This window comes from Streptomyces sp. NBC_00210 (assembly GCF_045160975.1).
Lineage (GTDB): Bacteria > Actinomycetota > Actinomycetes > Streptomycetales > Streptomycetaceae > Streptomyces.
This window is the reverse complement of record NZ_CP108120.1, coordinates 1540893-1598563: the sequence shown is the minus strand read 5'-3', so window position 1 is coordinate 1598563 and position 57671 is coordinate 1540893. Positions and strand designations below refer to the sequence as shown.

The 57671-nt window shown below is 70.9% G+C and carries 50 protein-coding genes and 2 pseudogenes (2 of these 52 cut by a window edge); 27 read left to right on the top strand and 25 right to left on the bottom strand.

Annotated elements, in window-relative coordinates:
• Positions 1–291, top strand: partial view of a GNAT family N-acetyltransferase gene (locus OG729_RS07205; RefSeq protein WP_405805005.1) — the 3' end only. The gene continues 1386 nt to the left of window position 1, outside the view; the window shows 291 of its 1677 coding nt (coding positions 1387–1677); its start codon lies beyond the left edge, outside the window; the stop codon is at positions 289–291.
• On the opposite strand, the gene OG729_RS07200 is transcribed toward OG729_RS07205, so the two are convergent.
• From OG729_RS07200 to OG729_RS07155, 10 genes are all read right to left on the bottom strand, one after another.
• Positions 292–2130 (bottom strand): AMP-binding protein, encoded by a 1839-nt coding sequence (locus OG729_RS07200; RefSeq protein WP_405805004.1) that lies wholly within the window; start codon positions 2128–2130, stop codon positions 292–294.
• Between the two features lie 86 nt (positions 2131–2216).
• The gene (gene pssA, locus OG729_RS07195) at positions 2217–3074 is read right to left on the bottom strand and encodes a CDP-diacylglycerol--serine O-phosphatidyltransferase (RefSeq protein ID WP_360880920.1); all 858 of its coding nucleotides are present in this window, start codon (positions 3072–3074) and stop codon (positions 2217–2219) included.
• Positions 3067–3714, bottom strand: coding sequence for a phosphatidylserine decarboxylase (locus tag OG729_RS07190; protein WP_360880855.1), 648 nt, complete (start codon positions 3712–3714; stop codon positions 3067–3069). Before OG729_RS07190 ends, pssA begins: the two co-directional genes overlap by 8 nt.
• 170 nt (positions 3715–3884) lie before the next feature.
• Positions 3885–5090, bottom strand: coding sequence for an acyl-CoA dehydrogenase family protein (locus OG729_RS07185; RefSeq protein ID WP_404722517.1), 1206 nt, complete (start codon positions 5088–5090; stop codon positions 3885–3887).
• Positions 5091–5092: 2 nt separating this feature from the next.
• The gene (locus tag OG729_RS07180) at positions 5093–5605 is read right to left on the bottom strand and encodes a MaoC family dehydratase (protein ID WP_360880859.1); all 513 of its coding nucleotides are present in this window, start codon (positions 5603–5605) and stop codon (positions 5093–5095) included.
• A gap of 2 nt (positions 5606–5607) precedes the next feature.
• Positions 5608–6567, bottom strand: a complete 960-nt coding sequence (locus OG729_RS07175) for a CoA ester lyase (RefSeq protein ID WP_142212903.1) — start codon at positions 6565–6567, stop codon at positions 5608–5610.
• Entirely contained in the window at positions 6564–8576 is a 2013-nt protein-coding gene (locus tag OG729_RS07170; RefSeq protein ID WP_360880862.1) for a protein meaA, read from the bottom strand. Before OG729_RS07170 ends, OG729_RS07175 begins: the two co-directional genes overlap by 4 nt.
• Positions 8577–8587: 11 nt before the next feature.
• A complete protein-coding gene (ccrA, locus tag OG729_RS07165) occupies positions 8588–9925 on the bottom strand; it encodes a crotonyl-CoA carboxylase/reductase (protein WP_360880864.1) in 1338 nt (445 codons plus the stop codon).
• 443 nt (positions 9926–10368) lie between these two features.
• Complete coding sequence (locus tag OG729_RS07160; RefSeq protein ID WP_405805003.1) at positions 10369–11190, bottom strand: TetR family transcriptional regulator; 822 nt, start codon at positions 11188–11190, stop codon at positions 10369–10371.
• 118 nt (positions 11191–11308) lie between these two features.
• Positions 11309–13090 carry a 3-hydroxyacyl-CoA dehydrogenase family protein gene (locus OG729_RS07155; RefSeq protein WP_405805001.1) on the bottom strand — a complete coding sequence of 594 codons (1782 nt, stop codon included), beginning with the start codon at positions 13088–13090 and terminating at the stop codon, positions 11309–11311.
• Positions 13091–13442: 352 nt separating this feature from the next.
• Between OG729_RS07155 and OG729_RS07150 the strand changes: the two genes are divergently transcribed.
• Positions 13443–14009 (top strand): adenylosuccinate lyase, encoded by a 567-nt coding sequence (locus OG729_RS07150; RefSeq protein ID WP_405805000.1) that lies wholly within the window; start codon positions 13443–13445, stop codon positions 14007–14009.
• 149 nt (positions 14010–14158) lie between these two features.
• Here the strand turns inward: OG729_RS07150 and OG729_RS07145 are convergent, their stop codons facing one another.
• The 3 genes from OG729_RS07145 to OG729_RS07135 all read right to left on the bottom strand — a co-directional run bounded on the left by OG729_RS07145 (position 14159) and on the right by OG729_RS07135 (position 16222).
• Complete coding sequence (locus OG729_RS07145; protein ID WP_405804999.1) at positions 14159–14683, bottom strand: GNAT family N-acetyltransferase; 525 nt, start codon at positions 14681–14683, stop codon at positions 14159–14161.
• A 3-nt stretch (positions 14684–14686) separates the two neighbouring features.
• Positions 14687–15094: a RidA family protein gene (locus tag OG729_RS07140; protein ID WP_405804997.1), complete on the bottom strand. Its 408-nt coding sequence runs from the start codon at positions 15092–15094 to the stop codon at positions 14687–14689.
• Between the two features lie 93 nt (positions 15095–15187).
• Positions 15188–16222 carry an Rv2578c family radical SAM protein gene (locus tag OG729_RS07135; protein WP_405804996.1) on the bottom strand — a complete coding sequence of 345 codons (1035 nt, stop codon included), beginning with the start codon at positions 16220–16222 and terminating at the stop codon, positions 15188–15190.
• Between the two features lie 170 nt (positions 16223–16392).
• On the opposite strand from OG729_RS07135, the gene OG729_RS07130 reads away from it, so the two are divergent.
• The 8 genes from OG729_RS07130 to OG729_RS07095 all read left to right on the top strand — a co-directional run bounded on the left by OG729_RS07130 (position 16393) and on the right by OG729_RS07095 (position 28146).
• Complete coding sequence (locus tag OG729_RS07130; protein ID WP_404722506.1) at positions 16393–16836, top strand: SRPBCC family protein; 444 nt, start codon at positions 16393–16395, stop codon at positions 16834–16836.
• Between the two features lie 244 nt (positions 16837–17080).
• Entirely contained in the window at positions 17081–19486 is a 2406-nt protein-coding gene (locus OG729_RS07125) for an MFS transporter (RefSeq protein WP_405804994.1), read from the top strand.
• Positions 19487–19608: 122 nt separating this feature from the next.
• On the top strand, positions 19609–22044 hold the full coding sequence (locus tag OG729_RS07120) for a SpoIIE family protein phosphatase (protein WP_405804993.1): 2436 nt from the start codon (positions 19609–19611) through the stop codon (positions 22042–22044).
• Between the two features lie 159 nt (positions 22045–22203).
• On the top strand, positions 22204–22923 hold the full coding sequence (locus OG729_RS07115) for a class I SAM-dependent methyltransferase (protein ID WP_405804991.1): 720 nt from the start codon (positions 22204–22206) through the stop codon (positions 22921–22923).
• Positions 22924–23031: 108 nt separating this feature from the next.
• Positions 23032–23865 carry a M55 family metallopeptidase gene (locus tag OG729_RS07110; protein WP_405804990.1) on the top strand — a complete coding sequence of 278 codons (834 nt, stop codon included), beginning with the start codon at positions 23032–23034 and terminating at the stop codon, positions 23863–23865.
• Positions 23858–25192: a M20/M25/M40 family metallo-hydrolase gene (locus tag OG729_RS07105; RefSeq protein WP_405804988.1), complete on the top strand. Its 1335-nt coding sequence runs from the start codon at positions 23858–23860 to the stop codon at positions 25190–25192. The genes OG729_RS07110 and OG729_RS07105 overlap by 8 nt, the downstream gene beginning before the upstream one ends.
• Before the next feature lie 12 nt (positions 25193–25204).
• Positions 25205–27208 (top strand): prolyl oligopeptidase family serine peptidase, encoded by a 2004-nt coding sequence (locus OG729_RS07100; RefSeq protein WP_360880890.1) that lies wholly within the window; start codon positions 25205–25207, stop codon positions 27206–27208.
• Entirely contained in the window at positions 27205–28146 is a 942-nt protein-coding gene (locus OG729_RS07095) for an LD-carboxypeptidase (RefSeq protein WP_405804986.1), read from the top strand. The genes OG729_RS07100 and OG729_RS07095 overlap by 4 nt, the downstream gene beginning before the upstream one ends.
• A gap of 85 nt (positions 28147–28231) precedes the next feature.
• Here the strand turns inward: OG729_RS07095 and OG729_RS07090 are convergent, their stop codons facing one another.
• Complete coding sequence (locus tag OG729_RS07090; protein ID WP_405804984.1) at positions 28232–29302, bottom strand: adenosine deaminase; 1071 nt, start codon at positions 29300–29302, stop codon at positions 28232–28234.
• Positions 29303–29377: 75 nt separating this feature from the next.
• Positions 29378–30124, bottom strand: a complete 747-nt coding sequence (locus tag OG729_RS07085) for a GntR family transcriptional regulator (protein ID WP_405804982.1) — start codon at positions 30122–30124, stop codon at positions 29378–29380.
• A 319-nt stretch (positions 30125–30443) separates the two neighbouring features.
• Between OG729_RS07085 and OG729_RS07080 the strand changes: the two genes are divergently transcribed.
• From OG729_RS07080 to OG729_RS07060, 5 genes are all read left to right on the top strand, one after another.
• Positions 30444–31022, top strand: a complete 579-nt coding sequence (locus OG729_RS07080) for a GNAT family N-acetyltransferase (RefSeq protein ID WP_405804980.1) — start codon at positions 30444–30446, stop codon at positions 31020–31022.
• Between the two features lie 131 nt (positions 31023–31153).
• Positions 31154–33127, top strand: coding sequence for a DUF5107 domain-containing protein (locus OG729_RS07075; protein WP_405804979.1), 1974 nt, complete (start codon positions 31154–31156; stop codon positions 33125–33127).
• A gap of 334 nt (positions 33128–33461) precedes the next feature.
• Entirely contained in the window at positions 33462–34199 is a 738-nt protein-coding gene (locus OG729_RS07070; protein ID WP_360880900.1) for a FadR/GntR family transcriptional regulator, read from the top strand.
• Between the two features lie 146 nt (positions 34200–34345).
• The gene (locus OG729_RS07065) at positions 34346–35695 is read left to right on the top strand and encodes an amino acid permease (RefSeq protein WP_360880924.1); all 1350 of its coding nucleotides are present in this window, start codon (positions 34346–34348) and stop codon (positions 35693–35695) included.
• Between the two features lie 75 nt (positions 35696–35770).
• Positions 35771–36814 carry an asparaginase gene (locus OG729_RS07060; RefSeq protein WP_360880902.1) on the top strand — a complete coding sequence of 348 codons (1044 nt, stop codon included), beginning with the start codon at positions 35771–35773 and terminating at the stop codon, positions 36812–36814.
• A 149-nt stretch (positions 36815–36963) separates the two neighbouring features.
• On the opposite strand, the pseudogene OG729_RS07055 reads toward OG729_RS07060, so the two are convergent.
• The 5 genes and pseudogenes from OG729_RS07055 to OG729_RS07035 all read right to left on the bottom strand — a co-directional run.
• Positions 36964–37161, bottom strand: a pseudogene (locus OG729_RS07055) (RNA polymerase sigma factor); the annotation flags it as partial.
• A gap of 136 nt (positions 37162–37297) precedes the next feature.
• The gene (locus OG729_RS07050; protein WP_360880904.1) at positions 37298–37651 is read right to left on the bottom strand and encodes a VOC family protein; all 354 of its coding nucleotides are present in this window, start codon (positions 37649–37651) and stop codon (positions 37298–37300) included.
• A 49-nt stretch (positions 37652–37700) separates the two neighbouring features.
• Positions 37701–38510 carry a class I SAM-dependent methyltransferase gene (locus OG729_RS07045; RefSeq protein WP_405804977.1) on the bottom strand — a complete coding sequence of 270 codons (810 nt, stop codon included), beginning with the start codon at positions 38508–38510 and terminating at the stop codon, positions 37701–37703.
• An 88-nt stretch (positions 38511–38598) separates the two neighbouring features.
• On the bottom strand, positions 38599–39132 hold the full coding sequence (locus OG729_RS07040) for a GNAT family N-acetyltransferase (protein ID WP_405804975.1): 534 nt from the start codon (positions 39130–39132) through the stop codon (positions 38599–38601).
• A 75-nt stretch (positions 39133–39207) separates the two neighbouring features.
• The gene (locus OG729_RS07035; RefSeq protein ID WP_405804973.1) at positions 39208–40662 is read right to left on the bottom strand and encodes a bifunctional phosphatase PAP2/diacylglycerol kinase family protein; all 1455 of its coding nucleotides are present in this window, start codon (positions 40660–40662) and stop codon (positions 39208–39210) included.
• Between the two features lie 235 nt (positions 40663–40897).
• Between OG729_RS07035 and OG729_RS07030 the strand changes: the two genes are divergently transcribed.
• From OG729_RS07030 to OG729_RS07010, 5 genes are all read left to right on the top strand, one after another.
• Entirely contained in the window at positions 40898–42184 is a 1287-nt protein-coding gene (locus OG729_RS07030) for an aspartate ammonia-lyase (protein WP_405804972.1), read from the top strand.
• A gap of 177 nt (positions 42185–42361) precedes the next feature.
• Positions 42362–42871 (top strand): hypothetical protein, encoded by a 510-nt coding sequence (locus OG729_RS07025; protein ID WP_405804971.1) that lies wholly within the window; start codon positions 42362–42364, stop codon positions 42869–42871.
• Between the two features lie 220 nt (positions 42872–43091).
• Positions 43092–44393, top strand: coding sequence for a sulfite oxidase (locus OG729_RS07020; RefSeq protein ID WP_405804969.1), 1302 nt, complete (start codon positions 43092–43094; stop codon positions 44391–44393).
• 124 nt (positions 44394–44517) lie between these two features.
• The gene (locus OG729_RS07015; RefSeq protein WP_405804968.1) at positions 44518–45735 is read left to right on the top strand and encodes an aminotransferase class I/II-fold pyridoxal phosphate-dependent enzyme; all 1218 of its coding nucleotides are present in this window, start codon (positions 44518–44520) and stop codon (positions 45733–45735) included.
• Between the two features lie 12 nt (positions 45736–45747).
• A complete protein-coding gene (locus tag OG729_RS07010; RefSeq protein WP_405804967.1) occupies positions 45748–46908 on the top strand; it encodes an MBL fold metallo-hydrolase in 1161 nt (386 codons plus the stop codon).
• Here the strand turns inward: OG729_RS07010 and OG729_RS07005 are convergent.
• On the bottom strand, positions 46888–47568 hold the full coding sequence (locus tag OG729_RS07005; protein ID WP_405804965.1) for a DedA family protein: 681 nt from the start codon (positions 47566–47568) through the stop codon (positions 46888–46890). The genes OG729_RS07010 and OG729_RS07005 overlap by 21 nt on opposite strands.
• Positions 47565–48347 (bottom strand): MBL fold metallo-hydrolase, encoded by a 783-nt coding sequence (locus OG729_RS07000; RefSeq protein ID WP_405804964.1) that lies wholly within the window; start codon positions 48345–48347, stop codon positions 47565–47567. Before OG729_RS07000 ends, OG729_RS07005 begins: the two co-directional genes overlap by 4 nt.
• Before the next feature lie 115 nt (positions 48348–48462).
• On the opposite strand from OG729_RS07000, the gene OG729_RS06995 reads away from it, so the two are divergent.
• The 7 genes from OG729_RS06995 to OG729_RS06965 all read left to right on the top strand — a co-directional run bounded on the left by OG729_RS06995 (position 48463) and on the right by OG729_RS06965 (position 55175).
• A complete protein-coding gene (locus tag OG729_RS06995) occupies positions 48463–48867 on the top strand; it encodes a hypothetical protein (protein ID WP_405804962.1) in 405 nt (134 codons plus the stop codon).
• A gap of 198 nt (positions 48868–49065) precedes the next feature.
• A complete protein-coding gene (locus OG729_RS06990; RefSeq protein WP_360880643.1) occupies positions 49066–51174 on the top strand; it encodes a phage holin family protein in 2109 nt (702 codons plus the stop codon).
• Positions 51175–51244: 70 nt separating this feature from the next.
• Entirely contained in the window at positions 51245–52315 is a 1071-nt protein-coding gene (locus tag OG729_RS06985) for a zinc-dependent alcohol dehydrogenase family protein (RefSeq protein ID WP_405804961.1), read from the top strand.
• A gap of 101 nt (positions 52316–52416) precedes the next feature.
• Positions 52417–52785, top strand: coding sequence for a hypothetical protein (locus tag OG729_RS06980; protein WP_405804960.1), 369 nt, complete (start codon positions 52417–52419; stop codon positions 52783–52785).
• Positions 52786–52841: 56 nt separating this feature from the next.
• Complete coding sequence (locus tag OG729_RS06975) at positions 52842–53003, top strand: hypothetical protein (RefSeq protein ID WP_360880652.1); 162 nt, start codon at positions 52842–52844, stop codon at positions 53001–53003.
• A gap of 91 nt (positions 53004–53094) precedes the next feature.
• On the top strand, positions 53095–54366 hold the full coding sequence (locus OG729_RS06970; RefSeq protein WP_405804958.1) for a VWA domain-containing protein: 1272 nt from the start codon (positions 53095–53097) through the stop codon (positions 54364–54366).
• A complete protein-coding gene (locus tag OG729_RS06965; protein WP_405804957.1) occupies positions 54366–55175 on the top strand; it encodes a hypothetical protein in 810 nt (269 codons plus the stop codon). The genes OG729_RS06970 and OG729_RS06965 overlap by 1 nt, the downstream gene beginning before the upstream one ends.
• Positions 55176–55224: 49 nt before the next feature.
• On the opposite strand, the gene OG729_RS06960 is transcribed toward OG729_RS06965, so the two are convergent.
• From OG729_RS06960 to OG729_RS06950, 3 genes and pseudogenes are all read right to left on the bottom strand, one after another.
• The gene (locus OG729_RS06960; protein WP_405804956.1) at positions 55225–55644 is read right to left on the bottom strand and encodes a hypothetical protein; all 420 of its coding nucleotides are present in this window, start codon (positions 55642–55644) and stop codon (positions 55225–55227) included.
• 87 nt (positions 55645–55731) lie between these two features.
• The gene (locus OG729_RS06955) at positions 55732–57162 is read right to left on the bottom strand and encodes a tannase/feruloyl esterase family alpha/beta hydrolase (RefSeq protein ID WP_405811077.1); all 1431 of its coding nucleotides are present in this window, start codon (positions 57160–57162) and stop codon (positions 55732–55734) included.
• 216 nt (positions 57163–57378) lie between these two features.
• A pseudogene (locus OG729_RS06950) lies at positions 57379–57671 on the bottom strand (PHB depolymerase family esterase); its annotated part runs 274 nt beyond the window's last position; the annotation flags it as partial.

Here is a 57671-nt window from a genome sequence, read left to right as displayed (position 1 = left end):
GTGAAGCTGCGCCTCGACGAGACGCGCGGCGGTGACCATCTCGTACGGTCACTGGACCGGGTACCGCTCGGCGCGCGCCTTCCCGAGCCCGAACTGATCGAATTTCTGCGGGAGTTGACGGAGCGGTGCGCGGGGATCGACGCGATTCTCGTGCCGTCGATCCCCACGGCCGGCTATGAGCCCGATCCGTACGTGGGCGTGCTCATCGCGGCCCGTACAGCTGACCGGCTGGATGCCGCCGACGCCCTTGTGCGGGCCGTGAGCCACGACCTGGGCCGCATCTTCGACTGATCACTTCCCGCGCCCGGGCCCGGACTTCAGTCCGTCCCACGCCGCCCACGCCGCAACGACACCAGCCGCGATCATCAGCGGGACATTGAAGATGTAGACGAGCGCCGCCTGCCGTGGCCAGTCCCACTTGTCCGCCAGCCGGTACAAATTGTCCTGCGGCCACCAGGAGGCGAGCAGCCAGACGATCGCCAGATGGGCCGCGGCGGTCAGCCCCTTCGGCCTGCGCCGGCTTGCCATCAGCCGTCGCCCGCCGAACAAGAACGCCACACCGAGGGCGAACGCCATGCTTTCGGCGAGATACAGACCACGAAAGAGCCACGCCCAGGGGCCCGGCACCAGCGAGAGATCGGTGGAGCCGGGCCAGAACAGGTTCGTCAGGACGAGCGAGGCGAACAGCACGGGGGCCGCCACTGCGAGCAGGCCGACGACGGGCCGCCCGTCGGACGGCACGGAGCCGCCGCCCTTGCTGCCGATCTTCTTGCCCGCCGCGGACCCGACCGGTGGCCGCACCAGCGCCGTGCGGTCCACCTTCCCCGCGCTGTTGCGTGGCAGGGATGCGATCGGCACCACGGTCCGGGGGATGTCCGCGGACGGCACAGCGCCCGTGAGGTGAGTCCGCAAGGTCCCCGTACCCGGCGCGTTCCCCGAGGAAGGCAGCACATAGGCGATCAGCCGTCCGCCGCCCTCGCCGACGACTGCTTCGTCCACCCCCGGATGCCCGGCGAGCGCCGTCTCCACCCGGTAGGTGTCGACGGTACGGCCGTTGACCCTGACCCGGTGCGCCATCCGGCCGCGGAACTCCAGCGGCCACGAGCCGTCCTGCCGCCCGAGATCCCCGGTGGGCACGGCGTCACCGCCGCCGGGCGGCGTGAGCCAGATCTGCCCCTTGCGGATCCGCGCTTCGCAGCCGGGGAACGGCTGCCCGAGATAGGCGTGCTGCTCGGGATCCCCGACCGGCCCCGGTAGTTGGCCGGTCTCGAACCAGGTCCCGCACCCGGCGACCTCGGTGGGCCCGTACACGCTGATCAGCCGCGCGCCCGGGGCGAGCCCACGCCCCAGCCGCACCTGCTCGTCGAGCCGGAGCCGTTCTCCGCCGATCGCTACCAGCCGCAGCCCCGGCAACTCCGTGCCGCCGTCCAGCAGCGAGGCCGCGGTGGCCGGGTCGGTGTCGGCCACGGTGAACGCCTCGCGCCGGGTGAGCACCAGCGTGGCGCCCGCGCCCAGGGTCCGTATCCAGCCGCCGTTGAACTCGGTGGTGTCCGGCGCGGCCGTCACCAGGACCTGGTCGTCGCCGGTGAGCCGGTAGACCTCGGCCCAGGCGTCGTACGCAGCCCTCAGCAGCCCGTGCGAGACGGGGACGCTCCGGCGCGCGCCCGTGGTCCCGGCAGTGAACAGCACCGCGGCCTTCGCGCCGATGGCCCCGGGCTCGTCGAGCGGGTCGCGGGAGTGCGCCTCGATGGCCGCGGCGTCCGTGTCCAGGCAGATGACGGGCCGCCCGCTGCCGTCGTCGACACGGGCCAGATGGGCCTGGTGGGTGATGAGGGCCCGGGCAACCAGGCCGGGCGGCTCGGTGCGCTCAGGCCCGATGACGGCGTATGCCCCGCCCGCCTTGAGCACGCCCAGGACAGCGACCAGCACATCCGGGGTACTTACGGTGCGTATGGCGACGAGGCCACCGGCCGGCAGTCGCACGGTCTCGGTCAGATGCCGGGCCAACTGGTTGGCCCTCGCGTCAAGGTGCCGATAGCTGAGCCTGGCACGGTCGGTGATCACGGCGGTACGGTCCGGCTCGGTCCGCACCCTGTCTTCGAACAGCTGATGAAGCGCTCCCCCTGGCATGACTGGATCATTCCAGAAGGCGCGAAACATGACGAGGGCCCGGGTGCGGATCGCACCCGGGCCCTCACCCCTGCTTATGCACTGCTCTAGGGGAGTTGAGCAGCCCTTGCCTCACGGCTCTCGCGGCGGTTGTCGCGGAACGTGTTCACGCGCCGTGCCGTCGCGAAGAGGGGAATCGTCGCCGCCATCACGATCTGCAGCGCGCAGCCGGTCTGGAGCAGCACCTGGCCGCCCGGGGCGTCGAACGCCCACGCCGCCAGCATGCCCATCGCGGATACGATCCAGCCGAGCATCGCCACCGCAAGGACACCGCGCGGCTTGGGGTACTCGACCCGGCTCACCATCAGCCAGGCCGTGCCGATGATCGCCAGCAGCGTCGGGACGAACGGCAGCTCGAGCAGCACGATCGAGACGACAGTGAGCGCGCCGAAGGGGCTCGGCATGCCCTGGAACATGCCGTCCTTCATGGTCACGCACGAGAATCTGGCAAGCCGTAGCACCACCGCCAGCAGCACCACGATCGCGGCCACCGCCGAGACCTTCTGCTGGGCGTCGTCCGCGACCATTCCGTACACGAGCACGAAGTAGGCCGGGGCGAGCCCGAAGCTGATCAGGTCGGAGAGGTTGTCCAGCTCCGCGCCCATCGGCGAGCTGCGCAGCTTGCGCGCCACGAGCCCGTCGCAGAGGTCGAAGATCGCGGCCAGCAGCATGAGGATCACGGCGGTCGCCGCGCTGTTGCGCGCCATGCCGCTCTCGTTGCTGCCGGTCAGGTGTGGGATGAGGATCCCGGTGGTGGTGAAGTACACCGCCATGAAGCCACACGTGGCGTTACCGAGCGTGAGGGTGTCCGCTATCGACAGCCGCAGAGAGAGGGGCATCTCCTCCGCGTCGTCCTCGGCCTCCGCCTCGGCGACCCAGCCCGCCTGCGTGTCCGGATCAATCACGGTCAATTCGAGTCACCCCCGCGGTCGTGGTCTGACCGACCTCGACAGCGACGTCGACACCTTCCGGAAGGTAGATGTCAACGCGCGATCCGAAGCGGATCAGACCAATGCGCTCGCCCTGCTCGACCTTGGTGCCTGCCGGGATGTACGGCACGATCCGCCGGGCCACGGCACCCGCGATCTGCACCATCTCGATGTCGCCGAGCTCGGTGTCGAAGTGCCAGACAACGCGCTCGTTGTTCTCGCTCTCCTTGTTGAACGCCGGCACGAAACCACCGGGGATGTGCTCTACGGACGTCACGGTGCCCGCGAGGGGAGCGCGGTTGACGTGGACGTTCAGCGGGCTCATGAAGATCGCGACGCGAGTGCGCCCGTCCTTCCACGGCATGATGCTCTGCACCACACCGTCGGCGGGCGAGATGACTCGGCCCTGGGCGATCTCGCGCTCGGGGTCGCGGAAGAACCACAGCATGCCCGCCGCGAGCGCGGTGGCGGGCACGGCGATGGCCGCCGCGCGCCCGGAGCGGCGCGAGCGGGCCAGGCTGAGTGCAGCGGTGGCGACGGTCGGCAGAAGCCACGGCGATGCTCCGCGCGCAAGGCGGACGCGGCCGCGTGGTGCAGAGGTTTGGCTGTGGGGCATGGATGACCTTCGTAGCGGATGATGCCGCGCTGGCAACAGGGGGACGGCGGCTTTCGGGCGATGCTATCGGTTGCGGGCCGCAACTGGGAAAGCCAGAAGCCGAGTCGGCGGCCGGAAGACGATAACGGGGTGTGATCTTCTTCGCGGCCGAACCGACCCAAACGCGGCAATCAACCCTGGAATCGGTACTCCTCGAGCAGCCTACGGCCAATGATCATTTTCTGGATCTCGGCGGTACCTTCACCGATCAGCAGCATCGGAGCCTCACGGTAGAGGCGCTCGATCTCGTACTCCTTGGAGAAGCCGTAACCGCCGTGGATACGGAAGGCGTCCTCGACGACTTCCTTGCAGTACTCGGAGGCGAGGTACTTCGCCATCCCTGCCTCCAGGTCGTTTCGCTCCCCGGAGTCCTTTTTGCGCGCTGCGTTCACCATCATCGCATGCGCCGCCTCGACCTTGGTAGCCATCTCGGCCAGCTTGAACTGGATCGCCTGGTGCTGAGCGATGGCCTTGCCGAAAGTGTGACGTTGCTGGGCGTACGAGACGCCCAGCTCGAAGGCACGCTGTGCGACGCCGCAGCCACGTGCCGCCACATTGACGCGGCCGACTTCGACGCCGTCCATCATTTGGTAAAACCCTCGGCCGGTGGTGCCGCCAAGTACCCGATTGGCCGGAATGCGCAGTCCGTCCATGATGAGCTCGGTCGTGTCGACGCCCTTGTAACCCATCTTGTCGATCTTCCCGGGAATGGTGAGGCCGGGCCGGACCTCTCCGAAGCCGGGCTCCTTCTCGACGAGGAAGGTCGTCATCGACTTGTGGGGGGCGGTGCCCTCCGGGTGTCCTTCGTCACTCCGGCACAGAACGGCGACCAGATTGGACGTTCCGCCGTTCGTCAGCCACATCTTCTGGCCGTTGAGGACGTACTCGTCGCCGTCCTTGACGCCCTTGGACGTGATGGCCGACACATCGGAGCCGAGAGCCGGCTCGGACATCGAGAACGCGCCGCGCACCTCGCCCAGCGCCATCCGCGGCAGGAAGGTGTCCTTCTGCTCCTGCGTGCCGTGCTGCTTGAGCATGTACGCCACAATGAAATGCGTGTTGATGATGCCCGAGACGGACATCCAGCCACGCGCTATCTCCTCGACGCACAGCGCGTACGTGAGCAGGGACTCGCCCAGGCCGCCGTACTCCTCCGGAATCATCAGCCCGAACAGACCGAGTTCCTTGAGGCCTTCGACGATCTGGGTCGGATACTCGTCGCGGTGCTCCAGCTCGGTCGCGACAGGGATGATCTCCTTGTCGACGAAGTCCCGGACCGTGGCCAGGATTTCCTGCTGGACGTCGGTCAGACCGTGGGTCTGGGCGAGTCGGCTCATGGCTACTTCTCCTGTGCCTTCAGCTCCGGGCGGCCGGGCTGCTCGCCGCCGCGCTCCTTGATGTACGTCTCGGTCGGGACCATCACCTTGCGCCGGAACACGCAGACGAGGGTGCCGTCCTGCTTGTAGCCCTTGGTCTCGACATAGACGATCCCGCGGTCGCTCTTGGACTTCGAGGGGGTCTTGTCGAGAACGGTCGTCTCGCCGTAGATCGTGTCGCCGTGGAAGGTCGGCGCGACGTGCTTGAGTGACTCGATCTCCAGATTGGCGATGGCCTTGCCGGAGACGTCCGGAACGGACATGCCGAGGAGCAGGGAGTAGATGTAGTTGCCCACGACGACGTTCTTGCCGAAGTCCGTAGTCTTCTCCGCATAGTTGGTGTCCATGTGGAGGGGGTGGTGGTTCATGGTGAGCAGACAGAAGAGGTGGTCGTCGTACTCGGTGACCGTCTTCCCGGGCCAGTGCTTGTAGACGTCCCCGACGGTGAACTCTTCGTAGGTGCGGCCGAACTGCATCGTTACGCCTCCGGGGCCTCGAACTTGGACGTGCGCTGCATGCCGGCGGCCCGGCCCTTGCCGGAGATGACCAGCGCCATCTTGCGGCTGGCCTCGTCGATCATCTCGTCGCCGAGCATCGCCGAGCCCTTCTTGCCGCCCGCCTCGGACGTGTAGTACTCGTACGCGTCCAGGATCAGCTCGGCGTGGTCGAAGTCCTCCTGCGAGGGCGAGAAGATCTCGTTCGCGGCGGCGACCTGGTCCGGGTGCAGCACCCACTTGCCGTCGAAACCGAGGGCGGCGGCGCGCTGCGCGACGGCGCGGTAACCCTCCGGGTTGCGGATCTGCAGGTAGGGGCCGTCGATCGCCTGGAGGTTGTTGGCGCGGGCGGCCATGAGGATCTTCATCAGGATGTAGTGGTAGGCGTCGGCCGGGTAGCCGGGCGGCTGCTCGCCGACGACCAGGGACTTCATGTTGATGGACGCCATGAAGTCGGCCGGGCCGAAGATGATCGTCTCGACGCGCGGGGAGGCCTGCGCGATCGCGTTGACGTTGTTCAGGCCCTGCGCGTTCTCGATCTGTGCCTCGATGCCGATCTTGCCGACCTCGAAGCCCATGGTCTTCTCGATCTGCGTCAGCAGGAGGTCGAGGGCGACGACCTGCTGGGCGTCCTGGACCTTCGGCAGCATGATGCAGTCAAGGTTCTGCCCGGCGCCCTCGACGACGGTGACGACATCGCGGTAGGTCCACTCGGTGGTCCAGTCATTGACCCGCACGACCCTGGTCTTGCCCGTCCAGTCGCCCTCGTTGAGGAACTTGACGATGGTGTGCCGGGCCTCCGGCTTGGCCAGTGGGGCACAGGCGTCCTCCAGGTCCAGAAAGACCTGGTCGGCCGGCAGGCCCTGGGCCTTCTCCAGGAAGCGCGGGTTCGAGCCGGGAACCGCCAGGCACGAGCGACGCGGGCGGAGACGGTTGACTGTCATGCGGGGACCTCCAGAGGGTCGAGCTTGTTCGCTTTCCGGATCTCGTCGACGATACGGCCGATGATCTCCGTGATGCCGAAGTCCTTCGGGGTGAACACGGCGGCCACACCCGCCGCCTTCAGATCGGCGGCGTCGCGTGTCGGGATGATCCCGCCGACGATCACCGGAATGTCGGCCGCGCCGGCCTCGCGCAGCCGCTCCAGTACATCCGGTACCAGCTCGGCGTGCGAGCCGGAGAGGATCGACAGGCCCACACAGTGCACGTCCTCGGCGAGGGCTGCGTTGACGATCTGCTCGGGTGTGAGCCTGATGCCCTGGTAGACCACCTCGAAGCCCGCGTCGCGGGCCCGTACGGCGATCTGCTCGGCACCGTTGGAGTGCCCGTCCAGGCCGGGCTTGCCGACAAGGAGCCGCAGCCGTCCGGAGCCGAGCTCGTCGGCGGTACGCGACACCTTCTCGCGGACGAGGGCGAGCGGCGTGCCCGCCTCGGCGGTGACGGCGACCGGTGCGCTGGAGACGCCGGTCGGCGCGCGGAACTCGCCGAAGACATCGCGCAGCGCCCAGGACCACTCGCCGGTCGTGACACCCGCGCGGGCGCATTCGACGGTGGCGGCCATCAGGTTCGTGGACCCCGCGGCGGCTTTCTTCAGCGCGGCCAGCGCTTCGGTCGCCCGGGCCTCGTCGCGGTTGTCGCGCCACTCGTGGAGCTTCGCGACCACCCGCGCCTCGTTGGCCGGGTCGACCGTCATGATCGCCTCGTCCAGGTCCGCGGTGAGCGGGTTGGGCTCGGTGGTCTCGAAGATGTTCACGCCGACGATCTTCTCGTCGCCCGACTCGATCCGGGCGCGCCGCTCGGCGTGCGAGGAGACCAGCTGCGACTTGAGATAGCCGGACTCGACGGCCGCCATCGCGCCGCCCATCTCCTGGATCCGGGCGATCTCGGACAGGCACTCGTCGACCAGGGCGGCCACCTTGGCCTCGATGACGTGCGAGCCGGCGAAGATGTCCTCGTACTCCAGCAGGTCGCTCTCGTGAGCCAGAACCTGCTGGATACGCAGCGACCACTGCTGGTCCCAGGGGCGGGGCAGACCCAGCGCCTCGTTCCAGGCCGGAAGCTGCACGGCACGCGCGCGTGCGTCCTTCGACAGGGTCACGGCCAGCATCTCCAGAACGATGCGCTGGACGTTGTTCTCCGGCTGGGCCTCGGTCAGACCGAGGGAGTTGACCTGGACGCCGTAGCGGAAGCGGCGCTGCTTGGCGTTCTCGATGCCGTACCGCTCGCGGGTGACCTGGTCCCAGATGCGGCCGAAGGCGCGCATCTTGCACATCTCCTCGACGAAGCGGACGCCCGCGTTCACGAAGAAGGAGATACGGGCGACCACATCGCCGAACTTCTCGGCGGGCACCTGGCCGGAGTCGCGGACCGCGTCCAGCACGGCGATCGCGGTGGACATCGCGTAGGCGATCTCCTGGACCGGCGTGGCGCCCGCCTCCTGCAGGTGGTAACTGCAGATGTTGATCGGGTTCCACTTGGGGATGTTGGCCACCGTGTACGTGATCATGTCGGTGGTCAGCCGCAGACTCGGGCCCGGCGGGAAGACATGCGTCCCGCGCGACAGGTACTCCTTGACGATGTCGTTCTGCGTCGTCCCCTGGAGCTTGGTGATGTCGGCGCCCTGCTCCTCGGCGACCACTTGGTAGAGCGCCAGCAGCCACATCGCGGTGGCGTTGATCGTCATCGAGGTGTTCATCTGCTCCAGGGGGATGTCCTGGAACAGCCGCCGCATGTCACCGAGATGCGAGACGGGGACCCCGACCCGGCCGACCTCGCCGCGGGCGAGGATGTGGTCCGGGTCGTAGCCCGTCTGCGTCGGCAGGTCGAACGCGACCGACAGGCCGGTCTGGCCCTTGGCGAGGTTGCGCCGGTAGAGCTCGTTGGACGCCTCGGCGGTCGAGTGACCGGCGTACGTCCGCATGAGCCACGGCCGGTCCTTCTGACGCTCTGTCATGTGTGCGTCTCTCAGACGTTACGGAAGCGGTTGATGGCGTCGATGTGCTTGGCGCGCAGCTCCTCGTCGCGGACGCCCAGACCCTCGCTCGGGGCGAGGGCGAGCACGCCGACCTTGCCCTGGTGGAGGTTGCGGTGCACGTCGTACGCGGCCTGGCCGGTGTCGTCGAGCGAGTAGACCTTCGACAGCGTCGGGTGGATCTTGCCCTTGGCGACCAGGCGGTTGGCCTCCCACGCCTCGCGGTAGTTGGCGAAGTGCGAGCCGACGATCTTCTTCAGCGACATCCACAGGTAGCGGTTGTCGTACTCGTGGTTGTAGCCCGACGTCGACGCGCAGGTGACGATGGTGCCGCCCTTGCGGGTGACGTACACGCTCGCGCCGAAGGTCTCGCGGCCCGGGTGCTCGAAGACGATGTCCACGTCCTCGCCGCCGGTCAGCTCACGGATGCGCTTGCCGAAGCGCTTCCACTCGCGCGGGTCCTGGTTGTGCTCGTCCTTCCAGAACTTGTAGCCCTCGGCGTTGCGGTCGATGATCGCCTCGGCGCCCATCGCGCGGCAGATGTCCGCCTTCTGCTCGCTGGAGACGACACAGATCGGGTTGGCGCCGCCGGCCAGCGCGAACTGGGTGGCGTACGAGCCGAGGCCGCCGCTCGCGCCCCAGATCAGGACGTTGTCGCCCTGCTTCATGCCCGCGCCGTTGCGCGAGACGAGCTGGCGGTACGCGGTGGAGTTGACCAGGCCCGGAGCCGCCGCCTCCTCCCAGCTGAGGTGCTGGGGCTTGGGCATCAGCTGGTTGGACTTGACGAGTGCGATCTCGGCGAGACCGCCGAAGTTCGTCTCGAAGCCCCAGATGCGCTGCTCGGGGTCGAGCATCGTGTCGTTGTGGCCGTCGGAGGACTCCAGCTCGACCGAGAGGCAGTGCGCGACGACCTCGTCGCCCGGCTGCCAGGCGTTCACGCCGGGGCCGGTGCGCAGCACGACGCCCGCCAGGTCGGAGCCGATGATGTGGTACGGCAGGTCGTGCCGCTTGGTGAGCTCGGAGAGCTTTCCGTACCGCTCCAGGAAGCCGAAGGTGGCCATCGGCTCGAAGATCGAGGTCCAGACGGAGTTGTAGTTCACCGAGCTGGCCATGACCGCGACGAGCGCCTCGCCCGGGCCGAGCTCGGGCACCGGCACGTCCTCGACATGGAGGGACTTGCGGGGGTCCTTCTCCCGGGTCTCGAGGCCGGCGAACATCTCGACCTCGTCCTTGTGCACGGTCACCGCGCGGTAGGACTCGGGGATGGGCATTGCGGCGAAGTCGGCGGACGTGCTGTCCGTAGACTGAATCGCGTCCAGGATTTCCTTCACGGGGTGCCTCCGGCGAAGCGCGTTTGAGGGAAACGCTTAGGGGAACGTCGGGGTGCTGCTGCTGTGGAGGTGTGCCGTCGGTTCGGCGGGTGGTGCTCTGGCAGCGCCGGTGGGCGCGTGAGGTTGCCTGTGACGCAGGCGCCCGGGCGCGCAAACACGATGGTTTGCGGGGACAGCCGGCGTACGAAAGGTCTCTGCACGCCGGCCGCCCGGACAACTTCAACGTATGGCACGCCGTGCCAGCTCGCAAGACACTGCGTGCCAAGAATTTCTCTCAGTTGTCATCTGGCGGGCACGCATGAGCAACAACGGCCGCCCCTGGAGCGGGCGGCCGTTACATTCCGTCTGAGTGTTGTGTGCGGTCGACTACGGTGAGTACGGGGGCAAAATCAAGCCCCCACGCCCGCAGGGCGTAGGGGGGCCGGGGGCGGAGCCCCCGGGGGTCAGGCCCGGCGGTCGCCCAGTGCCCGCTCGATCGTGCGCATGACCTCGTCCAGCGGCGCGTCCGTGCGGGCCACGGTCACCAGCACGTCGTCACTGGTCCGCGTCGAGACCGCCGCCGGACCGGTCCGCTCGCCCTGCTGCGTGCGTCCCGCCCCGATCCCCGTCCCGAACGTGTCGCGGACAATCGCGAACGCGTGGTCCAACTGGGCCTCCACGTCCCCCTGGCCGCCCGCCCGCAGCCAGCGGCGCAGCACATGGTTGTGCGCGGTGACGACCGCTGACGCGGCCACCTCCGCGAGCAGCGGGTCGTCGTTGCCGGCATGGTGGTCGCGCTCGTCGAAGTGGCCCAGCAGATAGCGGGTGAAAAGACGTTCGTAGCGGGCCACCGAGGCGATCTCCCGCTCGCGCAGCGTGGGTACCTCGCGGGTCAGGCGGTAGCGCTCCACGGAGACCGCGGGGGAGGCCGCATACATCCGCATGACCTCCTTGATGCCCCGGCAGACCGTGTCCAGGGGGTGCTCATGGGCCGGGGCCGCGTTCAGCACCGCCTCGGCGCGTACGAGCGTGTCGTCGTGGTCCGGGAAGATCGCCTCTTCCTTGGAGCGGAAGTGACGGAAGAAGGTCCGGCGGGCGACCCCGGCCGCCGCGGCGATCTCGTCGACCGTCGTCGCCTCGTACCCCTTGGTGGCGAAGAGTTCCATGGCCGCAGTCGCCAGCTCCCGCCGCATCTTCAGACGCTGGGCGGCTGCGCGACTGCCTGCGGCACTTTCCGGAGCGTCGGGCGTGGCCTTGGTGCGGGCGGGCTTGGCAGGCTGCGGCATGACCTGAACGTACTGCATTCGTGCAGCCGAGCGCGCCTGCGGGTGAGCCGTCCCCGCCTCGGTGGCAGGGGGCGGGCCGTCCGAAGGATCGAGCAGCCCGCCCCAGCCCGCCCCGTGATCAGCGGCGGGCATATTCGCGGAAGCCGCGTCCCGTCTTGCGGCCGAGGCAGCCCGCGGCCACCAGGTGCTCCAGCAGCGGCGCCGGAGCCAGGCCCGGGTCGCGGAACTCGCGGTGCAGCACCTTCTCGATGGCGAGCGAGACATCGAGCCCGACCACGTCGAGCAGCTCGAACGGGCCCATCGGATAGCCGCCGCCCAGCTTCATCGCGGCGTCGATGTCGTCCAGCGTGGCGTAGTGCTCCTGGACCATCTTGATCGCGTTGTTGAGGTACGGGAAGAGCAGGGCGTTGACGATGAAGCCGGCCCGGTCGCCGCAGTCCACCGGGTGCTTCTTGATCTTCGTGGTCACCTCGCGGACCGTGGCGTGGACCTCGTCGGAGGTCAGGACCGTACGGACGACCTCGACCAGCTTCATCGCCGGGGCCGGGTTGAAGAAGTGCATGCCGATGACGTCCTGCGGGCGCGAGGTGGCGCGGGCGCAGGCCACGACGGGCAGCGAGGAGGTCGTGGTGGCGAGCACCGCACCCTCCTTGCAGATCTTGTCGAGGGTGGCGAAGAGCTGCTGCTTGATCTCCAGGTCCTCGGCCACCGCCTCGACGGCGAGGTCCACGTCCTCGAAGGCGTCGAGCGAGCCGGCCGGGCAGACGCGCTCCAGCGTCGCCTCGCGCGCCTCGGCCGTCATCCGGCCCTTGTCGACGGAGCGTGAAAGCGACTTGGCGATACGGGACTTGGCCGTCTCGGCCTTCTCCAGCGAACGGGCGGCGAGCACCACGTCGTAGCCGGCCTTGGCGAAGACCTCGGCGATGCCGCTCGCCATCGTGCCGGAACCGGCCACGCCGACCGAGCGGATCTCACGGCCGCCCGCCGCCTCGGCCGCCGGCTGCGGGGTGAGGGCGTCCGGCACCAGGACTCCGGTGCCCGGGGCTGCGTAGGTGTAGAAGCCGCGGCCCGCCTTGCGGCCGGTCAGACCCGCCTCGCTGAGCTGCTTGAGGATGGGGGCGGGCGCGTGCAGCCGGTCGCGGGATTCGGTGTACATCGCGTCCAGCACGGTACGGGCGGTGTCGATGCCGATCAGGTCGAGCAGCGCGAGCGGGCCCATCGGCAGCCCGCAGCCGAGCTTCATCGCGGCGTCGATGTCCTCGCGGGACGCGTACTTGGCCTCGTACATCGCGGCGGCCTGGTTGAGGTAGCCGAAGAGCAGACCGTCCGCGACGAAGCCGGGCCGGTCGCCGACCGCGACGGGCTCCTTGCCGAGCTCGCGGGCGAGCTCGGTGACGGCCTCGACGGCGCCCGGCGCGGTCAGCACCGAGGAGACCACCTCGACCAGCTTCATCGCCGGGGCCGGGTTGAAGAAGTGCAGGCCGAGCACGCGCTCGGGGTGCTCGGAGTCCGCGGCGAGCCGCGTCACCGACAGGGCGTTGGTGCCGGTGGCGAGGATGGTGCCGGGGCGGACGATGGAGTCCAGCGCGCGGAAGACCTGCTGCTTGGCCTCGTACGACTCGGACACGACCTCGATGACGAGGTTGGCGTCGGCGGCGGCCTGCAGATCGGAGAAGGTGCGGAAGCGGGCGAGGGTGTTCCGGCGCTCCTCCTCGGTGATCCGCTCGCGCTCCACGGCGCGGGCGGTGGAGGCCTCGAGGGCGGTGACGGCCTGGCGGGCGGCGGCGTCGCTGATGTCAATGCCGATGACCTCACGGCCGGCGCGGGCGAGGACCTCGGCGATGCCGGTGCCCATGGTGCCGAGGCCGACGACGGCAATGGTGTGCAGTGGGGTGTCCATCGTGGGACTCCAGGGATGAGTGACGACTGGTGAGGGGCGCGCGCGGCGAGGACGCCAAAAGGCGCAGGGACGCCAGAGGGCGCAGGGCGCACGGAAATCGGCGCACCGTTCATGCGTGTCGTGGTGCTGGGCCGACGGACTTTGTCCCGAAGTCGCGTCGTACGTCGTGCAGAACTGCCGAACCGACAAGCACTCGCGGTGGCTGCGTCACCAGGCCACCGTGAGCCGCGGGGGGTTACCCGCTCACTTGAGATTAACTCGCGAGTAACGAGCGCGCCAGGGGTGGGCCGGTGTGATCTGGATCGCCGGTGCATCGCCGATACGCTGACCGCCATGGATGAGGGGTGCCGCCATGGATGAGGAGTTACGGTCGCTGGCTCAGCGGCTGCGGGGTGAATCGGGCGGCTCGGTGGCATACGAACGGCTGCTGGTCACCGAGGACCGGGAGGAGCTCGCGGGGGTCCTCACTGAACATGAACGACCACTGTGGGCCCGGGAGATCGCGGCCTTCAGGCTCGGCTGCGCGGGGGACCGGCGGGCCTTCGAGGCGCTGGTGCTGCTGCTCAACCACCGCGACCCGGGGCGCTGCGTCTCGGCGGCGCACGCCCTGTCCCGGCTGGCGGACCCCCGTACCTCCCGCGCGGCGGCCGCGCTGGCCACCAACGAGCTGCGGGTCGCCTACGCGCTGGTCCCGGTGCGGCTGCTCACCCGCCTGCGGGCCCCGGAGTCCGTACCGGCGCTGATCACGGTCCTGCGCCGGAGACTGACCCCTGGAGACCCCCACTGGGGGCTGGCTCTGGCTTGCGTGGAGGGCCTGGGCGCGCTGGGCGACAAACGAGCGCACGCCATCCTGAGGTCGGCCCGCTCCCACCCCAGACTCACGGCAGCGGCGGAGGCGGCGCTGGCCCGCATCACCTGAGGACCGCCCGGCGGCCGAGGAAAAAAGGCCGCCGGACCGGCCACGGAAGCCGCCGGACCGCCCCCGGCACACCGCCGCCGGACCGCCCCCCGGCACACCGCCGCCGGACCGGCCCCGGAAGCCGCCGGACCGCCCCGGCACACCCGTGCCTATGCCGTCAGCGCACGCGCATACCGCACCTCCGGGACCGCTACCCCGTCCACCTCGAACGGCTCCTCCGCGCCGTCGGGCGCGAAGCCCGCCTTGCCGTAAAAGCGGCGCGCCCGCTCGTTCTCCTTCAGCACCCACAGCTGCATCCGCTCGAAACCGTGCGCCGCCGCCCGCCCCGTCAGCTCGTCCATCAGCGCTCGCCCCACCCCCGTCGCGACCCGCTCCGGCAGCACATAGAGCGCGTACAGCTCGCACACACCAGGTGCCTCGCCCTCGTCCCGGCTCGGCCCGAAGCAGCCCCACCCGACCACCTCGCCGTCGCGCTCGGCGACCACATGGGTGACCCTGCCGCCGTCGTCCCCGGAGAAGTGGGCGCGACGCCTGGCCGCGTCCTCCTCGATGCTCATCGCGTCCAGATACGACTGGGGCATCAGCCCTGCGTAGGCGGATCGCCAGCCCCGCACCCGGACCGCGGCGACGGCATCGCAGTCGCCGACCGCCATGTCCCGTATCCGGACGTCCATCGGCTAGCCCTCCTCGCCGACCAGCGCGAACGCCTCGATCTCGACGAGCAGTTCGGGCCGGAGCAGCGCCGTCACCTGGACCGCCGAGCTCGCCGGCAGCCGACCGGCGTCGATCACCTCGTCGCGCGCCGCCCGGACCGCCGGCAGGTGCGCCACGTCGGTGACGAAATACGTCAGCTTGACCACATCGTCGAACGACGCGCCCGCCGCCGCCAGACAGCGGCGCAGGTTCTCGAAGACCTGGCGGGCCTGCGCCGCCGGGTCTCCCTCGCCCACCACCTTGCCGTCCGCGTCCAGGGCGCACTGCCCCGATATCGCCACGAACCGGCCGGTGCCCCAGACGACGTGGCTGTAGTGGGCGCTGGGTGCGACGCCCTCGGGGGCTTGTACGCGGGTGAGTTGCGAAGTCATGCGCCCATCCTTGCGCACGCCACTGACAACCGGCCCGGAGCGCCTGCAATCGGCTCGGAGCGCTGACAATGCCCCGGAGCACCTGCAATCGGCTCAGAGCAGCGTCAGCTGCGTCGGCTCCGGCTCCACCGGCTCCGCCTCCTGCCGCAACGGGATCCGCCTCGGCATCCCCCGGTCCGCCGGGCCTATCCCGAACTCCGTGGCCAGTTCGTGCACATGGCGCGTGATCCGCCGCTGGTACCACTTGGGCGCGTACGCCCCCTCCGCGTACAGCCGCTCGTACCGCCGCACCAGATACGGATGGTGCTCGCCGAGCCATGCCATGAACCACTCCCGCGCGCCGGGCCGCAGATGCAGCACGAGCGGGGTCACCGACGTGGCCCCGGACGCGGCGATCGCCCGCACCGTCGCCCGCAGCTGGTCGGGGTGATCGCCGAGGAAGGGGATCACCGGCGCCATCAGCACGCCGCAGCCGATGCCGTTGTCCGTCAGGGTTCGTACGACGTCCAGACGCCGCTCGGGCGACGGCGTGCCCGGCTCGACGGTGCGCCACAGCTCACGGTCGGTGAAGCCGACGGAGACGGAGATCCCAACCTCGGTCACCTCCGACGCCTGCCGCAACAGCTCCAGATCGCGCAGGATCAGCGTGCCCTTGGTGAGGATCGAGAACGGATTCGCATGGTCCCGCAGGGCCGCGATGATGCCCGGCATCAGGCGGTACCGCCCCTCCGCCCGCTGGTAGCAGTCGACATTCGTCCCCATCGCGACATGCGCGCCCTGCCAGCGCCGCGATGCCAGCTGGCGGCGCAGCAGCTCCGGAGCGTTGATCTTCACCACTATCTGGGAGTCGAACCCGAGCCCGGTGTCGAGGTCCAGATAGCTGTGGGTCTTGCGGGCGAAGCAGTAGACGCACGCGTGCGTGCAGCCCCGATACGGATTGACCGTCCACTCGAACGGCATCCGCGAAGCACCCGGCACCCGGTTCAGGATCGACCGGGCGCGGATCTCATGGAAGGTGATGCCGCGGAATTCGGGGGTGTCGAAGGTCCTGGTGGTCACCGCCGACGTACCGAAAAGTGCGGTGTCCCCGGCCGCCCGGGGGTTCTCGACCAGATTGTCCCAGCGCATGGACGCCTCCTCGGTAGCTCTGGCCACAGAATAGAACACATGTTCCCTTGGTCGCTGCAACCTGGATTTGGGCGGCCACGGCCGAGGTGATTGGCTAGGCCCTGTCCGGCAAGATCGGCCGGACAGGGCCTGGCGACGCCCCGAAGAAGCGAATGCTTGGAGGAACAGGAATGGCGCAGGTCGAGGCCACAACGGAACGGATCATCTCGGCGGATGCGGAGAAGGTGTTCGACGCGCTGGCCGACTACGAGAACACCCGCGCGAAGGTCCTGCCCGAGCACTTCAGCGAGTACAAGGTCCTGGAGGGCGGCGACGGTGAGGGCACTGTCGTCCACTGGAAGCTCCAGGCGACCAGCAAGCGCATCCGTGACTGCGTCCTCGAGGTGACCGAGCCGACGGAAGGCCGGCTGATCGAGAAGGACCGCAACTCCTCGATGGTCACCACCTGGACCGTCACCCCGGCCGGCGAGGGCAAGTCCAAGGTCGTCGTCAGCACGGTCTGGAACGGCGCCGGCGGCATCGGTGGATTCTTCGAGAAGACCTTCGCCCCCAAGGGACTTGGCCGTATCTACGACGCACTGCTCGCCAAGCTCGCGGCCGAGGTCGAGAAGTAACCCCGAAGCAACCCCACTGAGTTGCCGTGACGCTCAACGGTCGTGCCGTGACGCACGCCGGCGTTGCCGCGGCGCTCACCGTTTCGAGTGGTCTTCCGTACGGGGGCTGTCCTTCGCCGTAGGGGCTCCGACCGGCGCTTAAGCCGCTCACTCACCGCTTCCACCCCAACTCGTCGCGCTTGCCGCAGTTGTCGCGTAATGCGAGAAATGGGCCCGCGCAGCCGCGACGAAGGGGAGCAGTGACGTGGGCGGGATCACGCTGGTGAAGGACGAGGAGACGGCTCCGGCCGTGGTCGGACCACCTCCCCGTGGGGTGCCGGCCGCGGCCCCTCCCCGTGGCGTGCCTGCCGCCGCCCCGGCGCTCAGCCCGCGCCGCGTACGCCTTGTCTTCACCGGCCTGATGCTCGCGCTGCTCCTCGCGGCGCTGGAGCAGATGATCGTCGCCACCGCCCTGCCGAAGATCGTCGGCGAACTCCAGGGCCTGGACCGGATGCCCTGGGCGATCACCGCCTATCTCCTCACCGCCACCGTCGGCCTGCCGATCTACGGCAAACTCGGCGACCTCTTCGGCCGCAAGGGCGTCTTCCAGTTCGCGATCGTCGTCTTCGTCATCGGCTCCGCGCTGGCCGGCTGGTCGCGCACGATGGACGAGCTCATCGCCTTCCGTGCCATTCAGGGCGTCGGCGCCGGCGGCCTCATGATCGGCGTGCAGGCGATCATCGCCGACATCGTCCCGGCCCGGCAGCGTGGCCGCTTCATGGGCCTCATCGGCGCGGCCTTCGGAGTCGCCTCCGTCGCGGGCCCGTTGCTCGGCGGCTTCTTCACCGACCACGCGTCCTGGCGCTGGTGCTTCTATTTCAACGTTCCCTTCGGCCTGGTCACCCTGCTGGTGGTGACCATCGGGCTGAAGCTTCCGAAGCCCGCCGCCCGGGGCCGACTCGACGTACTGGGCGCGCTGTTCCTCGCCGCCGCCTCCACCTTCCTTGTACTGCTGACCAGTTGGGGCGGTACGGAGTACGCATGGGGCTCGCGCGTCATCCTGGGACTCGCGGCCGGCGCGGCCGGAACCACCCTGCTCTTCATCGTCGTCGAGTACTACGCGCCCGAACCGATCATCCCGCTGCGGCTGTTCCGCGACTCGATCTTCAACGTCACCGGCCTCGTCGGCGCGGTCGTCGGCGTCGCGCTCTTCGGTGCGGCCAGCTATCTGCCGACTTTTCTCCAGATGGTCGAGGGGGCCAGTGCCACCGAGTCGGGGCTGCTGATGCTCCCGATGATGGGCGGCATCGTCGCCTCCTCGATCGTCTCCGGCCGGCTCATCAGCCGCACCGGCCGCTACAAGATCTTTCCGGTCCTCGGCTGCGCGATCTCGGCCGTCGGGATGTGGCTGCTGTCCCGTCTCCAGGCCGACACCCCGCGGCTGGACCACAGCATCTGGCAGGCCGTGCTCGGCATCGGCATCGGGCTGGTGATGCCGGTGCTGATCCTCGCCGTGCAGAACGCGGTGCCGCCCACCGACCTCGGCGCCGCCACCAGCGCCAACAACTACTTTCGGCAGATCGGCGGCAGCATCGGCGCCGCCGTCTTCGGCACGCTCCTCGCCGACCGGCTCACCGACGCGCTCGCCCGCCGCCTCCCGGCCGGCGCAGGCCTGCCCGACCCCGACTCCATCACTCCGCAACTCGTCCACGCCATGGGACCCGCGCTGCGCGACGGCTACATCCAGGCGTACGCGCAAACGATGCCGCGGATCTTCCTCCACCTCGTGCCGGTGCTTGCGCTCGGCCTCTTCGTCGCCTTCTTCCTCAAGGAGAAACCGCTGGTGACCCACAACGCCTTCACCGCCGAAACCGCTTCCGTGCCCACGGCCCGCAGAGCGCCCGCCTACGCCTCGGGCGTCCCGGTCTGCGGCACCGTGCAGCACCACGACAGCAGCATCGTCCCGCGCGCAGCCCTCACCCTCATCGACGTACAGGGGAAACAGGTCGGGCGCGGCGCGAGTGGCGAGGACGGACGGTATGCGCTGAGCGTGCCGGGCTCCGGCTCGTACGTGATGATCGCGGCGGCGGGCGGGCATCAGCCGCAGGCCGTCACGGTCACCGTCGGTGAGCGCCCCGTCGAGCTCGATGTGGTCCTCGGCGGGGCCGGCCGGCTTGCCGGTTCCGTCGTCACGGCGGAGGGCGCACCCGTGCGGGACGCCGCGGTGACCCTCACCGACGTCCGGGGGGAGGTCGTCGCCACCACCCGCAGCGGCCGTGAAGGCGGCTATGTGATGTCGGAGTTGGTGGCGGGGGAGTACACGCTCGCCGCGAGCGCCCCCGCCTTCCGTCCCGCCGCGCTCCCGGTGAGCGTGCAGGCGTCGCGCGAGACCCGGCAGGACATCGAGCTGGCGGGTGGGGCGGTGTTGCGCGGCATCGTACGGTCTTCCGGCGGACGGCCGGTCGAGGATGCGCGCGTCACGCTGCTCGACGCAGCAGCCAATGTGGTGGACTCCCTCACCACCGGACCCGACGGCACGTTCCGGTTCGTCGACCTGTCGTCGGGGGAGTACACCGTCATCGCCGCAGGTTACCCGCCGGTTGCGACAGTTCTGCAGGTGGCCGGGGGCGGACGCACCGAGCGTGATCTCCAACTGGGGCACGAGGACTGACCACTTGTACGTGTACGCGGGTGCACGACCCATTTCACCGTTGCCCGGCGCACGGCGTGCACAGCGCCGTACCGTGGTGGTAAGGCCGCTGCCTCAGGCGGCGGGGAAGGAGCCTGTCACCCATGGACAGTGGTGTTCCGCCGACACCCCCGCAGCAGTACGCCGCGGCCGGCCGGATTCCGCTTGCCGTGGTCGTCGTGGACGGCGACGGCCTGGTGTCGCACTGGTCGACCGGTGCGCGGCGGCTGTTCGGCCCGTCCAGGGAACAGGCGGTGGGACAGCCCGTCGTCGAGTTACTCCCCATCTCCGGCGCGCTCGCAAGAGACGGCGAGTACGAGGAGTACGACGCATACGGCGGTCTGGGCCCCGGACTCGACGCCTCGCTGAACGGCCTCACCTCCTACCCCGCGGCCGGCCGGGCGCGCCTCTCCGAGGCGGGGCGCGAGAGGGTGGATGTGCTGTGGTGGGCGTACCCCATGGTCGGACCCGGACACGAGCGACTGCTCGTACTGGCCGCGGACGCCGCGCAGTTCAGGAGCGAGGACGAGAGCGTCGAGCGCATCGCGCCCGGATTCGCCCTCCACACTGAATTCACGGAGTTTCCCGGCTTCGGCGAACTGGCGCGCCGGCTCCCCGAGATCCTGCCGAGCATGAGCGTGCACGAGTCGACGCGGATTGTCTCCCAGGTCCTCGACCTCGGCTATCCGGTGCTTGAGTTCAGCCATCACGACCGGGTTCCGGTCACCCCCGACTGGGGTGTGCCCAGGCGCGCGGAGCGCACGGCGCGGCAGCAGGCCGCCGAGGCGGCCGCGGCGGCCGGGCAGGCGGTGGAGGCGGCCGACCTCGAGCAGGATCTCGAGTATTCCGCGGTGCGCGAGCGGCTCGAATTCCTCAACGAAGTCAGCGGGCGCATCGGAACGTCGCTCGATCTGGCACGCACCATCCGCGAGGTCACCAGCGCCGCCGTGCCCCGCTTCGCGGACTTCGCCGGGACGCATCTGCGTGCGGCCGTGCTGGCGGGCGAGGGGTTCCCGGACGGTCCGCCGGGGGTGACGACCATCTGGCACCGCGTGTGGGTCGAGCACAACGACGAACCCAACCGCTGGGACGACACCGTTCCGGTCGGCGAGGCCATCGCCTTTCCCGAGCACACGCCGTTCTTCCAGTGCATGGTGACCGGAGTGCCGGTACTCATCCCGCACATCAGCGAGGAGATGGGCAACCGCATCTCGGAACAGTTCGAGAAGCGGGATCTGCGGCCCCTCATCAACCACCGCTCGATGCTGCTCGTTCCCCTCAAGGCGCGCAATGTCGTACTCGGCTTCATGGTGCTGATGCGGCGGCCGGGCCGGGAGGCGTTCAACGACATGGACCGCACGACCGGCGCCGAACTCGCCGCCCGTGCCGGTCTCGTCCTCGACAACGCCCGCATGTACACATACCAGGAGAATGTCGCCGAGACGCTGCAGGACAGCATGCTGCCGCAGGTCACCCCGCGCATGGCGGGCTGCGACACCGCCACCCGCTATCTGCCGGGCACCCGGCTCGGCCGGGTCGGCGGCGACTGGTTCGACACCATCAAACTGCCCGGCTCGCGCACCGCGCTCGTCGTCGGCGACGTCATGGGACACGGCCTCAACTCGGCTGCGATGATGGGGCAGTTGCGCACCGCCGTACAGACCATGGCTGCCATGGAGCTGCCGCCCGCGCAACTGCTCCGCAACCTCGACGACCTGGCACGGCGGCTCGGCGAGCAGTATCTGGCGACCTGTCTGTACGCCGTCTACGACCCGATCCGTTCCGAGCTTCAGATCTCCAACGCGGGCCATATCCCGCCCGTGCTGGTCCGGGCCGAGGACGGCCGCAGCGAGCTGCTCGAGCTGCCCACCGGCGCGCCCATCGGCGTCGGCGGGGTCCCGTTCGAGACAACCCGGGTCCCGGTGGCGCCCGGCGACCGCCTGGTGATGTGCACGGACGGACTGGTGGAGGTGCGCGGCGAGGACATCGGCGTCGGCCTCGCCACGCTGTGCGAGTCCGCCGCTCACCCCGCGGCCGCCATGGACGACGCCTGCGACACCATCATCCGGGCACTGAACACCCGGGGCGGGCGCAAGGACGATGTGGCCCTGCTGATGTCGCGGCTCAACGGCATCGCCGCCGAGGACGTCGCCGAGTGGCGGCTGTCGCCCGAGCCGCACGAGGTGGGGCGCGCCCGGCGGCTGGTCCGCGAGCAGCTCGCCGTCTGGGGCCTGGCGGAACTGTCCTCGAACGTCGAGCTCTTGGCGAGCGAGTTGGTGACGAACGCGGTGCGGCATGCGCACGGGGGCCATGTGGACCTGCGGCTGGTGCGTTCCGACACGCTGCTGTGCGAAGTGTCCGACGACGATCACGAATTGCCGACACTGCTCAGCGCGAGCCCCGAGGACGAGTGCGGGCGCGGGCTACGGGTGGTGAGCCGCCTGGCGGCGGAGTGGGGAAGCAGCCGCAGCGCGGTCGGCAAGGCCGTCTGGTTCGAACAGGCACTCCCGCGTGGGCAGCGCGGCGGACGCCGAGGGTGAAAGGGAACGCGCGAACTCCCTTGCACGGTCAACTGCCGCACGGTAGACCGATCTTGACGTGATGTGCCGGGTACGTCGGTACATCGGTACGGCCGCCGTCGCATCCGTACGGCGTCGTCATCGGCATCGTCGTCCGGGCCGGACCTGGGGAGCGCGCACATGGACGTGTCAGAGGAATACCGGGACGCGTGGGAAGGCTACTGGCGCGAGACGACCGACGCGCCGGGCGAGGCGATCTGGGACTCCGACCCGTCGCTGACCGCCGAGCCGCACACCGAACTGCTGCTGCCCTACGCGGACTCCGCGCTGCCCATAGTGGATCTGGGCTGCGGCAACGGGACGCAGACCCGCTATCTGGCCGGCCGCTTCCCGAAGGCGGTCGGCGTGGACATCTCGCATGCGGCGATCGAGCACGCACGCCGGGCCGACGCCACCGGGGTCGCCGAGTTCCGGCAGCTCAGTCTGGTGGACGGCCCGGCGGTCAGGGAACTGCACCGGCGTCTCGGGGACTGCCACGTCTATATGCGTGCGGTGATCCACCAGAGCAGGCCTCAGGACCGGGCGGCGGTCGCCCACGCGATCGCCGAATTCGTCGGCACGCGCGGGCGCGCCTTCGTCGTCGAGCTGGTCTCGGCGTCCAGGGACGTACTGCGCCGGGCGGCCGAGGGGCCCGACGGGCCGCCCCCCAAACTGCGCAGGGTCTTCGCACACGGGCTGAAACCCGCGGACGCCTCGGACGAGGAGGTGCCCGCCCTGCTGGCGGAAGCGGGCCTGGACATCTTCACGAGCGGCGAGACGGCACTCGCGCAGACGGAGTATCTGGCGGACGGCACCCGGATCGAGCTGCCCGCCCGGTGGTTCGTGGTCGGGCGGCGCTGAGCCGCTGTTCCGGCCGCCCGCCTGGGGTCCTGTCCGGCCGATCTTGCCGGGCTCGGCAGTTATCCACAGGGCTGGTGGGGGTGGAAGGCGCCGCGTAACGTTCCGGGCATGAAGATCCTCATCAGCGCCGACATGGAAGGCGCCACAGGTGTGACCTGGCCTGCCGACGTGCTGCCCGGCACCCCCCAGTGGGAGCGCTGCCGGTCCATGTTCACCTCCGATGTGAACGCGGCGGTGCTCGGTTTCTTCGACGGCGGCGCCGATGAGGTGCTCATCAATGAAGCGCACTGGAGCATGCGCAATCTGCTGCTGGAGCGGCTGGACGAACGGGCCGAAATGCTGACCGGCAGACACAAGTCGCTGTCGATGGTGGAGGGTGTGCAGCACGGCGATGTCGACGCCATCGCCTTCGTCGGCTACCACACGGGAGCGGGCACGGAGGGCGTGCTCGCACACACCTACCTCGCCAACTCGATCACAGGGGTATGGCTGAACGGCGCGCGGGCGAGCGAGGGCCTGCTCAACGCCCATGTGGTCGCGGAGTACGGCGTGCCGGTGGTGCTGGTCACCGGTGACGACCTGACCTGCGTGGACGCCGAGGGCTATGCGCCGGAGGCCCGCAAGGTCGCGGTGAAGGACCATGTCTCGCGGTATGCGGCGGTGTGCCGCACCCCGGCTCGTACCGCCTCCGACATCCGGGCCGCCGCCAAGGAGGCGACCGCCCTCGCCGGGCGTCAGGAGCCGGTGCGGGGCGGCCCGTTCACGGTGGAGCTGGAGTTCGACGCGGCGCATCTGGCGGCGGCGGCCACCGTTGTGCCGGGAGTGGCGGGCAGCGGCGAGCGACGCGTCGCGTACACCAGCGGGACGATGTATGAGGGCATCCGCACCTTCAAAGCGGTCACGACGATCGTCTCGGCGGCAGTGGAGGAGCAGTATGGCTGACGTGACAACGCCCATCGACGGCAAGGCGCTCGACGAGGTGGTTACCTTCACCTCCGAGCTGATCCGGATCGACACCACCAACCGCGGCGGTGGCGACTGCCGGGAGCGGCCCGCCGCGGAGTACGCAGCCGAGCGGCTGGCCGACGCCGGTCTCGAACCCACCCTGCTGGAGCGCACCCCGGGGCGCACCAATGTGGTCGCCCGGATCGAGGGCACCGATCCGTCCGCCGACGCCCTGCTCGTGCACGGTCATCTGGACGTGGTGCCCGCCGAGCCCGCCGACTGGGCCGTGCACCCCTTCTCCGGGGAGATCCGCGACGGCGTCGTATGGGGCCGCGGCGCGGTCGACATGAAGAACATGGACGCGATGATCCTCGCCGTCGTCCGGGCCTGGGCCCGGGCCGGGATCAGGCCCCGGCGCGACATCGTGATCGCGTACACCGCGGACGAGGAGGCCAGCGCGGCCGACGGCTCGGGCTTCCTCGCCGACCAGCACCCCGGCCTCTTCGACGGGTGTACGGAAGGGATCAGCGAGTCCGGGGCCTTCACCTTCCACGCCGGACCCGGGATGGCGCTCTATCCGATCGCCGCCGGAGAGCGCGGCACGGCCTGGCTCAAGCTCACCGCCCACGGCAGGGCGGGCCACGGCTCCAAGGTCAACCGGGCGAACGCGGTGAGCCGGCTCGCGGGGGCGATCGCCCGGATCGGCGAGCACCAGTGGCCGGTGCGGCTCACCCCGACCGTGCGGGCGGCGCTGGCCGAGCTCGCGGTGCTGCACGGCATCGAGACCGATGTGAACGCCGCCGACTTCGACGCGGAATCGCTGATGGCGAAGCTCGGCCCGGCGGCCGCCCTGGTCGAGCCGACCGTGCGCAACAGCGCCAACCCGACCATGCTGGAAGCCGGTTACAAGATCAATGTGATCCCGGGGCACGCCACCGCTTATGTCGACGGCCGGATGGTGCCCGGCGGTGAGGACGAGTTCCGCGACACCCTCGACCGGCTGACGGGGCCGGACGTCGAGTGGGAGTTCCACCACCGCGAGGTGCCGCTGCAGGCACCCATCGACTCCCCGACGTACGCCAAGATGCGGGAGGCCGTGGAGCACTTCGACCCGGACGGGCACGCCGTGCCGTACTGCATGCCGGGCGGCACCGACGCCAAGCAGTTCTCCCGGCTCGGCATCACGGGCTACGGCTTCTCGCCGCTGAAGCTGCCCGTCGGCTTCGACTACGCGGCGCTGTTCCACGGGGTCGACGAACGTGTCCCGGTCGAGGCGCTGCACTTCGGCGTCAATGTTCTCGACCGCTATCTGCGGTCCGCATAGGGGGAGTCGGCAATGGTACCCACGGGAGCCTACGGAACCTGGCCGTCCCCGATCGACGCGAGACTCGCCGCCTCGCACGACGGGCGCCCGGAGTTCCTCGGCATGGTCGGCGACGAGGTGTGGTGGACCGCGCCGCGCCCCACCGAGGGCGGCAGACGGGCGCTGATGCGCCTGCGTGCCGACGGCGTGGAGGAGTCGCTGCTCCCTGCCCCGTGGAATGTACGCAGCAGGGTCATCGAGTACGGCGGACACCCCTGGGCCGGAGCCCGGCGTGCCGACGGCCGTCCGCTCGTCGTCTTTGTGCACTTCCCCGACCAGCGGCTGTACGTCTACGAGCCGGACGCGCCCGAATCCGCCCCGCGACCGCTCACCCCGCTCTCGGCTGTCGGCGGCGGACTGCGCTGGGTCGACCCGCAGCTCCAGCTGGAGCGGGACGAAGTCTGGTGCGTGCTCGAGGAGTTCACCGGCGAGTCGCCCACCGACGTACGGCGGGTGATCGCGGCCGTGCCCCTGGACGGCTCGGCGGCCGAGGACCGGACGGAGGTGCGGGAGCTCTCGGACGACCGGCACCGCTTTGTCACCGGGCCGCGGCTCTCGCCCGACGGGCGGCACGCCGCCTGGATCGCCTGGGACCCTCCGCAGATGCCCTGGGACGGCACGGTGGTGATGCTCGGCGAGGTGAGGGAGGGCAGCCCGTTCGGCGCAGTGCGGCCGGTCGTCGGAGGCACGGACGAATCGGTCGCCCAGGTCGACTGGGCCCCGGACGGTTCGCTGCTCTTCGTCTCCGACTTGGGTAACTGGTGGGAGCTGCAGCGGATCCGGCCGGAGGGGACCGGGCCGGGTCCGGGACCGCGCACCGCTCTGTGTCCCGGCCGGGCGGAAGAGTTCGGCGGGCCGCTGTGGAAGATCGGCCTCAAGTGGTTCCACCCCCTGGCGAACGGACTGATCGCCGTCATCCACGGCAGGGGCGCCACCGCGCTGGGGATACTCGACCCCGAGACCGGTGAGATCGTCGACGCCGCCGGCCCGTGGACCGAGTGGGCGTCCACCCTCGCCGTGCACGGAGACAGGGTGATCGGGGTCGCGGCCAGCCCGCGCAGCGCATACGAGGTCGTGGAGCTCGACACCGCCACCGGCAGGACCCTGGTCATCGGCTCTGCGCACGACGACCCGGTGGACCCGGTCTACTACCCGGAGCCGCAGATCCGCACCTTCACCGGCCCCGACAACCGCGAGATCCACGCCCATATCTACCCGCCGCACAGCCCCGACCGGATCGCGCCCGACGACGCACTGCCACCGTTCGTGGTGTGGGCGCACGGCGGCCCCACGAGCCACGCCCCGCTCGTCCTCGACCTGGAGATCGCCTACTTCACCTCCCGCGGCATCGGCGTCGCCGAGGTCAACTACGGCGGCTCCACCGGGTACGGCCGGGAGTACCGCGGCAGACTGCGTGAACAGTGGGGCGTCGTCGACGTCGAGGACTGCGCGGCCGTCGCCGAGACCCTGGCCGCCGAGGGCACGGCCGATCCGGCGCGACTGGCCATCCGTGGCGGCAGCGCGGGCGGCTGGACCACCGCGTCATCGCTGACCACCACCGATGTCTACGCCTGCGGCACCATCATCTATCCCGTACTCGACCTGGAGAGCTGGGCGACGGACGAGACCCATGATTTCGAGTCGCAGTATCTGGAGTCACTGATCGGCCCGCTCGCCGAGGTCCCGGGCCGCTACCGCGAGCGTTCGCCGTTGCAGCACAGCGACCGGATCACCACGCCGTTCCTGCTGCTCCAGGGCCTCGACGATGTGATCTGTCCGCCCGTGCAGTGCGAGCGGTTCCTGGCGCAGATGGCGGGGCGCGGCATACCGCACGCGTATATCGCCTTCGAGGGCGAGGGCCATGGTTTCCGCAGGGCCGAGACCATGATCCGCGCGCTCGAGTCCGAACTCTCCCTCTACGCCCAGACCTTCGGCATCACCCGCCCCGACATCCCCCTGCTGGAGCTCAAGAAGTGACCCGCCCGCCCCTGACGCCCTTGACCCGCCCGCCGCGACTGCGGCCCGGGGCCAAGGTCGCCGTCGTGGCGCCCAGCGGCCCCGTACCCGGCGAACGGCTCGACGCGGGCCTGGAGATCCTGCGCGGCTGGGACCTGGACCCGGTCGTACTGCCCCATGTCCGCGACCAGCACCCCGAGTTCTGGTATCTCGCGGGGGCCGACCAGGACCGCGCCCGCGATCTGACGGAGGCCTGGTGCGACCCGTCGGTCTCCGCCGTCATCTGTGCCCGCGGCGGCTACGGCGGCCAGCGCATGGTCGACCTGCTCGACTGGACCGCGATACGCGCGGCCGGCCCCAAGGTCTTCGTCGGCTACAGCGATGTCACCGCACTGCATGAGGCCTTCGCCGTCCGGACGGGCCTGGCCACGCTGCACGGTCCGATGGTCGGCGCGCTCACGTTCCTCAAGGACGCCGCCACCCAGGAGTCGCTGCGGGCCACGCTCTTCGAGCCCGAGACGGTACGCGCCCTCGGCCTGGAGACGGCCCGCACCATGGTCCCCGGCCGGGCCCGGGGCATCACACTCGGCGGCTGCGTCAGCCTGCTCGCCGCAGACCTGGGTACCCCGCATGCCCGGCCGTCCGCCCGCGGCGGTCTGCTGCTGATCGAAGACGTGGGCGAGGAGGACTATCGGCTCGACCGGGTCCTGACCCAACTGCTGCGCTCCGGCTGGCTGGAGGGCGTGGCGGGCGTCGCGCTCGGATCGTGGGAGAAGTGCGGTCCGTACGAAAGGGTGCGGGCGGTGCTGCTCGACCGGCTCGGCGGCCTTGGCGTGCCGGTCGTGGAGGAGCTGGGCTTCGGTCACGGCGCGACGGCGCTGACGATGCCGTTCGGGGTGCCGGCGATGCTGGACGCGGACGCCTGCACACTGACACTGGACGAGCCCGCGCTGCGCTGACGGGGGAGGCTTCCCCTAACTGGGCTCCGCCCCACTCCCACCGGACGGGCTGCATTTCAGCCCGTCCGGCGTTTGAGGGCATGGCCTAGCCGGCAGAAAGCGCCGCGTACCCCGGGCGGATCACCTCGTCGATCAGGCGACGCCGTTCCGGGAGCGGCAGGAACGCCGACTCGACCGCGGCGACCGTGAACTGCTCGAAGACCTCGGGCCCGTAGCCGAAGGCGTCCACCATGTGCTGGAACTCCTGGCTCATGGTGGTGCCGGAGACCAGCCGGTTGTCCGTGTTCAGCGTGACGCGGAAGCCGAGGCGGCGCAGCAGGTCGATGGGGTGCGTGGCGTAGTCCTTCGCCGCGCCCGTCTGGAGGTTGGAGGTCGGGCAGACCTCCAGGGCGATGTGGTTGTCGCGTACGTACGCGGCCAGGTGGCCCAGGTCCGCCGTGCCGTCGTCGTGGACCGTGATGTCGTCGGTGATGCGGACGCCGTGGCCGATGCGCTCGGCGCCGCAGATCTGCACCGCCTCGTGGATGGACTCGGCACCGACGGCCTCGCCCGCGTGGATCGTGAAGTGGCAGTTGTGCCGCTTCAGATGCTGGAAGGCGGGCAGATGGCGGGCCGGCGGGTTGCCGATCTCGCCGCCCGCGATGTCGAAGCCGGCCACCCCGCGGTCGCGGTGGGCGACGGTCAGCTCGGCTATCTCCAGCGAGCGATCGGTGTGGCGCATACCGGTCAGCAGCGCGCGGACCGTGATCGGGCCGCCGCTGCGGCGCTCGCCCTCGCGGAAGCCCGCGTTGACCGCGTCGACGACCTCGTCGAGGGTCAGCCCGCGCTCCAGGTGCTGCTCGGGGGCGTACCGCACCTCGGCGTACACGACGCCGTCCGCCGCCAGGTCCTCGGCGCACTCCGCCGCGATGCGCTCCAGCGCCTCGCGGGTCTGCATCACCGCGCAGGTGTGGGCGAAGGTCTCCAGGTACCGCTCCAGCGAGCCGGAGTCCGCGGCGTCGCGGAACCAGGTCGCGAGCTCGGCCGGGTCCTCGGTGGGCAGCTCGGTGTAGCCGCACTCCCGGGCCAGCTCGATGATCGTGGCGGGGCGCAGACCGCCGTCCAGGTGGTCGTGGAGGACCGCCTTGGGTGCGCGGAGGATGTCAGACAAGTGCATCCCGGGAGTGTACGGCACGTCCGGCGGGTGCGCCGTGACGGCGGTCTCCCCGTCCGGTGGGGCGCCGCCCCGGCGTCAGTTCGACTGGAGTACCGGCAGCGCCGGAGCTCCCGTCGGCAGCATGTGCTTGGCCGCCATGATCGGCGTTTCCCCGACCCGTACCACCTGGGTGACCAGCACCGCAGGCGTGTCGGCCGGGCGGCCGAGCTGTTCGCCGCGCCGCTGGCCGAGCAGCGTCGCGCTCACCCCGCTGTGCGCGGTCAGCGCGACCCCGCGCGAGGCCGCGGTCAGCACCGCGAGCATCGAGGTGGCCGGTGCGGGGGCGGCCCGCAGGGCCTCGGCGAAGGCCGGGTGCGTCCGGTCCAGGACCGCTTCGGCCGCGGCCCACTCCTGGCTGAGCGCCGCCGCAGTGCCCTCCCCGGTCAGTACGGACTCCCAGAACCGCAGCTCGGCCCGCGCGGGCGCGAGCAGATGCTGCGTGGTGAAGTCGGTGGGCTCCTCCACGGCGCGCAGCAAGGGCCGCACCCGCAGTGTCGCGCCGGTCGACAGCAGCTCCTCCAGCGGCTGGATGTGCTCGTAACCACGCCGCGGCGGGCGGTCGTTGACGGTCCGGCCCACCCCGCGGCGCACCGAGAGCAGCCCGTCCTCCTGAAGCAGCAGCAGCGCCTCGCGCAGGGCGGGCCTGCTGACCCCCAGCTCCGTCGCGAGCCGGGGCTCCGAAGGGAGCGTGGAGCCGGGCGGATAGATGCCTTCGTGGATGGCGTCGGCGATCCGCTCGTACAGGACGACGACCGGCCTCCGCTGCTGTCGGCTGACTGCCACGACCCCTCCTCGGCTCACTTGTCAGCAAGTTATGCGAATCCGCGCAGTGGGGCAACGCTCACTGGATCCCGGATGAGCTGCGATTTTGGCTCGTCTGCATGCACAGCAGCGAGGGCTTGACGATCTACGCACCGTTGATCACAGTCGGCTAGGCGCCAACTTGTCTGACAAGACCGGCTTACAAGGCGCTGATGTCATCGAGGCGTGCCATCGTCAGCTCGCTGCCGATCCAGCGGCCGGACCCGGCGGCGGCCACGGCGGACGAAGAGCCCGCACAGCCGCGGCCGCGGCCGGACAGCAGCCCGGTTAACCTGGCGCGATGGCCGAGACCTCCACCACCGTCCCCTACGTCGCCACCGGCCCGCGCGTCGGCCTGCGCCACTACGCGTACGACGACAGCGAGGAGTTCACGGCGCTGGCGAGCCGGAGCACCGGGCACCACCGGCCCTGGCTCTTCCCGCCCGTCACCGCCGAGGCGTACGCCGCCTACGCCAGGAAGCTCATCGAGGACCCGACCAAGGCCGGATTCCTCGTCTGCGAGCGGGAGTCCGGCCGGATCGCGGGCTTCGTCAACATCAACAACATCGTCGGGGGCGGCTTCCGCTGCGGGGCCATCGGCTACGGCGCCTTCGCGCACTCCGTCGGCCGCGGACTGATGGGCCAGGGCCTCGGACTGGTCCTGCGCCATGCCTTCGGCCCGATGGGCCTGCACCGTCTGGAGGCCAATATCCAGCCGGCGAACGCCGCTTCCATCGGACTCGTACGCGGCGCGGGCTTCCGCCTCGAGGGCTTCTCGCCCGACTTTCTCTTCGTCGACGGGGCCTGGCGCGACCACGAACGGTGGGCGATCACCAGCGAGATGCCGTCTGTCCGCTGCGCCCCGGCGCCCTTGACCTGATCGGGTCCGGCTTTTGCCGAAGACTGACTCACGGAGCCCCTGGTCGGGGCGGCGCCCACCGTGTTCCATGGTCGTCAGGGGCGTCGGCCGAAGGAGTTGTCGGCGGCCGTTCGCGAGGATGCGAGGTTGCCTTGGCCACAACCGTGCGGCGTACCGTACTGACCCTGCCCGCGGCCCCGTTGGGACCACCGAATCCGCTGCCCGCGCTGCGTCCGCTGGACGAGATGCACTCGATCGACGAGCGCACCAAGCGGGAGCTGCCGCGCGAGATGGCACGGCAGATCGGGTACGAGCCGCTGCGGACACTGTTGCCGGTGCGGGTGCTCGACGGGTACGGACGCGAGCGCACCGAGTCCGGCCTGGACGCGATCGTGATCGAGAACGACTGGCTGCGGGCCACCGTGCTGCCCTCTCTCGGCGGCCGCATCCACTCGCTGCACCACAAGCCGACCGGGCGTGAACTGCTCTACCGCAACCCGGTGTTCCAGCCGGCCGACTTCGCGCTCAACGGCGCCTGGTTCTCCGGCGGCATCGAGTGGAACATCGGCGCGACCGGCCACACCACCCTGTCCTGCGCACGGCTGCACGCCGCGATCGTGCCCGCGCCCGACGGCGGCGAAATGGTCAGGCTCTGGGAGTGGGAGCGGCTGCGCGACCTGCCGTTCCAGGTGGATCTGTGGCTGCCCGCGGACTCCGGATTCCTCCATGTCGGCGTACGGATACGCAATCCGCACGAGCGGCCGGCGCCGGTCTACTGGTGGTCCAACATCGCCGTCGAGGAACACGAGACGACGCGCGTCCTCGCACCGGCCGAAGAGGCCTGGCACTTCGGCTACGAGCGCAGTCTGCGGCGGGTGGCCGTGCCCGACTTCCGGGGCGCGGACCGTACATATCCGCTGCGCAGCGAGTACCCCGCCGACTACTTCTACGAGGTGCCCGCCGAGGCCCGCAAGTGGATCGCCTCGCTGGACGCAGACGGTCACGGCCTCGTCCAGACATCGACCGATGTACTGCGTGGCCGAAAGCTGTTCCTGTGGGGTTCGGGGCGCGGCGGCCGGCGCTGGCAGGAGTGGCTGACCGAGCCGGGTACGCGTGGTTACGCGGAGATCCAGGCAGGTCTCGCCCGCACCCAGCTGGAGCACCTACGCCTGGACGGCGGCGGGGAGTTCAGCTGGCTGGAGTCGTACGGACCGCTCGCGGCGGACCCCGCGGCGGTGCACGGCGACGACTGGGCCGCGGCGCGCGCCGAGGTGGAGGGGCGGCTGTCCGAAGCCCTGCCACGGGCGGCGGTGGACACGGCGTACGAGGCGTGGCGGCCCTGCGCGGACACCGAACCCGGCGAGCGGCTCGCCACCGGTTCCGGCTGGGGCGCGCTGGAGGTGCTGCGCGGCGGACACAAGCTGCCCGGCACGCCCTTCGACGAGTCGACGCTCGGTGCAGAACAGGCGCCCTGGCGCGAGTTGCTGACGACCGGCGTCTTCCCCGCCCCTCGCAGGGTCGTCCCGCCCGGCCCCTCGCTCGTATCCCCGCACTGGCGCGACATGCTGGAGACAGCCCCCGCCGAACCGCTCACCGAGTACCACCTCGGCGTGGCCCAGTGGCATGCCGGCGACCTCGCCCAGGCCGTACGCAGCTGGGAGCGGGGCCTCGGGCTCGCCCCGTCCCGCTGGCCGTTGCTGCGCTGTCTCGCCGTCGCCGACCAGGAGGGTGGCCACGCGGCACGCGCCGCCGAACGATATCTGGAGGCCTTCGACGATCTTTGCCAGGAGCGCCGCGACGACGGCGAGATCTGGACATCGGCGACGGCCGCCCTCGGCCGCGAGGCGATCGACGCCCTGCTCGCGGTGCACCGCACCGCGGACTCCCGCGCCGTATGGGACCGGCTGCGCCCGGCGGTACAGCAACGCGGCCGTTTCCGCCTGCTCGACGCCCAACTCCTGATCGCCGAGGGCCGCACGGACGAAGCCCGCGCCGTCTTCGACGCGGGCTTCGAGGTGGCGGACCTGCGTGAGGGCGCGGAAGTCCTCGGCGACGTGTGGTCGCAGCTCACCGACGAGCCGCTGCCCGACGCGTACGACTACCGCATGCGGCCCCGGACACCCTAGGGCCTGTCCGGCCGATCTTGCCGGGCTCGCGTGCCCTGGCACGCGCATCTGCTGCGTTGTCGTCAGTCGCCGACTCCCCCGTAGCCCTTCGGGCACGGGAGGTGCCCCCACCGCGTGGGCTCCATCCTCCGCCTTGCATCTGCACGCACCAGACCCTCCCCCTACGCCCTGGGGGCGTGGGGGGACCCCACTCACTGATCCGGCCTGATCCAGAAGACAGGCCATGGCCGTGTCCGGAGAGAGAGGGGCGGGGCGCAGCCTCACCCCGCCCCCTCCATCGCCACTTCAGCCGCAGCCCTTGACAGTTTTCCCTCGCACGGACGACTATCCCCGGGTGAACCTGTCAGACAGCCAGACAGCTGGCGATGCTCCCCGGCGGATCAGCGCGATGGAAGCGGTGCTGAGCCATCTCCGCGGCGCCATCGAGCGGGGCGACTACGCGGTGGGGGAGAAGCTGCCTTCCGAGGCGGAGCTCTGCCGTCGCCTGGAAGTGAGCAGACCCGTGCTCCGCGAGGCTCTGCGCGCCCTGCAGACGATGGGTCTCACGGTTTCCCGTACCGGAAAGGGCACCTTCGTCCTCTCCAACGGCCCGGTGGAGGATCCGACCTTCGGCGACTACTCGGCGAGCGACCTCCTCGAGGTCCGCCGCCATGTGGAGATCCCGGTGGCGGGGTACGCCGCCGCGCGTTGTACCCCCGAAGACCTCGACCACCTGACTCACCTGCTGGAACGGATGGAGCAGGAGACCGACACCACCGCATGGGTGGCGATGGACACCCTCTTCCACCTCACCGTCGCCCAGGCGGCCCAGAACCCGGTCTTCCGCAGAGTCATCGAGGAGATCCGCGACGCGCTGGCCCGCCAGTCCGCGTTCCTCAACGAGCTCGGCGGACGGCGCGAGCAGTCGAACCGGGAGCACCGGGCGATCGTCGAGGCGCTTGTCGACCACTCCGAGCAGGACGCCGTGGAAGCCATGACGCACCATCTGGCCCGCGTCGAGTCCACTCTCACCAGCATCGTGCGGCCACCACACCGCACCGACCCCTTCACGGAAGGCGAAGACCAGGCGTGAGCGAGCAATTCATCGGAAAGACGGAACGGCAACGGCAGCAGGAGTTACAGCTGGAAGGGCTGGACGAAAGGCAGCAGCGCAACGGTCCGCACGTCGATGCCGGCGACGCCGGGTACAGCAAGTCCCTGAAATCCCGGCACGTCAACATGATCGCCATCGGCGGGGCCATCGGTACCGGGCTCTTCCTCGGCGCGGGCGGCAGGCTCGCGAGTGCCGGGCCTTCTCTGGCCGTGGCGTACCTGCTCTGCGGTGTCATCGCCTTCCTCGTCGTGCGCGCCCTGGGGGAGCTGGTCCTGTACCGGCCGTCCTCCGGAGCGTTCGTCTCGTACGCCCGTGAATTCCTCGGCGAGAAGGGGGCGTTCGTCGCGGGCTGGATGTACTTCATGAACTGGGCGACCACCGGAATCGCCGACATCACGGCGGTGGCGACCTACACGCACTACTGGGGCATGTTCACCGATGTCCCGCAGTGGGTGATCGCACTGATCGCGCTCGCGGTCGTGCTGACCGTGAACCTCATATCCGTGAAAATATTCGGCGAACTGGAGTTCTGGTTCGCGATCGTCAAGGTCGGCGCGCTGGTCCTGTTCATGCTGATCGGCATCTTTCTCCTGGTCACCCAGCAGCCGGTCGACGGCCACACCCCCGGCCCTTCGCTGATCGTGGACAACGGCGGCATCTTCCCGGCCGGGACGCTCCCGATGCTGCTGGTCATCCAGGGCGTCGTCTTCGCCTACGCCTCGGTCGAACTGGTCGGCGTCACGGCGGGCGAGACGGCGGAACCGGAGAAGATCATGCCCAGGGCCATCAACTCCATCATGTGGCGGGTGGCTCTCTTCTACGTCGGCTCAGTGGTACTGCTGGCGATGCTGCTTCCCTGGAACGCCTACTCGGCCGGCGAGAGCCCCTTCGTGACCGTGCTGTCCAACATCGGGGTGCCGGCGGCGGGCGGCGTGATGAACCTCGTCGTCCTCACCGCCGCGATGTCCAGCCTCAACTCCGGGCTCTACTCAACCGGGCGCATCCTGCGCTCCATGGCGATGTCCGGATCCGCGCCGAGGTTCACCGGCGTGATGAACCGCAACCAGGTCCCGTACGGCGGCATCCTGCTCACGTCATCCTTCTGCGTGCTGGGCGTGGGCCTCAACTACGTCGTGCCGAGCAAGGCCTTCGAGATCGTGCTGAACTTCGCGGCGATCGGCATCCTGAGCACCTGGGCCATGATCATGGTCTGTCATCTCCTCTTCTGGCGAAAGGCCGAGGCCGGGCAGCTCCGCCGGCCCGGCTACCGGCTGCCCGGCTCGCCGTGGACCGAGATCGTCACGCTGGTCTTCCTCGCATCGGTACTGGTCCTGATGTGGGCCGACGGCGGGGCAGGCCGCACGACCGTCCTGTCCCTGCCCGCGATCGGGGCGGCGTTGGTCGCGGGTTGGTTTCTTGTACGGGGCCGGGTCGGGGCTGTACGGGAGTCGGCGGCGCACGAGCGTCCTGAGTAGCGAGAGCACCTAGCGCGAGAGCGGCCGGCACAACAGCGCCCGGCACAAGAGCACCGACAGCATCGAGAGCTGAGTATGAGTCACATAACCATGCCGCGCCGTACCCCGGCAGAGCCGCCCGCAGACCGCGAACCGGCCCATGTCCCCCTCGCCCATGTAGTGCGCGGGGGCGGCATCGAGGCAGTTCACCACGGCTCGGTCGTCGTGCTGGCGGCGGACGGCAGCGTGGAATTCAGGGCGGGTGACATCGAGGCCTCGATCTACCCGCGCTCGGCGCTCAAGCCGGTCCAGGCGGTCGGCCTGCTGCGCGCGGGCCTGCCGCCGCTGGACGGCGAGTCGCTGGCCCTCACCGCGGCCAGCCACTCCGGTGAGGAACGGCATCTGGCCACGGCCCGGCGGATCCTGGACACCGCCGGGCTGACCGAGGACGACCTGCGCAATGTCCCCGATCTGCCGTACGGCCCTGCGGTGCGCGAGGAGTGGATCCGCCGGGGCCTCGGACCCACCCGGCTCGCTCAGAACTGCTCGGGCAAGCACGCCGCCATGCTGATCACGGCCCGGGCCCGAGGCTGGTCGCTGGACAACTACCTCGACGCCGGACACCGGTTGCAGTGGTCCCTCGCCACGACCGTGGAGGACCTCACCGGGCAGGGCATCGCACGGGTGACGGTCGACGGATGCGGTGCGCCGCTGTTCTCCGTATCCCTGCACGGCCTCACCCGGGCCGTCGCCCGGCTGGCGACCGCCGCGCCCGACACTCACGAGGGCCGGGTCGCGCACGCCATGCGCGAGCACCCGGAGATGGCCTCCGGCAGCGGGCGGGACGACGCCAGGCTGATGCGCGCGGTGCCGGGCCTGCTTGCCAAGGACGGGTTCGAGGGCGTGCAGGTCGCGGCGCTGCCGGACGGGCGGGCCGTCGGCGTGAAGATTGCCGACGGCGCCGACCGCGCCCGGATGCCGGTGACAGCAGCGGCCCTCGCGCTGTGCGGAGTCGACCCCAAGGTCCTTGCCGGATTCGCCCAAACGCTGGTCATCGAGGGCGGGACGACGGTCGGGGGCGTGCGGGTGGTGGGCGCGCTGGCCGCCCTTTCGGCCCCAGGGCCCCCTTCCGCCGCATGAGTGCCTCACCTGGCCCTCTTCCCGAAGAGCCGGTGGGCGTCGGCACGGATACCTACTGCGCTGCCGCGATCCGTTCGGCACCTGGTCCGGACACGCCTGCGAGCCCGGCGGCTCGCCCCGTGGCCAGCAGGAGCAGATCACCCGCCGGGGTTCAACTCGACGACGGGGGACGGCGTGAGCGCGAGCAGCACGTCATAGAGCGCTACGACTTGCGGCCAGTCGGTGGTCGCGAGGTCGGCGGCCTCGTCGTGCAGGGCGGCGATGGCGGCCTGCACGACGTAGGGGCCGGGCGGGCCTCCGGTCAGCGCGGCGAGCACCAGGCCGAGGCCCTCCTCGATCATCGTGCGAGAAGACGTCGGGTGGGACTCGTTCGGCGGACGCCTCACCGATCTCCGCGTCCTGCCCGGCCAGTCCGGCGGCGTGCCGCTTCGGCCCGGTCGGCACTTCACAACGCCCCTCAGATCTGAGCGGCGGTCGGCGTGGTCAGTCGGCCGCCTTCCGGTCGACGTACTCGAAGACCGAGCCGTCCGGGTGGACGGCGATCAGATTGCGGCCCACCGGGGTCGGCACCGGGCCCGCGAGGATCCTCGCGCCGGCCTCGGAGAGCGTGGCGTACGCCTCGTCCACGTCCTTCACCGCGATCGTCGCCGTCACCTTGCGCAGCACCTCCAGCTCCGACTCGGGGCCGCTCATCAGCAGAAAGCAGCTGACGGCGGCCACCGAGACCCCGCCGCGCTCGAAGCGCAGGGGGGTGGCTCCGGTGAGGCGTTCGTAGAAGGCCGTCGAGGCCTCCAGGTCGTCGACGCAGATGCGCAGCGTGGTTCCGAGGATCTCCATACGGGCGAGGGTAGTTCGCGTCGGCCGACGGCGAGAGTCCCTTCGACGTTCACACGCGGCAGAGCACTTCGCCGTGCGGAACCATGAACCAGGCGTCGTCCTGGGCGCCCCATTGCCGCCAGCCGTCCGCGAGCGCGGACAGGTGTTCGGGGGTCGTATGGCCGCCGTCGACCGCGAGTTTCGCGTACACCGACGCGGTCGTACGGTCCGCCCACAGGCCGCTCCACCACTCGCGCTCGTCAGGCGCGGCGAAACACCAGGCCGCGGCGGAAGCGGTGATGTCGGTGAAACCCGCGGCGCGGGCCCAGGACAGCAGTCGGCGCCCGGCGTCCGGCTCGCCGCCGTTCGCGCGGGCCACGCGCCGGTACAGCTGCTGCCACTCGTCCAGCGCCGGGACTTCGGGGAACCAGGTGAAGGCGCCGTAGTCGCTGTCCCGCGCCGCGACGATGCCGCCGGGCCGGCAGACCCGCCGCATCTCGCGCAGCGCCTGCACCGGGTCGCCGACGTGCTGCAGTACCTGGTGGGCGTGGACGACATCGAAGGAGTCGTCGGGGAAGTCCAGCGCGTGGACGTCGGCGACCGCGAAGTGGACATTGTCCAGGCCGCGTTCGGCGGCGGTCTCGCGCGCCTGGCGCAGTACGTCCTCGGCGGCGTCGACGGCCGTCACCCGCCCCGGCGCGACCAGTTCGGCCAGATCGGCGGTGATGGTGCCGGGTCCGCAGCCCACGTCCAACACGTCCAGTCCCGGGCGGAGTTCGCCGATGAGGTACGCCGCCGAATTGGCGGCGGTCCGCCAGCGGTGCGAACGCAGCACCGACTCGTGGTGCCCATGGGTGTAGACGGCGGTCTCCTTCGACATGGCCGAACTCCTTATCCGGAAGCGGGTACGACAACGGTACGCCGCTCGTCCGCATGACGAGACCCCTGTCTTGGGATGTGGACAAGCTTCAGGCCCGGGCGGCTGCACCTGCTGAAGCCGGCAGCAGCTGCCGCTGATAGCGCAGTTTGATCAGCGGGAGGCCGCCCGTCGTGTCCACCTCGACGGCGCCGTCCGCACGCCAGCCCGCGGCTTGGTAGAACTGCCTGGCACGTTCGTTGGCCTCCAGCACCCACAGCGTCGCCCGGGTGCACCCGGCGTCGGTGAGCTCCCGCACGACTGCCGCCAGCAGACGGCGGCCCACTCCGGTGCCCCAGACCTCCGGCAGCGCGTAAAGCGTGCCGATCTCCGCAGTGCCGGGGGCGCGGGCCGGTGCGAAACCGGCGAAGGCGACGATGCCCTCGTCCGTCTCGGCCACCAGCACTCCCACGGCCGGTCCACGAGGCCCGGTGAGCCGGCCCGTCCAGGTCAGCGCCTCCCGCGCGGGGTCGAGCGCGTCGAGATGCTCCCGCGGTACGAGACCGGAGAACGCCGTCTGACGGGACCGTACGTGGACCGCGGCGATGCCCGCTGCGTCATGGGTCTGTGCGCGGCGTATCTGCATGCGCTCATGGTGCGCGAAGCAACGTGAGCCCGTCGATCGGGTTTTCCGCGGAAGCCCGCAGCGGCCCGCGAGCGCTCAGAGCAGTGCTTGCGGGCGGTAGACCGTGAGCGCCTCGACCTCCTTGTCCACCACCAACTCCCTTGGAGCCGCCGCGATTTCACCGTCGTACGCCAGCAACGTGCCCGGCGCGAGCCCGGAGATCCGCAGCTGCCGCATCTTCTGTGCCGCGTGCACCGGCGAGCGGCTCAGCGGACCGGCGAGCGCGGCGGCCAGCAGCCGCAGCCCCGGCCAGCGGCCGCCGTGCACCACCCGGACATCGAGCAGGCCGTCCGCCAGATCCAGCCGGTGGCCGGGCGTCGGACCCACCCGCTGGTAGATGCCGTTCCCGGCGAACAGCAGCCACATCGGGCGTCGCCGGCCCTGGACCTCGGCCTCCAGCGGGTGCTCGCCGCGCAGCACAAGGGACGCCGCGAGCACCCCGGCGGGCCAGCCGCCGATCCGCGGCGCCCAGCGTTCGCGGATGCGCACCAGTTCCGGATAGACGCCCAGGCTGAAGGTGTTGAGGAAGTGGCCCGCCTGCGTGCCGTCCGGGCCCGGCGTGAAGCGTCCCAGGTCGACCCGGACGGCCTCGCCGCCCTCAACGGCCCGGCAGGTGTCGTGGACCGCCTCGATGCCCAGGTCGTACGCGAAGTGGTTGAGTGTGCCGCCGGGGAAGACGGCCAGCGCAATCCCCTGCGCGGCCGCGACGGTCGCCGCCTTGTTGATCGTGCCGTCTCCGCCCAGGATGCCCAGCGCCCGGCAGCGGCCCGCCGACTTCTCCAGCTCCGCCGACAGCTCGTCGGGCGCGCACTCAACGACCTCGGCCAGCGGCATCGTCTCGCGCACGAGAGCCGCCGAATCCGCCGAGCCCGCCTGCCGGTTGACCACGACCACCAGCCCATCCCCGCCGGGCAGCGCGGGCGCCTCGGCCAACGGCCGGCCCGGCGTGGGCAGCTGAGACCTCGTCGGCACGGCGCCCCGTACCGCGAAGGCCGCACCCACGCCCAGCGCCGCGCCCACCAGCACATCGCTCGGATAGTGCACGCCCGTGTAGACGCGAGAGAAGGCGACTGACGCGGCCACCGGCGCGACGACCGCGCCCCAGCGCCTCGACTCCAGCGCGACTCCCGTGGCGAAGGCCGCCGCCGAGGCGGCGTGCCCGGACGGGAAGGACGTGGTGAACGGCTGCCTCTTCAGCTGCCGTATCACCGGCACCGCGTCCAGCAGCGGCCGCGCCCTGCGCACCGAGCGCTTGCCGACGGTGTTGATGACGGCGGAGGCGAGCGCGAGGGACGCCACCCCTCGTACGGCGGCCCGCCGGGAGCGAACGCTGCGGCCCAGTGCCACCATCCCGGCGGCCGTGCCGAACCAGAGCAGCCCGTGGTTGGCGCTGCGGCTCAGCCGGGGCAGCACCGGCTCGGCGAGGGGCCAGTGCCGGGTGGCGACGGCGTTCAGGATCTGCCGGTCCCAGCCGCTGAGCAGTGCAGCCATGCGCGTCCGGACCTGCGGATTTGTGTGTGCGTAAGCGTCGGACATGCATCGCGGGTACCCCGTGGACGCGTCCGCCACGCGGGACGGGCGCCCGCAGCTACCGCTCGCCGAGGTTCCAAGATGGCGCGATCGCGCCGCCGTAGCCCTTGACACAGCCTCCTGATGCCCCTCAGGATCGCCCAAGAACCTGTCAGACAGCCAGACAGGTTGCCCGGGCATTAGGAGGACCGCACCGATGACTCCCGGCCAGCGCACCGAACACGACCTGCTCGGGGACCGCGAGGTGCCCGCAGGCGCGTACTGGGGCATCCGGACCCTGCGCGCGTGCGAGAACTTCCCCACCACCGGAACGCCGATTTCTGCTTACCCTCAGCTCGTTGACGCGCTCGCAGCGGTGAAGGCGGCCGCAGCCCGCGCCAACGCAGAACTCGGCCTGCTCGCCCCGGAGAAGGCACTGGCCATCGTCGAAGCCTGTCGAGAGATCCGGAACGGGCACCTGCACGGCCAATTCGTCGTCGACGTGATCCAGGGCAGGGCTGGGACCTCGGCGAACATGAACGCCAACGAGGTGATCGCCAACCGGGCACTGGAGATCCTCGGTCACGCCAAGGGCGAGTACGAGAGCCTGCACCCGAACGAGGACGTCAACCTCAGTCACTCCACCGAAGACGCCTACCCGACCGCGATCAAGGTCGCCACCATCAACGCCGTGATTGAACTGCTTGCCGCGATGTCCGTCCTGCGCGAGGCTTTCACCGCCAAGGCCGAGGAGTTCCGCGACGTACTCACGAGGGGGCGCAACCAGCCGGAGGACGCCGTGCCGATGACCCTCGGCCAGGAATTCTCGGTGTATGCGGTCATGCTGGAGGAGAGCCGGGGCGGGCTGGCCGAGGCCGTCGGCCCGGTCCACGAGATCAACCTGGGAACCACCGCCATCGGCATGGGGCTCAACACGCCCATCGGGTTCGCCGGGTACGCCGGGCGCCACTTGGCCGACATCACCCGCCTGCCCCTGGTGACCGCCGGGAACCTCGTGGAAGCCGCCCAGGACTACGGTGCTTTCGTCCGGTTGTCCGGCGTGCTCAAGAGCATCGCCGTCAAACTCTCCATGAACTGCAGCGACCTGCGCATGCTCTCCTCGGGCCCCCGCGCAGAGCTGAACGAGACCAGCCTCCCAGCCGGGCAGGCCGGTTCCCGCATCATGCCGGGCGAGGCCAACGCGGTCGTCCCGGAAGTGGTCAACCGGGTCGCCTTCGAAGTCATCGGCAACGACGCCACCGTCACCATGGCCGCCGAGGCCGGACAGCTCCAGCGCAACGTCTTCGAACCGGTGATCTTCCACTCCCTCTCGGAGAGCATCAGCCACCTCCGGACCACGTGCCTCGCACTTGCCGAGCGCTGCGTGGCGGGAATCACCGCCGGCACCGTCGCCATGCGCGCCGCGGTCGCTCACTCCATCGGCCTGGTCACCGCGTTGAGCCCGCACATCGGCTACACCGCCGCCACCGGCATCGCCCCCTAGGCGATGCAAACCCAGACGATACGGCGCATCCATCCGGCCCCGCCGGTCCGCGCACACCTGCCGACCCTCGTGTCGGTTGATGAGACCTCGAGTTCGGCGTTGGCTCAGAGACTGGGCCATGCGGGTCTCGCCCTCGACGACGCTGTGCGCTGGGGAAGCGAGTCAGCCTGCGCCTCCATGCTGGAACGAAGACCGGTGATGATCCTGCTCGATGCGCCGACGACGGAGGCTGAGGGGCTGGCAGGGCTCGTCCGGGCCGCGTCCTTGATCGCCCCTGTCGCCGTCCTGCGGCACGAAGGGCGGGACGCCGTAGCCGCATTCACCGCCGGGGCGTTCGATGTTTTCGACCGGCAGATACCGGCCGCAGAGCTGGCCTGGCGCATCCATGCCAACCTGAGACGCTGCCCGCCACTGCCGGTCCCGCTTACGCCGGCTGGGGGTACCGCCAGCCAGCGCCTCCTGTTCGACGTGATCACCAGAGCGCAGGCTCCCGTCTGCTGCCACCATCTGAGACTGCTCCTGGGAACACCCTTTCTTCCCATGACGCTTCGGGCACTCAAGGCACGGATCCAACGGCTGCTGCCCGTCTTCGCCGACCACGGACTGACACTGATTGTGGATCAGCAGTGGGGGCTGGCGACCTACCGCACCCGGAGCGCGAAAGGTCCAGGCACCGGTGCCTCGTAGCTGTCGGACACGGATCGCGGGCACCCCGTGCAGAGCGCGCCCACGCAGGGGACCCATTCGGCCACGGTCGCGTCCGAGTCGGCGTAAGGCGGTGCCCGGCCGACCGCGGCGTGCCTAGGATCGCGGACATGGTCGTCGACATGGACAACTGCGCGCCTCAGGCTGCCGTTCGGCGCCGCGCTCTGTCGTGTCCGTGCCCCTGTCTCCGTCCCTGTTGACCGTGTCCTCGCCGACAAAGGACACCCGCGCCCACAGCGACGAGACCGACGACCCGATCCCACGCATCCGCCTTCTGTCGAGGAGACCTGCGTTGTCACCTGCCCTGGACCGCCGTGACCTGCTGAAGCTGCTCGCCGCCGCGCCGCTCGCGGCCCACCTCGCGGCCCACCTCGCGGCCCCCACACCCGCCGCGGCCGCCGCCGCGCGCCCCGCGCTCGCCGCGCCCGGCATCGTCAAGCCGCTGCCGCCCGAGCTGTTCACCATCCGCGGCACCAACGCCGAGACCAACTTCACCGCACTGCGCTCCACCGGGCTCCACACCCCGGCCGACCACTTCTTCGTCCGCAACCACACCTCCACTCCCGTACTCAGCGAGTCGGACTGGAAGCTGACCGTCTGGGGCAGCGGACTCGGCGGCCGCCGCCCGGTCGAGTTCAGCTACGGCCACCTCCGCTCGCTGCCCTCCATCACCCGTACCGCGGTCGTCGAATGCGCCGGCAACGGCCGCAATTTCTACGCCACCCAGCAGGGCGAAACCGTCACAGGCACCCCCTGGACGCTCGGCGGGATCGGCGCCGCCCGCTGGCGCGGGGTGCGGCTGCGCGACGTACTGCGGCACGCCGGGATCTCGTCGTCCGCCGTGGACGTGATGCCCCGAGGGCTGGACGACGAGTTCATCAGCAATGGCGTGAACCACGGCCGGGTGCGCCGACCGCTGCCGGTGGGCAAGGCGCTCGACGATGTGATCCTCGCGTACGAGATGAACGGCGAGCCCCTCCCGTACGACCACGGTTACCCGGTCCGGGTCATCGTCCCGTCCTGGATCGGCCTCGCCTCCGTCAAGTGGCTCGGCGACATCGAGGTCAGCGAGACACCGCTGTCCTCGCCCTGGACCACGGAGTTCTACCGGTTCTTCGGCGCCGCCTACCCGCCCGGCGGCAGCGCGCCGATCACCCGCCAGACCATCAAGAGCGCGCTGGAGCTGCCGCTCGGCGCGAGCCTCGCGGCGGGCGTCGGGCACCGGCTGACGGGCCGTGCCTGGTCGGCCAAGGCCCCGGTCAGCCATGTCGAGATCTCCACCGACGGCGGAGCGCACTGGCACCGGGCGCGGCTGTGCGACACCCCGCGCCGGGACGGCTGGGTCCGCTGGACGGCCCACTGGCACCCGCGCCGCACGGGACCGGCCGAGCTGCTGGCCCGTACGACGGACCGTGCGGGCAACACCCAGCCCGAGCGCACGGTCCACAACACCCAGGGCTACCTCTTCGACGCGGTGGTCAGGCACCCGGTCATGGTGGTCTGAGGCCCGGCCGCCCGCCGCTCCCGCGCGGCGGGCTCTCGCAAACCTCCGTATAAAGGGCTCGTGGGCCACAAAGGGCTCGTCGGCCGGACAGTCGTCCGGGGGCGCGAGCAGCGGAGGTGACGGCATGCAGCGGACGGCTCCGGAAAGCCACGGCCCCATCCGCTACGGGCCGCCCGCCCCCGTGTCCGGACTGCCCGTGCTGCCCGAGCTCGCCGCCGTGCTCGCGGCCGCATCGGAAGGCGCTGACAGTGAGCCGCCCGGCGGCGGCCCCGAACTGCGCGAGGCGGCCTGCGGCTACTGGTGGCGGCGCGGGCTGCGCTCCCACCCCGAGGAACTGGTGGCGGCGTCCGGAGCGCAGCCACTGCTGTTCGCGCTGATCGGCGCTTACGGCGGGGATGTGCTGATGCCCCGCCCCTGCCCCGCCTGGTGGACTCCGCAGGCCCGGCTGCTCGGCCGGCCCGCCTACCATGTGCCGACCCCGGCGGAGTGCGGCGGCGTGCCCGATCCGTATGCGCTGCTCGAGACCGTACGCAGAGTGCGCGCCGAGGGCGGGACGCCCCGGCTGCTGCTGATCTCCGTCGCCGACGACCCCACCGCGACGGTCGCTCCGCCCGAGACCGTCCTCGAGGCCTGCGAAGCCGCCGTCGGCGAGGGGCTGCACATCATCAGCGACGAGACCTGGCGCGACACCCTGCACAGGCCGCACGAGACCGTGCTGCTCAGCCCCGCCGAGATGTGCCCGGGCGATGTGACCGTCATCAGCGATCTGGCGGGCGCGCTCATGCCAGCCTCCTGGCCGGTCGCCGTCGCCCGCTTCCCGTGCACCGACGAGGGAGCCGCCCGGCGCGCCAGGACCCTCGACATCCTCACCGCGCTCGGCGCGGTGGTGGCCGGACCGGTCGCCGCGGCCGCCGCCCACGCACTCGACGAGCCGGGACCGGTCATCGCCAGGCTGGAGCACGCGGCCGCGCTGCACGCGCGCGTGGCGGCCGCCGTGCACCGCGCGGTGCTCGTGTCCGGCGCGCTCGCCCGTCCGCCGCAGGCGGGCCGCCATCTGTACGCGGACCTCGGGCCGCTGCGCGCCCGCCTCGCCGAGCGGGGTGTGACCGACTCCATGGAGCTCGAGGAGTATCTGACCGACCGGGTGGGGGCACCCGTGCCCGGCGGGCACCGGTTCGGCGACGAGCTGGGCGCGCTGCGGGTGCGGCTGGCCACCGGACCGCTTTTGGGAGCGGCTCCCGAGCAGCAGCAGGAATCCCTCACCTCACCGGCTCCTCTGGAATTGCCGCATGTGGCGGGGGCGTTGAGCATTCTTGGAACGGCCTTCGACGAACTGCGTTGATCGGAGCCCCGGATGGCGGAACAGACGGAGCAGGCGGAGCACTCGGGACAGGCAGCCGACTCGGCACAGGCAGGGCACCCGGAACAGGCAGGGCACCCGGAGCGGCCAGGGCACCCGGGGCAGCCGGGGCACCCGGCACAGACAGGACAGATCGGAACGGCTCCGTCGCACCTGGGAGCCCCGGGCACGACAGACGGCGTACGGCCCCGCTCGCGCACCCGCCCCCTCGGCGAGATCCGCCGGTGGCCGGGTTCCTTCGCCGACCGGCTGACCGCTCCGCTGCCCGGCGTACGGGCCATGGCCCGCCTTGCCAGGGAGGGCGCGGTGCGCCCCGGCGCCGACGGGCTGCGGGACATTCCGCTGCTGCCCTTCGCACCGGGACCGCTGCCCGTCGTGGACACCGCGACCGTCGCTGTCACCTGGGCCGGACACGCCAGTTGGGTGCTGGGCATCGGCGGGCTCACCGTCCTCACCGACCCCGTCTGGTCCCGCCGGATCTTCGGCACCCCCGCCCGCATCACCCCCGTCGGCGTGCGCTGGGAGGATCTGCCGGCCATCGACGCGGTCGTCATCAGCCACAACCACTTCGACCATCTGGACGCCCCCACCCTCAAGCGGCTGCCGCGGCACACCCCGGTCTTCGTCCCGGCGGGCCTCGCCCGCTGGTTCCGCCGCCGCCGCTTCACCCGGGTGACGGAACTCGACTGGTGGGAGGGCGCGGATCTGGGCGGCGTCCGCTTCGACTTCGTACCGGCCCATCACTGGTCCAAGCGCACCCTCACCGACACCTGTCGCTCGCTGTGGGGCGGCTGGGTGCTCACCGACCAGCACGACCAGTCCGTGTACTTCGCCGGCGACACCGGCTACGGCCACTGGTTCAAGGAGATCGGCCGTCGCCATCCCGACCTCGATCTGGCGCTGCTGCCGATCGGCGCATACGACCCGCGCTGGTGGCTCAGCGATGTGCACACCGATCCGGAGGAGGCGGTGCATGCCTTCGACGACCTCGGCGCGCGGAACATGGCACCGATGCACTGGGCGACGTTCGTGCTCTCCGCCGAGCCGGTCCTCGAACCCCTGACCCGGGTCAGGGCAGCCTGGGAGCGCACCGGCCGGCCGCGCGAACAGCTGTGGGACCTGCCGGTCGGCGGCTCACGCCTGCTGACCGCTTGAGCCGGACGAACCCGGCCGGGCGGCGCGCCGGAGCCTGCGCCACACCGTCGGAGCCCCGCTGATCACCACGGCCAGCGTCACCGCAGCGACCACGCCCTTCCACGGCTCGTCGAACAGCGAGCCACCCAGAATCCCGATCAGCTGATACGTCGCCGCCCAGGCCAGGCACGCCGGGATGTCGCCGCGTACAAACGCGCGCAGCGGCATCCTGGCGAGCAGACAGGCCAGCATCACCGGAATTCGCCCGGCCGGCACCAGCCGGGAGAGCACCAGCACCGTCACGCCGTGCTCGTCCAGCTTGCGCTGCGCCTGCTCAAGCCGGTCCGGCGCGGAACGCTCACGCAGCGCCGCGAGCCAGCGCGAGCCGTTCTTGGAACCAACGCCGCGCCGCCCGAGCCAGTACAGCGTCACATCCCCGAGGAACGCGGCGAACGACGCCACCAGGAAGACGAACAGCAGCGCCAGCGGAGACGTCTGATGGAAGGCCACCACCGCGGCCGAGCTCACCACCGCCCCTGTCGGCACCACCGGCACCAGCGAACCGAGCGCCACCAGCAAAAACAGCGACGGATAGCCGACGGCCTGCTGCGTCGACTCCGGCGGCAGCCGTCCCACGGCCTCCGACAGACGGCCGAGCACCTCCGACAGCTTCGCGCTCACCGGGCGGCCTCCGGGCGGACGCGCTCGCCGTGCCCCAGTCGGTGCACCGCCACCTGCGGAGCCAGCCGCGCGGCCTTGCGTACGAACTCCTCGCCCGGGGCGTAGAACTCGTGCGGCCGGATTCCGTCCATCCCGATCGGCCAGTAGGTGCCGTAGTGCACCGGCACCGCCGCGCGCGGCGCGAGCGAGGCGAGTGCCTGCGCCGCCCGGCTCGCGTCCAGATGCCCGTGCCCGAGATACGGCCCCCAGCCGCCGACCGGCAGCAGCGCCACATCGACCGGGCCGACCTCGTCGGCCATCGAGTCGAAGAGTCCGGTGTCCCCGGCGAAGTACGTCCGGGCCTCGCCGCTGATCACATAGCCGAGCGCGGGCGAGCGGTGCGGCCCGAGCGGCAGCCGCCGCCCGTCGTGCAGCGCGGGCACCGCCCGCACCACCAGATCCTCCACCTGGACTTCGTCGCCCGGGCCCACCTCGGTGATCCGCAGTCCTGCCCTGTCCGTGAGCCGCTTCAGCGCGGGCACCGAGCGGGCGGCGCCGCGCGGCACGAGCAGCCGGGTGCCGGGTGCCAGCCGCGCCAGTGACGGCAGATGCAGATGGTCGGAGTGCAGATGGGAGACGAGGACTGCCTCGGCGCGGGCGGCCTCGGGCGGCGGCAGCTCACCGCGCCGCCTGCGCAGATGGGCGAGCCGGCGCACGAACAGCGGATCGGTCAGCACCCGCACCCCGGAGTCCTCGACCGTACAAGTGGCATGACCCCACCAGGTGACTTCCACCGGCACGCAGCGCCTCCTCGATCCGCCTACATCTACGAGCCTAGATCCCCCCGACGCGGTAAGGGGTGGGGGGCGGTTGCGGAGTAGGGTCGGGGTGACGGCGAGTGCAGGGGGACGTTCCATGGACGGTTTACGAGTGGCGGCGATCGCCTGCCTGATCCCCCTCGAGGAACTCGACCGCGCCCCCTTTCTCGTGGACACCCGGAGCCAGCACGCGATGTGCGCCCGCTGGGCCGCCGACCGGGGCCATGTCGTCACGCAGGAACTGCTCTTCTGCAGACTGCGCGCCGACCACTGCGGGCTGTGGACCGATGTCGACGCGGGCCGGGTGGATCTGTTCGTCGCCCCCAACGAGCAGGTGCTGGAACGGGCGTTGAGGTCCGTGCCGGACTTCCGCGCCGAGTGCGGACGCAGGGGCGTACGGCTGGAGACCGCAGGCCTCGACGAGCCGGTCTACGACGCGGCGATGAAGGCCAATGTGCACCGCAGGCTCTCCATGCCGACGGCCGGGTACGACGGCTGCTGAGCGGGTCGCCCGACGGCCGGGTACGACGGCTGCTGAGCGGGTCGCCCGACGGCCGGGTACGACGGCTGCTGAGCGGGTCGCCCGACGGCCGGGTACAACGGCTGCCCAGCGGTCGCCCGACAGCCCCGCAAGGGCACCCGCCGGATCGCCCCGGCCCTGTGCCAGGCTGGAGGCAGACCCAAGGTGAGGTGAGACGGCGTGGCCGAGGGGCGATGGCGCGGCGCCGGCAGTGCCCTGTTGCGCGTGATCGTGGTGTGGGCCGTGTCCACGCTGACAATGCTGGCGCTCGCCGGGCTGCTGCCCGACTTCCAGCTGCAGTCCGACGACGGCGACAGCATCACCAGGACCGCCATCACGGCCGCCTGGGGCGCCGGCGCCTTCGGTCTGCTGACCGCACTCGTCTGGCCGGTCGTCGTACGTGCCCTGCTGCTCGTACCCGCCCTGGTGCTCGGCCTGTTGGTCTTCTTCCTCAACGGCTCGCTGCTGCTGATCGCCCTCTGGCTGATCCCCGACGGACGCGGCGCGGCCGACCCGGAGACCGCGGTCGTCGTCGCCGCCGTGATGTCCGCCGTCGCCTCCACGACCTCCACCGCGCTCGCCGTCCGCGACGACAACGCCTACCGGCGCAGGCTCTCCCGGCTCGCCGCCCGCCGCAGACGGCGACGCGGCGAGGACGACGTCCGTGAGCAGTCCCCGGGCACGGTCTTCCTGCAGCTCGACGGGGTGGGGCACGAGGTGCTGCGGCGCGCGGCCGATGACGGTGCGATGCCCACCGTCGCCGGCTGGATCGGCACCACCCACCGGCTCACACCCTGGCGCACGGACTGGTCCAGCCAGACCGGCGCGAGCCAGCTCGGCATCCTGCACGGCACCAACCACGACGTCCCCGCCTTCCGTTGGTACGAGAAGGACAGCGGCCGGGTCATGGTCAGCAACCGGCCCGCGAGCGCCGCCGAGCTCCAGCGCCGCGCCATCGAGCGCACCGGCGACGGCGGACTGCTCACCGTCGACGGCGCCAGCCGCGGCAATCTGTTCAGCGGTGGCGCCGACCAACTCGCGCTCGTGCTGTCCATGGCCGCCAGGCGCGGTAGGGCCAACCGCTCCAGAGAGGGCTACTTCGCCTACTTCAGCGACCCCGCCAACGCCGTGCGCACCGCGGTGTCGTTCATCGCCGAAGTCGCCCGCGAGATAGGCCAGTCGACGCGGGCGCGGCTGCGCGGCGACCGGCCGCGGGTCGGGCGGGGCGGGCTCTACCCCTTCATCCGGGCGTTCGCGACCGTCGTCGAGCGGGACGTGGTGGTCGCCGCGGTGATCGGGGACATGCTCGCCGGACGCACCGCCGTCTACGCCGACCTTGTCGCGTACGACGAAGTGGCGCACCACTCGGGACCGCACAGCCGGGACGCCTCGCTGGTGCTCGAACGGCTCGACCGTTCCATCGCGCTGATCGCCAAGGTCGCCGAACACGCGCCCCGCGGCTACCGGATCGTGCTGCTGTCCGACCACGGGCAGAGCCCGGGGGACACCTTCGAAGGCGCCTACGGACTCACGCTCAAGGATCTTGTACGGGCCGGCTGCGGGCTGCCCGTCCCACGCCGGGCGAACCGCTCCAAGAGCGGTGCGGAGGCCCGCGACGCGGCGGGCGACGCGCTGCGCAGCGCGCTCCACCGGCCTTTCGCCGACGGAGCGGACGAGCATCCGGAGCGTGGCTCCGACCCTGTCGTGCTGGCCTCGGGCAATCTCGCGCTGATCTCCTTCCCCGACTCGGCGGAGCGTCTGAGCCGTGAGCAGATCGAGCGCCGCCACCCGGCGCTGCTGCGCACGCTCGCGGCCCACCCGGGCATCGGATTCCTGCTGGTGCGCAGCGAGCAGCACGGCTCACTGGTGCTCGGCCCCGGCGGCGTCGAGGTGCCCGTCGCGGCGCTGGACGACGACGGCCTGCTGGCGGTCTACGGCCCGGGTGCGGCGGAGGCCGTGCGCCGCACCGATTCCTTCCCGCATGTCGCCGACATCATGGTCAACTCGATGCACGACCCGGACGCGGGCACGGTGCACGCCTTCGAGGAGCAGATCGGTTCGCACGGCGGCCTCGGCGGCGAACAGTCCCAGCCCTTCCTGCTGTCGCCGTTCGACCTGTCCGCGCCGGTCTCCGACGGCAACGGCCTGATGGGCGCCGAGCGGGTGCACCGGGTGCTGAGGCGCTGGCTGCGGGAGTGCGAAGGACCGCAGGTGCCGCTCGTGCCGCTCGTGCCGGACGTGCCGTTCGTGCCGGACGTGCCGGGCGGGCCAGGCCAGGGGCTGCTGTAGAAGCCGTCCGTCCGGTTACGTTGAGTCGGTGGAGGCAGCGGAAGATCCGCCGGACCAGGGAGTGTGCCCCTTGCGTGCTGTGGTGTTCGAAGAGTTCGGGAAGCCGCTGGAGGTACGCGAGGTGGCGGACCCCGTGCCGTCCCGTGGCGGCGCGGTGATCAGGGTCGAGGCGACGGGTCTGTGCCGCAGCGACTGGCACGGCTGGATGGGCCACGACAGCGACATCACCCTCCCGCACGTCCCCGGGCACGAGCTGGCCGGAGTGATCGAGTCGGTGGGCGACGACGTCACCGACTGGCGGCCGGGCGAGCGGGTCACCGTGCCGTTCATCTGCGCCTGCGGACGGTGCGCGGCCTGCGCGCGCGGTGCACAGCAGGTCTGTGAGCGCCAGGAACAGCCCGGCTTCACACACTGGGGATCCTTTGCCGAATACGTCCCCGTCCACCACGCCGACGTCAATCTGGTAGCCCTTCCCGAGTCGGTGTCGTTCGCCACCGCCGCGAGCCTCGGCTGCCGGTTCGCGACCGCCTTCCGCGCCGTTGTGGCACAGGGCAGGGTGGCGCCGGGGGAGTGGGTCGCCGTGCACGGATGCGGGGGAGTGGGCCTGTCCGCGGTGATGATCGCCGCGGCGTGCGGGGCCAGGGTCGTCGCGGTCGACGTCTCGGTCGGCGCGCTTGAGCTGGCCAGGACGTTCGGGGCCGAGGTGTGCGTCGACGCCTCGGCACTCGAGGGAACTGTCGCCGAGGCCGTCCACGAGGCGACCGGCGGCGGCGCGCATCTCTCGCTCGACGCCCTCGGCGCGCCCGTGACCTGCGTTAACTCGGTACAGAGCCTGCGCCGTCAGGGCCGCCATGTGCAGGTCGGCCTGCTGCCCGACGGCGTCCATCTGCCGATGGACCGGGTCGTCCCGCTGGAGCTGGAGATCCTTGGCAGCCACGGTATGGCCGCGCACGCCTACCCCGAGATGATGGCGATGGTCGCCTCCGGCGCACTCCGCCCCGACCTGCTGGTGACCACGCGGATCGGGCTCGACGGGGTGCCCGCGGCGCTGGTCTCTCTCGGCGCCGCGTCCGGGACGGGCGTCACCGTGATCACTCCGCACCCGGCGGTGGATCACCCGGCGGCGAACACCCGGCGGTGAATTCGGCGTAATGCGCGTACCCCGGTAGAGCGGATCTCGGCCGGAGCGCGGCAGAACCTGGCGTCTCCTGGGCAGTTAGGCATGTCCAGGAGGTCGCCCCCATGAAGCAGCCCCAGAGCGTCGAGGCAGCGGAAGGCGCCGTCGCGCGCCGGGCCGTCGCGGTCGTCCTGCTGGTGCTTCTGGCGCTGCTCGGTACGTCCGTCGGCTCCGCTGCGGCGGCGGCCGGAGCCGGCGAGATCCGGACCCCCGCCTCCGCTCCGGCCGACCCGGCGAGTGCCGGCCAGCCGGAGGAGGCGGCCACCGAAGCCACGGGCCGGGCGTGCCCCGCGGCACGCCCCGTCGCACCGGCCACCCGGTCCGGGTTGCGTTCGGATCCGGGCCGGGCGGCCCCGTACCGCCCCGGGCCGAGCCGGCAGGCACAACTCCCGCTGCCGATGCACGCCGTGCGCTGCGTGGTCCTGCGCTGCTGATGAGCCCGGCCTCAGCCGAGCCCCATCAGCCACAGCACACCGCGAGGTGCACAGCCATGCCCATCGACCCCTTCGCAGCACTCAACGCCATGCTCCGCGCAGAAGCAGCACGTTCCACGGAGCCGGAGGATCCGTCCCGCAGCGTCGAGACCGACCCCGACGCCGTCCCACCGGCAGCCGGCGACCATCGTCGAGCGGCCGACGACGGGGCAGCCTGAGCTCCGCCCCCGGGCAGGGGGTGACCTGCCCGCAACCCCCGTGCCGCCGACCCGTTTTGGATCGCCGGGCGATCATCAATACCATCCAGCGATGATCACAAGAAAACGGCTGGCGGCCGGGGTGTGCGGCCTGCTCGCCGCCCTGGCTGCCGGGCTCTTCCCGGCAGGCGCCGCCGCCGACGAACCGGTGGCCAAGGCATCCCCCAAGGTCGAGTTGGTGCTCGACGTCAGCGGCTCCATGCGGGCCCGCGACATCGACGGCCAGAGCCGCATGGCGGCTGCGAAGCAGGCGTTCAACGAGGTACTGGACGCGGTTCCGCAAGAAGTGCAGCTCGGCATACGCACGCTCGGGGCCGACTACCCGGGCAAGGACAAGAAGCTCGGGTGCAAGGACACCAAGCAGCTCTACCCCGTCGGACCGCTCGACCGGACCGAGGCGAAGACCGCTGTGGCGACCCTCGCCCCCACCGGCTGGACGCCGATCGGGCCCGCGCTGCTCGGCGCCGCCGACGACCTCGAAGGCGGCGACGCGACCCGGCGGATCGTGCTCATCACGGACGGCGAGGACACCTGTGCCCCGCTCGACCCGTGCGTAGTGGCACGCGACATCGCCGCCAAGGGGATTCACCTCGTCATCGACACACTGGGCCTGGTCCCGGACGCCAAGACCCGTGACCAGCTCAGCTGTATCGCCGAGGCGACCGGCGGCACCTACACCTCGGTGCAGCACACCGACGAACTCTCCGACCGGGTCAGCCAGTTGGTGGACCGCGCCGCCGAACCGGTCGTCACGCCGGTGGCGACCGAGGGCGCGAAGGAGTGCGCGAAGGCCCCGCAGCTGAAGCCGGGCCTCTACAGCGACCGCGAGACGTTCGGCCGGCACCGCTGGTATCGCGTCGACGTCCTGCCCGGGCAGGAGCTGCGCGCCTCCGTCAGCGTCGCCGCCGACCGGGCCGTCAACAAGGACTACGGCGTACTGCTGCGGGCCGTGACCGTGCACGGCAGGGAAATCGTCCGCGGCTCGGAGGCCGGCAACGGGCGCACCGATGTGATCTCCGCCGGGCTGCGCTATCCCAAGGCTCAGCTCGACGACGCCGACGAGGTCAAACCCGCCGCGGAGACCGTCTGTCTGCAGGTCAGCAACTCCTTCTCGGCGCCTGTGTCCGTGAAGACCGAGCCCGGGCTGCCCGTTGAGCTGACCGTCGACCTGGTGGACGCGCCCGACGAGGCCTCGGACGTCGCCTCCTTCGGCCTCGGCCGCGGCTGGTGGCTGCTGGCCGCCCTCGTGCTCACCGGTCTGGTGGCCGGGCTGCTGTGGGGCTGGATCTCGCGCTGGCGTATCGCCGTCTGGAGGACCAACTGATGCGTACCGCACGCGCACTGACGACCACTCTGCTGGCTGCCACCGCCCTGTTCTCCGCCGCGGGCGCCGCCGCGGCGGACGACCCGTCGCCGACCCCGAGCAAGAGCGCGGCCGCGCCGACCAAGGCGGGCACCGGCTTCCGTGACGCCACCGCGATCGAGCAGGGCCAGAAGGCGACAGCCACCGCATCCGCCGGTGACTACCTGTACTGGGTCTTCCCCGCCGACGCCGGGCAGCGGGCCACGGTGAAGGCCAAGGTCACCCTGCCCGAGTCCGCCGACCGACACGGCGGATCCACCTGGCAGCTCGATGTGTACGACGGGCTGCGCCGACGCCAGTCCTGCATGTACGGCATGCAGACCAGGGGCGCGGCCAAGGACGCGGCGACGGTCGAGCTGTCCTGCACGCTCCGTACGGTGCGTTCCTGGGCGGAGCCGTGGGACAACGACCCGCTGCCCGGCAGCTACTACGTACGCCTGACGGTCACCGACCTTCCCGAGGAGGACCTCGGTCTGCCGGTGCGCGCCGAGGTCGAGGCCACGTCGGCCGACTCGGGCGGCGCGCACGCGGGCGACGGATCGCTCGCCGCCCCGCTGGTGGCCGGTGCCACGACGAAGGACGAGGAGGGGAGCGCGCCGAAGCAGGCGGCCGCCCTCAGTGAGCCGAACGGCGGCTGGGCGTCCGGCTGGTGGTCCGACCGCTGGATCTGGACCGTGGCCGGGGGTCTGCTCGGGGCGCTCGCGGCCATCGCGGGCTACTCGATCACTCGCGGCTCCGGCCGCCCCGGGCGCGTACCGCCGGCTGCCTGAAAGCCCGACGGTGGCCACGGCGGCGTTCGCCGTGGCCACCGGTCCCCGTTCAGGTGATGCTGCCGAGGGAACTCCTGCGGCTTCTGGTGCGCGCGGACGGGCAGCCGGCTTGCCGGCCCTTCGTCGAGGGGCCGTTCATCCAGACGGACCACGCCGAAGCCGGTCCGGGATGGAAGACGAACCGAGGATCGCGCCCGGGTTGCAGCCGAAGGTCATCGGCGGGGCCGATGAGGTGGAACGCAAGCCTGCGGCCGCATGGGAACACCTCCCGTACCTCGTCGAAAGTCAGCTCCCAGTCGTCGGTGAGCGTGCTGACATCCACGAAGAACGCGGTGAACCCCTCGGCCTCGCGCAGCAGCAAAGCCTGCGCGAGCGCCGGAGCGGTGGTCCTGGAGAGCCTGCCGCTCACGGCGATCCACACCTGTGGCCCGTCCACCGCAAGTACACGTACCCGTACGGTCGCTCGCACCTGTGCCCCCACAGCCGGGTCCGGCACACCGCTGTCCGGAGTGCCGCCACACGGCTGTTATTCGGTGCCCGTACCGCAGGGGATTGCTCAGGACCGGGCTTTTGTGCCGCCGATCGAACAGTCGGTGAGCAGGGCGCCGGGACCGGCCTCCGCCGGGCGGGGCAGGGTGTGACTGGGCGGAGGCTCGCTGCCCCGGCCGATCCACGCCTCCAGCGCCGTGAACGCGGAGCGGTGGCAGGGAGTCAACGGCCGCAGCCGGTCCGGGAAGGCGTCGTACAGCGAGTCGACATGGGTGCCCCCGTCGACGCGGTAGTAACGGAACAGCCCGCCGCGGCCCGCGTCGCGCACCATCCGGGCGTACACATCGGAGTCCTGCGCGATGGGCAGCAGCACATCGAGGGTGCCGTGCAGGGTGATCAGCGGCTTGCCGATCCGGCCGGTCAGCCCGATCGATGCGACGGCACGGTGCACCTGCCGCGGCCGGGACGCGTAGTCGTAGTCCGCGTCGCAGGCGGGTGTGCCCGGTGCGCAGTACGGGGTCCCTGCCTCGGCCGGCCCGTCGTAGGCCGGGTCCAGCTCCTCCCGGTAGATCCGCTGTGTCAGATCCCAGTAGTACTGATGGTGGAAGGGCCACAGGAACTCCGACCCCGCCGGATAACCAGCGGCGAGCATCGCCCGGTGCGCCTCGTCCGCGCCGGGTCCGCCGGCGGCGTAGACCGGGTAGTGACGCAGCGCGGGCGGCAGGAAGGTGAGCAGATTCGGCCCGCTCGCGCGCCAGAGTGTGCCTTCCCAGTCCACGCCGCCGTCATAGAGCTCGGGGTGGTTCTCCAGCTGCCAGCGCACCAGATAGCCGCCGTTGGACATGCCGGTGGCGAGGGTGCGGGTCGGCGGGCGGTGGTAGCGCTGGGCGACGACCGCACGGGCGGCCCTCGTCAACTCGGTCACCCGGTCGTTCCATTCGGCGATCGCCTCGCCGGGCGCGGCGCCGTCGCGGTAGAAGCCCGCGCCGGTGTTCCCCTTGTCGGTGGCGGCGAACGCATAGCCGCGGGAGAGGACCCAGTCACCGATGGCGCGGTCGTTGGCGTACTGCTCGCGCACCCCGGGGGAGCCCGCGACGACGAGTCCGCCGTTCCAGCGGTCGGGCAGCCTGACGACGAACTGCGCGTCGTGCTTCCACCCGTGGTTGGTGTTGGCGGTGGACGTGTCGGGGAAGTAGCCGTCGATCTGGATGCCGGGCACGCCACTGGGCATGGCAAGGCCGGCCGGGGTGAGCCCGGCCCAGTCCGCCTGATCGGTGTGGCCGGAGGCGACCGTCCCGGCCGTTGTCAACTCGCCGAGGCAGGAGATGACTTGACGCTCGGCGCCGGGCACGTGCAGTCGGTCGGTCCGGTGGCAGTGCCCGGTCCGGGCGGCCGCGACCGCTCCGGTGACCTTGGACCCGGTGCCGGAGGAAGCGGTCGCCGACCCGTCAAGACCGAAGAAGCCGGTGATCCAGTAGCTGGAGCAGATCGAGGCGATGAAGTTCGCGGTGCCGGTCTGTCCGCACTGCTCGGACCCGCTGCCGGGATCAACCGGCGTGCCATGTCCGATCGCGGGCACCCGGTCGACCTCGACGACGACCCTGCCGTCCGCCGCCAGATACTGCTCCCTGCGCGTCTGGTTGGGTCCGATCGTGGACGTACGGTCCGGACTCTGGTCCACCCCGTGCACCGCGGTCCACTGGTCCCGCAGCTCGTCGGCGTTCCTCGGGACGACCTTCGAATCCTTGTCGCCGTGCCAGATCGCCATCCGCGGCCAGGGCCCCGAGTACCCCGGATAGGCATCGCGCACGCGCTGCGCCCACACCGCGGGCGCCCGGTCCACCCCGGGGTCCATACAGACGAAGGGCCCGGTGTCCTTGGTGCAGTCGTACGGCAGCCCGGCGATCACTGCGCCCGCCTCGAACACGTCCGGGTAGGCCGCGAGCATCACCGAGGTCATCCCTCCCCCGGCCGAGAGCCCCGTGACGTACGTACGCGCCGCATCGG

Bases quoted from the DNA above. Each gene is read 5' to 3' on its own strand.
- OG729_RS07180 (WP_360880859.1), bottom strand. From the start codon at position 5,605: ATGCAGTTCGGCCGCACCTACGAAGAGTTCACCGTCGGGGACGTCTAC.
- OG729_RS07050 (WP_360880904.1), bottom strand. From the start codon at position 37,651: ATGGAGATCCTCGGAACCACGCTGCGCATCTGCGTCGACGACCTGGAG.
- OG729_RS07015 (WP_405804968.1), top strand. From the start codon at position 44,518: ATGCAGCGGACGGCTCCGGAAAGCCACGGCCCCATCCGCTACGGGCCG.
- OG729_RS07010 (WP_405804967.1), top strand. From the start codon at position 45,748: ATGGCGGAACAGACGGAGCAGGCGGAGCACTCGGGACAGGCAGCCGAC.
- OG729_RS07170 (WP_360880862.1), bottom strand. From the start codon at position 8,576: ATGACAGAGCGTCAGAAGGACCGGCCGTGGCTCATGCGGACGTACGCC.
- OG729_RS07040 (WP_405804975.1), bottom strand. From the start codon at position 39,132: ATGCAGATACGCCGCGCACAGACCCATGACGCAGCGGGCATCGCCGCG.
- OG729_RS07025 (WP_405804971.1), top strand. From the start codon at position 42,362: ATGCTGGAACGAAGACCGGTGATGATCCTGCTCGATGCGCCGACGACG.
- OG729_RS07140 (WP_405804997.1), bottom strand. From the start codon at position 15,094: ATGACTTCGCAACTCACCCGCGTACAAGCCCCCGAGGGCGTCGCACCC.
- OG729_RS06970 (WP_405804958.1), top strand. From the start codon at position 53,095: ATGATCACAAGAAAACGGCTGGCGGCCGGGGTGTGCGGCCTGCTCGCC.
- OG729_RS07175 (WP_142212903.1), bottom strand. From the start codon at position 6,567: ATGACAGTCAACCGTCTCCGCCCGCGTCGCTCGTGCCTGGCGGTTCCC.
- OG729_RS06995 (WP_405804962.1), top strand. From the start codon at position 48,463: ATGGACGGTTTACGAGTGGCGGCGATCGCCTGCCTGATCCCCCTCGAG.
- OG729_RS07155 (WP_405805001.1), bottom strand. From the start codon at position 13,090: ATGGACACCCCACTGCACACCATTGCCGTCGTCGGCCTCGGCACCATG.
- OG729_RS07060 (WP_360880902.1), top strand. From the start codon at position 35,771: ATGAGTCACATAACCATGCCGCGCCGTACCCCGGCAGAGCCGCCCGCA.
- OG729_RS06965 (WP_405804957.1), top strand. From the start codon at position 54,366: ATGCGTACCGCACGCGCACTGACGACCACTCTGCTGGCTGCCACCGCC.
- OG729_RS07090 (WP_405804984.1), bottom strand. From the start codon at position 29,302: ATGCACTTGTCTGACATCCTCCGCGCACCCAAGGCGGTCCTCCACGAC.
- OG729_RS07130 (WP_404722506.1), top strand. From the start codon at position 16,393: ATGGCGCAGGTCGAGGCCACAACGGAACGGATCATCTCGGCGGATGCG.
- OG729_RS07145 (WP_405804999.1), bottom strand. From the start codon at position 14,683: ATGGACGTCCGGATACGGGACATGGCGGTCGGCGACTGCGATGCCGTC.
- OG729_RS07110 (WP_405804990.1), top strand. From the start codon at position 23,032: ATGAAGATCCTCATCAGCGCCGACATGGAAGGCGCCACAGGTGTGACC.
- OG729_RS07200 (WP_405805004.1), bottom strand. From the start codon at position 2,130: ATGCCAGGGGGAGCGCTTCATCAGCTGTTCGAAGACAGGGTGCGGACC.
- OG729_RS07150 (WP_405805000.1), top strand. From the start codon at position 13,443: ATGGATGAGGAGTTACGGTCGCTGGCTCAGCGGCTGCGGGGTGAATCG.
- OG729_RS07105 (WP_405804988.1), top strand. From the start codon at position 23,858: ATGGCTGACGTGACAACGCCCATCGACGGCAAGGCGCTCGACGAGGTG.
- OG729_RS07030 (WP_405804972.1), top strand. From the start codon at position 40,898: ATGACTCCCGGCCAGCGCACCGAACACGACCTGCTCGGGGACCGCGAG.
- OG729_RS07065 (WP_360880924.1), top strand. From the start codon at position 34,346: ATGATCGCCATCGGCGGGGCCATCGGTACCGGGCTCTTCCTCGGCGCG.
- OG729_RS06980 (WP_405804960.1), top strand. From the start codon at position 52,417: ATGAAGCAGCCCCAGAGCGTCGAGGCAGCGGAAGGCGCCGTCGCGCGC.
- OG729_RS07160 (WP_405805003.1), bottom strand. From the start codon at position 11,190: ATGCCGCAGCCTGCCAAGCCCGCCCGCACCAAGGCCACGCCCGACGCT.
- OG729_RS07035 (WP_405804973.1), bottom strand. From the start codon at position 40,662: ATGGCTGCACTGCTCAGCGGCTGGGACCGGCAGATCCTGAACGCCGTC.
- OG729_RS06975 (WP_360880652.1), top strand. From the start codon at position 52,842: ATGCCCATCGACCCCTTCGCAGCACTCAACGCCATGCTCCGCGCAGAA.
- OG729_RS07115 (WP_405804991.1), top strand. From the start codon at position 22,204: ATGGACGTGTCAGAGGAATACCGGGACGCGTGGGAAGGCTACTGGCGC.
- OG729_RS07120 (WP_405804993.1), top strand. From the start codon at position 19,609: ATGGACAGTGGTGTTCCGCCGACACCCCCGCAGCAGTACGCCGCGGCC.
- OG729_RS07135 (WP_405804996.1), bottom strand. From the start codon at position 16,222: ATGCGCTGGGACAATCTGGTCGAGAACCCCCGGGCGGCCGGGGACACC.
- OG729_RS07100 (WP_360880890.1), top strand. From the start codon at position 25,205: ATGGTACCCACGGGAGCCTACGGAACCTGGCCGTCCCCGATCGACGCG.
- OG729_RS07190 (WP_360880855.1), bottom strand. From the start codon at position 3,714: ATGCCCCACAGCCAAACCTCTGCACCACGCGGCCGCGTCCGCCTTGCG.
- OG729_RS07185 (WP_404722517.1), bottom strand. From the start codon at position 5,090: ATGAGCCGACTCGCCCAGACCCACGGTCTGACCGACGTCCAGCAGGAA.
- OG729_RS07045 (WP_405804977.1), bottom strand. From the start codon at position 38,510: ATGTCGAAGGAGACCGCCGTCTACACCCATGGGCACCACGAGTCGGTG.
- OG729_RS07080 (WP_405804980.1), top strand. From the start codon at position 30,444: ATGGCCGAGACCTCCACCACCGTCCCCTACGTCGCCACCGGCCCGCGC.